The 56,367-nt window shown below is 62.2% G+C and carries 56 protein-coding genes and 1 pseudogene (2 of these 57 only partly in view); 27 read left to right on the plus strand and 30 right to left on the minus strand.

The genetic code is table 11. From position 1 onward, the window contains the following. Positions 1 to 302: the 5' portion of an ATP-binding response regulator gene (locus R2N16_RS14935; RefSeq protein ID WP_316666518.1), read on the minus strand. 1,531 nt of this gene lie to the left of the window's left edge; only the first 302 of its 1,833 coding nucleotides appear in the window; its start codon is at positions 300 to 302; the stop codon falls past the left edge of the window. Positions 303 to 522: 220 nt separating this feature from the next. On the opposite strand from R2N16_RS14935, the gene R2N16_RS14940 reads away from it, so the two are divergent. The 4 genes from R2N16_RS14940 to R2N16_RS14955 all read left to right on the plus strand — a co-directional run bounded on the left by R2N16_RS14940 (position 523) and on the right by R2N16_RS14955 (position 5,412). Further along, a complete protein-coding gene (locus R2N16_RS14940; protein ID WP_316666519.1) occupies positions 523 to 1,521 on the plus strand; it encodes a bifunctional riboflavin kinase/FAD synthetase in 999 nt (332 codons plus the stop codon). A 102-nt stretch (positions 1,522 to 1,623) separates the two neighbouring features. Continuing rightward, a complete protein-coding gene (gene ileS, locus R2N16_RS14945; RefSeq protein WP_316666520.1) occupies positions 1,624 to 4,503 on the plus strand; it encodes an isoleucine--tRNA ligase in 2,880 nt (959 codons plus the stop codon). Beyond that, positions 4,503 to 5,027, plus strand: a complete 525-nt coding sequence (lspA, locus tag R2N16_RS14950) for a signal peptidase II (protein WP_316666521.1) — start codon at positions 4,503 to 4,505, stop codon at positions 5,025 to 5,027. Before ileS ends, lspA begins: the two co-directional genes overlap by 1 nt. Positions 5,028 to 5,034: 7 nt before the next feature. After that, a complete protein-coding gene (locus R2N16_RS14955; protein WP_316666522.1) occupies positions 5,035 to 5,412 on the plus strand; it encodes a DUF4180 domain-containing protein in 378 nt (125 codons plus the stop codon). 4 nt (positions 5,413 to 5,416) lie between these two features. On the opposite strand, the gene R2N16_RS14960 is transcribed toward R2N16_RS14955, so the two are convergent. Beyond that, positions 5,417 to 5,995: a YdcF family protein gene (locus tag R2N16_RS14960; protein WP_316666523.1), complete on the minus strand. Its 579-nt coding sequence runs from the start codon at positions 5,993 to 5,995 to the stop codon at positions 5,417 to 5,419. A 150-nt stretch (positions 5,996 to 6,145) separates the two neighbouring features. Between R2N16_RS14960 and coaBC the strand changes: the two genes are divergently transcribed. Genes coaBC through dut form a run of 3 tightly spaced genes read left to right on the plus strand, consistent with a single transcriptional unit; the run spans position 6,146 to position 8,837 of the window. Further along, positions 6,146 to 7,351, plus strand: a complete 1,206-nt coding sequence (gene coaBC, locus R2N16_RS14965; protein WP_316666524.1) for a bifunctional phosphopantothenoylcysteine decarboxylase/phosphopantothenate--cysteine ligase CoaBC — start codon at positions 6,146 to 6,148, stop codon at positions 7,349 to 7,351. Beyond that, entirely contained in the window at positions 7,348 to 8,394 is a 1,047-nt protein-coding gene (locus R2N16_RS14970) for an LLM class flavin-dependent oxidoreductase (RefSeq protein ID WP_316666525.1), read from the plus strand. Before coaBC ends, R2N16_RS14970 begins: the two co-directional genes overlap by 4 nt. After that, positions 8,391 to 8,837: a dUTP diphosphatase gene (gene dut / locus R2N16_RS14975; RefSeq protein ID WP_316666526.1), complete on the plus strand. Its 447-nt coding sequence runs from the start codon at positions 8,391 to 8,393 to the stop codon at positions 8,835 to 8,837. Before R2N16_RS14970 ends, dut begins: the two co-directional genes overlap by 4 nt. Positions 8,838 to 8,954: 117 nt before the next feature. Here the strand turns inward: dut and clpA are convergent, their stop codons facing one another. Together clpA and clpS are read right to left on the minus strand one after the other, a co-directional pair. After that, on the minus strand, positions 8,955 to 11,243 hold the full coding sequence (clpA, locus tag R2N16_RS14980) for an ATP-dependent Clp protease ATP-binding subunit ClpA (RefSeq protein ID WP_316666527.1): 2,289 nt from the start codon (positions 11,241 to 11,243) through the stop codon (positions 8,955 to 8,957). Continuing rightward, positions 11,240 to 11,566, minus strand: a complete 327-nt coding sequence (gene clpS / locus R2N16_RS14985; protein ID WP_004631954.1) for an ATP-dependent Clp protease adapter ClpS — start codon at positions 11,564 to 11,566, stop codon at positions 11,240 to 11,242. The genes clpA and clpS overlap by 4 nt, the downstream gene beginning before the upstream one ends. A 576-nt stretch (positions 11,567 to 12,142) precedes the next feature. Here clpS and R2N16_RS14990 point away from each other — a divergent pair. The 3 genes from R2N16_RS14990 to R2N16_RS15000 all read left to right on the plus strand — a co-directional run bounded on the left by R2N16_RS14990 (position 12,143) and on the right by R2N16_RS15000 (position 13,684). Then, complete coding sequence (locus tag R2N16_RS14990; RefSeq protein WP_004631953.1) at positions 12,143 to 12,346, plus strand: cold-shock protein; 204 nt, start codon at positions 12,143 to 12,145, stop codon at positions 12,344 to 12,346. 183 nt (positions 12,347 to 12,529) lie between these two features. Next, positions 12,530 to 12,985, plus strand: a complete 456-nt coding sequence (locus R2N16_RS14995; RefSeq protein WP_316666528.1) for a YjjA family protein — start codon at positions 12,530 to 12,532, stop codon at positions 12,983 to 12,985. A 78-nt stretch (positions 12,986 to 13,063) separates the two neighbouring features. Continuing rightward, entirely contained in the window at positions 13,064 to 13,684 is a 621-nt protein-coding gene (locus R2N16_RS15000; RefSeq protein ID WP_316666529.1) for a DUF4126 domain-containing protein, read from the plus strand. 4 nt (positions 13,685 to 13,688) lie between these two features. On the opposite strand, the gene R2N16_RS15005 is transcribed toward R2N16_RS15000, so the two are convergent. From R2N16_RS15005 to cydP, 5 genes are read right to left on the minus strand one after another with little or no spacing between them, the layout of a single operon-like run. Then, the gene (locus tag R2N16_RS15005) at positions 13,689 to 13,961 is read right to left on the minus strand and encodes a cyd operon YbgE family protein (protein WP_316666530.1); all 273 of its coding nucleotides are present in this window, start codon (positions 13,959 to 13,961) and stop codon (positions 13,689 to 13,691) included. 11 nt (positions 13,962 to 13,972) lie between these two features. Further along, positions 13,973 to 14,092, minus strand: a complete 120-nt coding sequence (gene cydX, locus R2N16_RS15010) for a cytochrome bd-I oxidase subunit CydX (RefSeq protein WP_316666531.1) — start codon at positions 14,090 to 14,092, stop codon at positions 13,973 to 13,975. A gap of 21 nt (positions 14,093 to 14,113) precedes the next feature. Then, entirely contained in the window at positions 14,114 to 15,256 is a 1,143-nt protein-coding gene (cydB, locus tag R2N16_RS15015; RefSeq protein ID WP_316666532.1) for a cytochrome d ubiquinol oxidase subunit II, read from the minus strand. A 10-nt stretch (positions 15,257 to 15,266) separates the two neighbouring features. Continuing rightward, the gene (locus tag R2N16_RS15020) at positions 15,267 to 16,823 is read right to left on the minus strand and encodes a cytochrome ubiquinol oxidase subunit I (RefSeq protein ID WP_316666533.1); all 1,557 of its coding nucleotides are present in this window, start codon (positions 16,821 to 16,823) and stop codon (positions 15,267 to 15,269) included. After that, a complete protein-coding gene (gene cydP, locus R2N16_RS15025) occupies positions 16,820 to 16,999 on the minus strand; it encodes a cytochrome oxidase putative small subunit CydP (protein ID WP_316666534.1) in 180 nt (59 codons plus the stop codon). The genes R2N16_RS15020 and cydP overlap by 4 nt, the downstream gene beginning before the upstream one ends. Positions 17,000 to 17,291: 292 nt before the next feature. Between cydP and R2N16_RS15030 the strand changes: the two genes are divergently transcribed. Then, positions 17,292 to 17,417, plus strand: coding sequence for a type II toxin-antitoxin system HicB family antitoxin (locus tag R2N16_RS15030; RefSeq protein ID WP_428984134.1), 126 nt, complete (start codon positions 17,292 to 17,294; stop codon positions 17,415 to 17,417). 132 nt (positions 17,418 to 17,549) lie between these two features. On the opposite strand, the gene R2N16_RS15035 is transcribed toward R2N16_RS15030, so the two are convergent. Next, a complete protein-coding gene (locus R2N16_RS15035; RefSeq protein WP_316666535.1) occupies positions 17,550 to 17,867 on the minus strand; it encodes a hypothetical protein in 318 nt (105 codons plus the stop codon). A gap of 455 nt (positions 17,868 to 18,322) precedes the next feature. Here R2N16_RS15035 and R2N16_RS15040 point away from each other — a divergent pair, with 455 nt between their 5' ends. Together R2N16_RS15040 and R2N16_RS15045 are read left to right on the plus strand one after the other, a co-directional pair. Next, complete coding sequence (locus R2N16_RS15040; protein WP_316666536.1) at positions 18,323 to 18,775, plus strand: pyridoxamine 5'-phosphate oxidase family protein; 453 nt, start codon at positions 18,323 to 18,325, stop codon at positions 18,773 to 18,775. A gap of 12 nt (positions 18,776 to 18,787) precedes the next feature. Further along, positions 18,788 to 19,231 (plus strand): hypothetical protein, encoded by a 444-nt coding sequence (locus R2N16_RS15045; protein ID WP_316666537.1) that lies wholly within the window; start codon positions 18,788 to 18,790, stop codon positions 19,229 to 19,231. Between the two features lie 471 nt (positions 19,232 to 19,702). Here R2N16_RS15045 and R2N16_RS15050 read toward each other — a convergent pair whose 3' ends face one another. From R2N16_RS15050 to R2N16_RS15060, 3 genes are read right to left on the minus strand one after another with little or no spacing between them, the layout of a single operon-like run. Next, positions 19,703 to 23,794 (minus strand): NACHT domain-containing protein, encoded by a 4,092-nt coding sequence (locus tag R2N16_RS15050; RefSeq protein ID WP_316666538.1) that lies wholly within the window; start codon positions 23,792 to 23,794, stop codon positions 19,703 to 19,705. Positions 23,795 to 23,823: 29 nt separating this feature from the next. Next, positions 23,824 to 24,183: a DUF6375 family protein gene (locus R2N16_RS15055; protein WP_316666539.1), complete on the minus strand. Its 360-nt coding sequence runs from the start codon at positions 24,181 to 24,183 to the stop codon at positions 23,824 to 23,826. 32 nt (positions 24,184 to 24,215) lie between these two features. Further along, a complete protein-coding gene (locus R2N16_RS15060; protein ID WP_316666540.1) occupies positions 24,216 to 25,064 on the minus strand; it encodes a radical SAM protein in 849 nt (282 codons plus the stop codon). 490 nt (positions 25,065 to 25,554) lie between these two features. Here R2N16_RS15060 and R2N16_RS15065 point away from each other — a divergent pair, with 490 nt between their 5' ends. After that, a complete protein-coding gene (locus R2N16_RS15065; RefSeq protein ID WP_316666541.1) occupies positions 25,555 to 28,368 on the plus strand; it encodes a tetratricopeptide repeat protein in 2,814 nt (937 codons plus the stop codon). 280 nt (positions 28,369 to 28,648) lie between these two features. On the opposite strand, the gene R2N16_RS15070 is transcribed toward R2N16_RS15065, so the two are convergent. Beyond that, a complete protein-coding gene (locus R2N16_RS15070) occupies positions 28,649 to 28,894 on the minus strand; it encodes a helix-turn-helix domain-containing protein (RefSeq protein ID WP_316666542.1) in 246 nt (81 codons plus the stop codon). Positions 28,895 to 29,053: 159 nt separating this feature from the next. Here R2N16_RS15070 and R2N16_RS15075 point away from each other — a divergent pair, with 159 nt between their 5' ends. After that, on the plus strand, positions 29,054 to 29,365 hold the full coding sequence (locus R2N16_RS15075) for a hypothetical protein (protein ID WP_316666543.1): 312 nt from the start codon (positions 29,054 to 29,056) through the stop codon (positions 29,363 to 29,365). Positions 29,366 to 29,385: 20 nt separating this feature from the next. Continuing rightward, positions 29,386 to 29,724 (plus strand): hypothetical protein, encoded by a 339-nt coding sequence (locus tag R2N16_RS15080; RefSeq protein ID WP_316666544.1) that lies wholly within the window; start codon positions 29,386 to 29,388, stop codon positions 29,722 to 29,724. A gap of 115 nt (positions 29,725 to 29,839) precedes the next feature. Here the strand turns inward: R2N16_RS15080 and R2N16_RS15085 are convergent, their stop codons facing one another. From R2N16_RS15085 to R2N16_RS15125, 9 genes are all read right to left on the minus strand, one after another. Further along, the gene (locus R2N16_RS15085) at positions 29,840 to 30,043 is read right to left on the minus strand and encodes a hypothetical protein (protein ID WP_316666545.1); all 204 of its coding nucleotides are present in this window, start codon (positions 30,041 to 30,043) and stop codon (positions 29,840 to 29,842) included. 75 nt (positions 30,044 to 30,118) lie between these two features. After that, positions 30,119 to 31,735: a restriction endonuclease gene (locus tag R2N16_RS15090; RefSeq protein WP_316666546.1), complete on the minus strand. Its 1,617-nt coding sequence runs from the start codon at positions 31,733 to 31,735 to the stop codon at positions 30,119 to 30,121. A 137-nt stretch (positions 31,736 to 31,872) separates the two neighbouring features. Then, positions 31,873 to 32,184 (minus strand): hypothetical protein, encoded by a 312-nt coding sequence (locus R2N16_RS15095; protein ID WP_316666547.1) that lies wholly within the window; start codon positions 32,182 to 32,184, stop codon positions 31,873 to 31,875. Between the two features lie 371 nt (positions 32,185 to 32,555). Continuing rightward, positions 32,556 to 34,355 (minus strand): DUF927 domain-containing protein, encoded by a 1,800-nt coding sequence (locus tag R2N16_RS15100; protein ID WP_316666548.1) that lies wholly within the window; start codon positions 34,353 to 34,355, stop codon positions 32,556 to 32,558. Next, complete coding sequence (locus R2N16_RS15105; RefSeq protein WP_316666549.1) at positions 34,342 to 34,692, minus strand: hypothetical protein; 351 nt, start codon at positions 34,690 to 34,692, stop codon at positions 34,342 to 34,344. Before R2N16_RS15105 ends, R2N16_RS15100 begins: the two co-directional genes overlap by 14 nt. A gap of 509 nt (positions 34,693 to 35,201) precedes the next feature. After that, positions 35,202 to 35,861 carry a hypothetical protein gene (locus tag R2N16_RS15110; RefSeq protein WP_316666550.1) on the minus strand — a complete coding sequence of 220 codons (660 nt, stop codon included), beginning with the start codon at positions 35,859 to 35,861 and terminating at the stop codon, positions 35,202 to 35,204. Between the two features lie 37 nt (positions 35,862 to 35,898). Next, positions 35,899 to 37,152, minus strand: coding sequence for a tyrosine-type recombinase/integrase (locus R2N16_RS15115; protein WP_316666551.1), 1,254 nt, complete (start codon positions 37,150 to 37,152; stop codon positions 35,899 to 35,901). A 178-nt stretch (positions 37,153 to 37,330) separates the two neighbouring features. Further along, positions 37,331 to 38,581 (minus strand): NADP-dependent isocitrate dehydrogenase, encoded by a 1,251-nt coding sequence (gene icd / locus R2N16_RS15120; protein WP_024974950.1) that lies wholly within the window; start codon positions 38,579 to 38,581, stop codon positions 37,331 to 37,333. 260 nt (positions 38,582 to 38,841) lie between these two features. Beyond that, positions 38,842 to 39,324: a sugar dehydrogenase complex small subunit gene (locus R2N16_RS15125; RefSeq protein ID WP_316666552.1), complete on the minus strand. Its 483-nt coding sequence runs from the start codon at positions 39,322 to 39,324 to the stop codon at positions 38,842 to 38,844. 278 nt (positions 39,325 to 39,602) lie between these two features. Here R2N16_RS15125 and R2N16_RS15130 point away from each other — a divergent pair, with 278 nt between their 5' ends. The 5 genes from R2N16_RS15130 to R2N16_RS15150 all read left to right on the plus strand — a co-directional run bounded on the left by R2N16_RS15130 (position 39,603) and on the right by R2N16_RS15150 (position 44,391). Continuing rightward, complete coding sequence (locus R2N16_RS15130; protein WP_004631913.1) at positions 39,603 to 39,815, plus strand: hypothetical protein; 213 nt, start codon at positions 39,603 to 39,605, stop codon at positions 39,813 to 39,815. Between the two features lie 186 nt (positions 39,816 to 40,001). Further along, the gene (locus R2N16_RS15135) at positions 40,002 to 41,516 is read left to right on the plus strand and encodes a metallophosphoesterase (protein WP_316666553.1); all 1,515 of its coding nucleotides are present in this window, start codon (positions 40,002 to 40,004) and stop codon (positions 41,514 to 41,516) included. 71 nt (positions 41,517 to 41,587) lie between these two features. Further along, a complete protein-coding gene (locus R2N16_RS15140) occupies positions 41,588 to 42,844 on the plus strand; it encodes a cytochrome-c peroxidase (RefSeq protein WP_428984135.1) in 1,257 nt (418 codons plus the stop codon). A 90-nt stretch (positions 42,845 to 42,934) separates the two neighbouring features. Next, complete coding sequence (locus R2N16_RS15145; RefSeq protein ID WP_316666556.1) at positions 42,935 to 43,387, plus strand: DUF192 domain-containing protein; 453 nt, start codon at positions 42,935 to 42,937, stop codon at positions 43,385 to 43,387. Between the two features lie 38 nt (positions 43,388 to 43,425). Further along, entirely contained in the window at positions 43,426 to 44,391 is a 966-nt protein-coding gene (locus R2N16_RS15150; RefSeq protein WP_316666557.1) for an MBL fold metallo-hydrolase, read from the plus strand. Here the strand turns inward: R2N16_RS15150 and R2N16_RS15155 are convergent. The 3 genes and pseudogenes from R2N16_RS15155 to R2N16_RS15165 form a co-directional block, all read right to left on the minus strand. Next, positions 44,388 to 44,852: pseudogene (locus tag R2N16_RS15155) on the minus strand (MliC family protein). The gene R2N16_RS15150 and the pseudogene R2N16_RS15155 sit on opposite strands and share 4 nt — an antisense overlap. Before the next feature lie 27 nt (positions 44,853 to 44,879). Next, positions 44,880 to 45,845 carry a LysR family transcriptional regulator gene (locus tag R2N16_RS15160; protein WP_012762713.1) on the minus strand — a complete coding sequence of 322 codons (966 nt, stop codon included), beginning with the start codon at positions 45,843 to 45,845 and terminating at the stop codon, positions 44,880 to 44,882. A 64-nt stretch (positions 45,846 to 45,909) separates the two neighbouring features. Then, positions 45,910 to 46,818 carry a LysR family transcriptional regulator gene (locus tag R2N16_RS15165; protein WP_316666594.1) on the minus strand — a complete coding sequence of 303 codons (909 nt, stop codon included), beginning with the start codon at positions 46,816 to 46,818 and terminating at the stop codon, positions 45,910 to 45,912. A 73-nt stretch (positions 46,819 to 46,891) separates the two neighbouring features. On the opposite strand from R2N16_RS15165, the gene R2N16_RS15170 reads away from it, so the two are divergent. Further along, entirely contained in the window at positions 46,892 to 48,448 is a 1,557-nt protein-coding gene (locus tag R2N16_RS15170; protein WP_316666559.1) for an MFS transporter, read from the plus strand. Between the two features lie 9 nt (positions 48,449 to 48,457). Here R2N16_RS15170 and R2N16_RS15175 read toward each other — a convergent pair whose 3' ends face one another. Continuing rightward, positions 48,458 to 48,868, minus strand: coding sequence for a DoxX family protein (locus tag R2N16_RS15175; RefSeq protein ID WP_316666560.1), 411 nt, complete (start codon positions 48,866 to 48,868; stop codon positions 48,458 to 48,460). A 34-nt stretch (positions 48,869 to 48,902) separates the two neighbouring features. Further along, positions 48,903 to 49,787 carry a LysR family transcriptional regulator gene (locus tag R2N16_RS15180; protein ID WP_316666561.1) on the minus strand — a complete coding sequence of 295 codons (885 nt, stop codon included), beginning with the start codon at positions 49,785 to 49,787 and terminating at the stop codon, positions 48,903 to 48,905. A gap of 116 nt (positions 49,788 to 49,903) precedes the next feature. On the opposite strand from R2N16_RS15180, the gene R2N16_RS15185 reads away from it, so the two are divergent. The 4 genes from R2N16_RS15185 (at position 49,904) to dapA (ending at position 54,325) form a co-directional block, all read left to right on the plus strand. Further along, a complete protein-coding gene (locus tag R2N16_RS15185) occupies positions 49,904 to 51,532 on the plus strand; it encodes a gamma-glutamyltransferase family protein (RefSeq protein WP_316666562.1) in 1,629 nt (542 codons plus the stop codon). Positions 51,533 to 51,634: 102 nt separating this feature from the next. Next, entirely contained in the window at positions 51,635 to 52,951 is a 1,317-nt protein-coding gene (locus R2N16_RS15190; protein WP_316666564.1) for an MFS transporter, read from the plus strand. A 127-nt stretch (positions 52,952 to 53,078) separates the two neighbouring features. Beyond that, on the plus strand, positions 53,079 to 53,426 hold the full coding sequence (locus tag R2N16_RS15195) for a hypothetical protein (RefSeq protein ID WP_316666565.1): 348 nt from the start codon (positions 53,079 to 53,081) through the stop codon (positions 53,424 to 53,426). Between the two features lie 8 nt (positions 53,427 to 53,434). After that, positions 53,435 to 54,325 (plus strand): 4-hydroxy-tetrahydrodipicolinate synthase, encoded by an 891-nt coding sequence (dapA, locus tag R2N16_RS15200; protein WP_316666566.1) that lies wholly within the window; start codon positions 53,435 to 53,437, stop codon positions 54,323 to 54,325. A 10-nt stretch (positions 54,326 to 54,335) separates the two neighbouring features. On the opposite strand, the gene R2N16_RS15205 is transcribed toward dapA, so the two are convergent. Next, a complete protein-coding gene (locus R2N16_RS15205) occupies positions 54,336 to 54,926 on the minus strand; it encodes a hypothetical protein (RefSeq protein WP_316666567.1) in 591 nt (196 codons plus the stop codon). A gap of 318 nt (positions 54,927 to 55,244) precedes the next feature. Between R2N16_RS15205 and ypfJ the strand changes: the two genes are divergently transcribed. Continuing rightward, entirely contained in the window at positions 55,245 to 56,132 is an 888-nt protein-coding gene (ypfJ, locus tag R2N16_RS15210; protein WP_316666568.1) for a KPN_02809 family neutral zinc metallopeptidase, read from the plus strand. 7 nt (positions 56,133 to 56,139) lie between these two features. On the opposite strand, the gene R2N16_RS15215 is transcribed toward ypfJ, so the two are convergent. Beyond that, positions 56,140 to 56,367: the end of an SDR family oxidoreductase gene (locus tag R2N16_RS15215; RefSeq protein WP_316666569.1), read on the minus strand. It continues 519 nt past the right edge of the window; 228 of the gene's 747 nt are visible here — the last part of the coding sequence; its start codon lies off the right edge, out of view; the stop codon is at positions 56,140 to 56,142.

Here is a 56,367-nt window from a genome sequence, read left to right on the forward strand (position 1 = left end):
CACCACTTGCGAGTGTGCGCGGCCAGCGTCATGCGGGTCAGGTCGTAGCGATAACCAAAATAGAAACGCAGGCCTGACGCCGTCAGGCACAGCATGATCAGGCACCAGCCCAGCAGCACCGGGCGGTTGGAAGCATCCCAGAACGCGGCCACCGTCAGGGCAGGCAGGACGACGGAGGCGGCGATCCCCATGGGCGCCCCGCGATGCACGGCAGCGAGCAGCTTGGCTCGGGCATCCAGTTCAAGCGGCGCGCGGCTGGCAAGCCCGAACTTGGCGAAGAAAAGGCGCAGCGAGGCGTTCAAGGGGATATAGGGAAGAAACTGGATACCGGATTGTGCCGCAAGCCTGCACCGTGCGGACGCATCGTTCGGACGATTGTGCAACACCCGGCCTCATCCTCCCCGGACCCGCCGGAGATGGGGCAATCCCTTATATAATGTGCGTTTTGCTGGATTTTGGCGGCTGTCACGCCAATCCGGTACAAAAACGCACTTCTCATTTCCTCGACCACCGACGCCTCTCGTGAAAGTCTTTCGCGGCCTGCCCAACGCCGAAAGTCGCGCGCCCTGCGCGTTGACCATCGGCAACTTCGACGGCGTGCACCGCGGGCACCAGTCTCTGCTGGCCCGCGCACGCGCGGCGGCCGACGCACGCGGATTGCCGCTCACGGTGATGACGTTCGAGCCGCATCCGCGCGAATTCTTCATGCCGGACCGCGCGCCCACCCGCATCGCACTGCTGCGCGACAAGCTGGAAAGCCTGCGTCGCCAGGGTGTCGACCGCGTGGTCGTGGAGCATTTCAACGCGCATTTCGCCGGACAGACGCCGGACGAGTTCGTACGCAACGTGCTCGTCGACGGCCTGCACACGCGCTGGCTGCTGGTGGGCGATGACTTCCGCTTCGGCGCCAGGCGTGCGGGTGATTTCCCTTATCTGCAGGCCGCCGGCGCGCAGTTCGGCTTCGAAGTCGAGCAGATGGGCTCGGTGTCGGAGTCCGGGGTCCGTATCTCCAGCTCGGCCGTGCGCGAGGCCCTGGCCGCCGGTGACCTGGAGCACGCGCGCCGCCTGCTTGGTCACGGTTATGCCATCAGCGGACACGTGGTGCATGGGCAAAAGCTCGGCCGCTCGCTTGGCTTCCCGACACTGAATTTACGCATCTCGCACCGCAAGCCGGCGGTCGCTGGCATCTTTGTCGTGCAGGTGCACGGCCTGGCCGAGAAGCCGCTGCCGGCCGTCGCCAGCATTGGCGTTCGCCCGACGGTGGACGATTCCGGCCGCGTGCTGCTGGAAGTGCATATCTTTGATTACCAAGCCAGCGTCTACGGCAAGCTGGTCCGCGTGGAATTCATGAAGAAGCTGCGCGACGAGGCTCGCTACGATTCGCTCGATGCCCTCAAGGACGCGATCGCTCAGGACTGCGTTCACGCGCGTCAGTTCTTCGGCCTGCCCATTCCGCCAGCCGGCGAATCGCCAACGCTGCGGCGCGACTTCGCCACCTCCGCCACCGACCGAATTCAGTAGGCGGCTGACACACTCGCCGCCCGAACGCCGCACAGCGCAAGCGCCCCTGCCCTGGCGCGCCTGCACCGATCCGATTTGCCCGAATCTGCCCCACATCACACCATGTCCGATTCCAAGAAGCCCACGCCGGAGAAGAGCAAGTACCCGGTCAACCTGCTGGACACGCCCTTTCCCATGCGCGGCGATCTGCCCAAGCGCGAGCCGCTGTGGGTGAAGCAATGGCAGGACAAGCAGCTGTACAAGAAGATCCGCGCCGCGCGTAAGGGCGCGAAGAAATTCATCCTCCACGATGGCCCCCCGTACGCCAACGGCGATCTGCACATCGGCCACGCGGTCAACAAGATCCTCAAGGACATGGTGATCAAGGCGCGCGGCCTGACCGGGCTGGACGCCGTCTATGTGCCGGGCTGGGATTGCCACGGCATGCCGATCGAGATCCAGATCGAAAAGCAGTTCGGCAAGGGCCTGCCCGTCAAGGAAGTGCAGGAGAAGGCGCGCGCCTACGCCACCGGCCAGATCGCCCGCCAGAAGGCCGATTTCGAGCGCCTGGGCGTGCTGGGCGACTGGGCCGATCCGTACCTGACCATGAACTTCCGCAACGAAGCGGATGAAGTGCGCGCGCTGGGCAAGATCCTGGAGAAGGGCTACGTCTTCCGCGGCCTGAAGCCGGTCAACTGGTGCTTCGACTGCGGCTCGGCACTGGCCGAAGCGGAAGTCGAATACGCGGATCGCACCGATCTGTCGATCGACGTCGGCTTCCCGTTTGCCGATATCGACGCACTGGCGAGCGCCTTCCACATCGGCGCCGATGTGCTCAAGGCCAAGCCGGGCTGGATCGTGATCTGGACCACCACGCCGTGGACGATCCCCTCCAACCAGGCGCTGAACCTGCACCCGGAAATCGAATACGCGCTGGTCGACACGCCGCGCGGGCGGCTGATCGTCGCCAAGGAGCGCGTCGAGGCCTGCCTGCAAAGCTGGAAGCTCGAAGGCACCGTGCTGGCCACCTGCGAGGGCGCGGCGCTCTCGGGCGTGCGCTTCCACCACCCGCTCGCCAAGATGGATGCCGGCTACGAGCGCACCTCGCCGGTCTACCTGGGCGACTACGTGACCATCGACACCGGCACCGGCATCGTCCACTCCGCACCGGCTTATGGCGTGGAAGACTTCCAGTCGTGCAAGGCACACAACATGCCCGACTCGGAAATCATCAACCCGGTGATGGGCAACGGCGTGTACGCATCGACGCTGCCGCTGTTCGGCGGCCAGATGATCTGGGACGCCAATCCGAAGATCGTCGAAGTGCTGCGCGAGTCGGGCAACCTGTTCGACGCGCACAAGTACGCGCACAGCTACATGCACTGCTGGCGCCACAAGACGCCGATCATCTATCGCGCCACGTCGCAGTGGTTCGCGGGGATGGACGTGCAGCCCAACGACGGCAACAGCACGCTGCGCGAAACGGCGCTGGCCGGCATCGATGCCACTGCGTTCTACCCGTCGTGGGGCAAGCAGCGCCTGCACAACATGATCGCCAACCGCCCGGACTGGACGCTGTCGCGCCAGCGCCAATGGGGCGTGCCGATGGCCTTCTTCGTGCACAAGGAAACCGGCGCGCTGCACCCGCGCACGCCTGAGCTGCTGGAGCAGATTGCCCAGCGCATCGAAAAGGCGGGCATCGAAGCCTGGCAGACGCTCGACCCGCGCGAGCTGCTCGGCGACGAGGCTGACATGTACGAAAAGAACCGCGACACGCTCGACGTGTGGTTCGACTCGGGCACGACGCACTGGCACGTCATCCGCGGCTCGCACGCGGCGGATCTGTACGATGCTTCGGCGGAACTGCCGGACGGTCGCCTGGCAGACCTGTATCTGGAAGGTTCCGACCAGCACCGCGGCTGGTTCCACTCGTCGCTGCTGACCGCTTCGATGCTGTACGGCAAGCCGCCGTACAAGGGCCTGCTCACGCACGGCTTCACGGTCGACGGCGAAGGTCGCAAGATGTCCAAGTCGATCGGCAACACGATCGCGCCGCAGGAAATCGCCAACAAGATGGGCGCCGAGATCATCCGCCTGTGGGTGGCCTCGACCGACTACTCGGGCGAACTGGCCATCTCGGATGAAATCCTGAAGCGCGTGGTGGAAGGCTATCGCCGCATCCGTAACACGCTGCGCTTCCTGCTCGCCAACCTCACGGACTACGACCACGCCAAGCACGCGCTGCCGACCGAGCAATGGCTCGAAATCGACCGTTACGCCGTGGCGCTGACGGATGCGCTGCAGAAGGAAGTGCTGTCGCACTACGACGTGTACGAATTCCACCCCGTGGTCGCCAAGCTGCAGACGTTCTGCTCGGAAGACCTGGGCGGCTTCTACCTCGACGTGCTGAAGGATCGCCTGTACACCACGGCGCCGGATTCGCTCGCACGCCGGTCCGCGCAGAACGCGCTGTACCACATCACGCAGGCGATGCTGCACTGGATGGCGCCGTTCCTGTCGTTTACGGCCGAAGAAGCGTGGCAGGTGTTTGCGCACGGTACGGAGCACACCGACACCATCTTCACCAGCACCTACTACAACGCCCCGGTGCCGCATGGCGCAAGCGCGCTTCTGGAGAAGTGGGCCGCCATCCGCAACGTGCGTGGCGAAGTCACCAAGCAATTGGAAGCGCTGCGCATTGACGGCAAGATCGGCTCGTCGCTGCAGGCGGAAGTGACGGTGTCGGCGGGTGAATCGGTGCATGACGCTCTGGCCAGCCTCGGCGACGACCTGCGCTTCGTGCTGATCACGTCGGCGGCCAAGCTGGAGCGCGCGCCCGAAGGTGGCGACCTGCTCATCAGCGTGGTGCCGTCCTCGCATGCCAAATGCGAACGCTGCTGGCACTACCGCGCCGACGTCGGCCACGACGCGGCCCACCCCACCCTCTGCAAGCGCTGCACCGACAACCTGTTCGGCGCCGGTGAACAACGGAGCGCTGCGTGATGGCGGCCCGTAACGGCGGTAAGAGCAAATCGATCGGGTTGAAGAAGAGCGGTGGCGGTCATGGCGTAGGCCCGTGGCTGGGCCTAGCCGTCATCTGGATCCTGTTGGACCAGTTGACCAAGGTCGCCATCCTCAAGACCTTCACCTACGGCGAGTCGCGCCCGATCACCGGGTTCTTCAACCTCGTGCTGGCCTATAACAAGGGGGCGGCGTTTTCGTTCCTGGCGGCGGCGGGAGGCTGGCAGCGCTGGTTCTTCACGGGCCTGGGCGTGGCAGCGGCGCTGTTCATCGTGTGGCTGCTCAAGCGGCACAGCGGGCAGAAGATGTTCTGCTTTGCGCTGGCGCTCATCCTGGGCGGCGCGCTGGGCAACGTGATTGACCGTGTCATCTACGGCCACGTGGTGGACTTCCTCGATTTCTACCTGCACAACTACCACTGGCCGGCCTTCAACGTGGCGGACTGCGGCATCACCATCGGTGCCGTGCTGCTGATCGTCGACGAACTGCGGCGCGTTCGCCGCTGACCCTGCGGTGCCAGAACTCCAGCAGTGGAATGGCGAAGCGGTGCTGTGCCTCGACGAGGCCGGCCCGCCCATCGCCAGCGAACAGGATGCGCTGGACCACCTGATCGGCGAGGCGCTGGGGCATGGCGCATCAATGGTTGCGGTGCCCGTCAGCCGCCTCGATGCCGCGTTCTTTGCGCTACGCACAGGCCTGGCAGGCGGCATCACGCAAAAGATCACCAACTACCGCCTGAAACTCGCCGTGGTGGGTGACATCTCTGCGCATCTGCACGCCAGCAGCGCGCTACGCGACTGGGTCCGTGAGTCGAACCAGCGCGACACGATCCGCTTCGTCCCCTCGCTTGACGATCTGGCCGCCAATGCGCGGCCCATGCCTGCTGAATGAGGGTTCAGCCCCAGTAGCGCACGGCGTACCACGCCCGCTTGACGTACTCCGCAAGAATCGACCCGGCTTCGTAGATTGGAACCGACTTGGCCAGCGTGTCGCCCGGGAATACACCCTGTGCACCCCATGTGACTTCTGGCCACGCCTTGCGGAACACAGCCAATGCCCGGCCGGTGTGATACCAGCTGGTCACCAGTATTGCGCGCTGCCCCTGCCAGCCTGCGAGCGTCTCGCGCGTCATCCGCGCGTTTTCCATCGTGCTGCCGGACACACATTCGTGGCCGATGCGCTCTGCCGGCACACCAGCCATCACCAGGCGACGCTCGATCAGGAGGCAATCGCCCTGCCCGCTGACAAACACGCGAGGCGCCACGCCTGCGTGGTACAGCTCGGCGGCGCCGATCACGCGCTGGCCCGATTCACCGCCCAGCACGACAATCAGGTCTGCGTGAGCGAGCCTGGGCTCCTCGCGCAGCCACGCCTTCGCCGCACACACGAGCACAGCGCCCGCCACCACCGCGACGATTGCGCAACCGCCAATCAAGGCGAGGACATTGCGAACTGCTGAACGACCGAAAACCATATCGGGAATGCGCTTTTGAGGAAAAACCCTGGCGTCAGACGCGCCGCGGGGCAAGCCGGTATCATCGCCACTGTTCAGCAGGGAAGCCCGGGCACCGGGTTGTATCCTGCCTGCGCACATTGCGTCAATCGGATTCCCAAGCGGGTTGTTATGGAACTGCAAGGCAAACATTTCGTCCTCGGCCTGACTGGCGGCATCGCGTGCTACAAGTCGGCCGAGCTGGTGCGGCTCTTGACCAAGGCCGGCGCGACCGTGCAGGTGGTGATGACCGAGGCCGCCGCGCACTTCATCACGCCGGTGACAATGCAGGCGCTTTCCGGTCGCCCGGTCTTCACGTCACAGTGGGACGGCCGCATCGGCAACAACATGCCGCACATCGACCTGTCGCGCGAGGCCGATGCCATCGTCATCGCGCCGGCCTCCACCGATTTCCTCGCCAAGCTCGCGCACGGCATGGCCGACGATCTGCTCTCCACGCTGTGCATCGCGCGCGATTGCCCGCTGCTCGTGGCACCCGCGATGAACCGGCAGATGTGGGCCGCGCCCGCCACGCAACGCAATGCCGCACAACTGCGCGCCGATGACGTCACCCTGCTCGGCCCCGATGCCGGCGACCAGGCCTGCGGCGAAGTCGGTGACGGCCGCATGCTCGAGCCGGAAGACATCGTCGAGCAGCTCGTCGGTTTCTTCCAGCCCAAGCTGCTGCGCGGCCATCGTGTGCTGCTGACGGCCGGCCCGACCTTCGAGCCAATCGATCCCGTGCGCGGGATCACGAACCTGTCCAGCGGCAAGATGGGCTTTGCGCTGGCGCGAGCCGCATCGCAAGCCGGCGCGGCAGTCACGCTGGTCGCGGGGCCGTGCCATCAGGACACGCCCGCAGGCGTGCTGCGCATCGATGTGCAAACCGCCCAGCAGATGCACGACGCCGTCATGCACGAACTGGACGCCGCGAAGAACGACGTCTTCATCGCTGTGGCCGCAGTGGCCGATTGGCGCGTGGCGCAAGCCGCAGAGCAGAAGCTCAAGAAGCAGAACGACGCCGACGTACCCACACTCACGTTCACGCAGAACCCGGACATCCTCGCCGCTGTGGCACGCCGCGCGGATGCACCGTTCTGCGTCGGCTTTGCGGCCGAAACCGAACGCCTGGAAGAGTTCGGCGAGGCCAAGCGCCAGAAGAAGGGCATTCCGTTGCTGGTCGGCAATCTCGGCCATCAGACCTTCGGCCGCGACGACAACGAAGTCGCGCTCTTCGATGCAAAGGGCATCACGCGCCTGCCGCGCGCCGACAAACTGACGCTCGCGCGCCAGATCGTCGCCGCCATCGCCGACCGCATGCATGGAGCACGATCATGAGTGTTGCGCCGATCCGCCTGTCGGTCCTGGACCAGAGCCCCGTCATCTATGGGCACAGCGCGCGCGACGCGATCGCCGCGACGGTTGACTTGGCGCAACTCACGGATTCGCTCGGCTACACGCGCTACTGGTGCGCCGAGCACCACGGCCTGCGCGGCGTCAGCAACCCCGCACCGGAAGTGATGATCGCCCGCGTGGCGAGCGCCACGAAGCACCTGCGCGTGGGCTCCGGCGGCGTGATGCTGCCCTATTACAGCCCGTTCAAGCTGGCCGAGCAGTTCCGCCTGTTGGAGGCGCTGTTCCCGAACCGCATCGACCTGGGCGTCGGTCGGGCGCCCGGCGGCGACATGCGCACCGCGCAGGCCGTGGCCATGGGCGACTACAACCGTGGCGACATCTTCCCGCAGCAGGTGCAGGAACTGATCTGGCACCTGACGGGCACGCTGCCGGCGGACCACCCGGCAGCCGGCGTTCTGCTGCAACCTGAGATCGACACCAAGCCCGAGTTGTGGATGCTGGGCTCCAGCGATTTTGGCGGTGCGCTGGCAGCGCGCCTGGGCATCCGCTTCGCGTTCGCACACTTCATCAACCCGCACGTCGGCCATATCGTCGCGCAGCAATACCGCACGGATTTCGAACCCGGCTACGATGCGCGCCCGTATAGCGCCGCCGCCGTCTTCGTGATCGCGGCGGATACCGAGGCCGAAGCGCGCCGCTACGAAGCCGCGGTCGACTTGCGCCGCGTGCAGATGGCGCTTGGGGTGAACGGCCCGATCCCGACCGTCGAGCAAGGCGAAGCCCACGTCTACACCGAGCGCGACCAGGGCATCGTCATGCGCGAGCGGGCGCGCAGCATCATCGGCACACCGGAATCGGTGGCCGAGCAGATGCACGCGCTCAAGGACCGCTTCGTCGCCGACGAACTGATCGTGCTGACCGTCGCACCGAGCTACAAGGCGCGCCTTCGCTCGTACGAACTGCTGGCCGAGGCGTTTGCGCTACCATCTCCGGCTTCCGCAACCTCTTCGGCCTGCCCCGCATGAAACTCGACGTCAAGATCCTCGACGCCCGCCTGCACGAACAGCTTCCGCAGTACGCCACCACCGGCAGCGCCGGCCTCGACCTGCGCGCGTGCATCGACGCCCCGCTCACCATTGAGCCGGGCGCCACGCACCTGATCCCCACCGGCATGGCGATCCACCTGGCCGACCCTGGCTATGCCGCGCTGATCCTGCCGCGCTCGGGCATGGGCCACAAGCACGGCATCGTGCTCGGCAACCTGGTGGGCCTCATCGACTCGGACTATCAAGGCCAGTTGATGGTGAGCACGTGGAACCGTGGCAGCACGGCGTTCGTGCTCAATCCGATGGAGCGCCTTGCGCAGCTCGTGATCGTGCCGGTGGTACAAGCCGAACTGAACATCGTCGACGACTTTGCCGAAAGCGAGCGCGGCGCCGGTGGTTTTGGCAGCACTGGGCGCCACTGAGCAGCCGTCAGAGATAAAAAAACAGCCCGGGATTTCCGGGCTGTTTTTCTTTGGCGATCGCCAAGTCCTGCATCAGCGTGAGGACTTGTTCACCATCCGTAGGGCGCAGCAGGATCGTCAGGCTTCCGCTTCCTCCGGCGCCGGTGCCGGCGGCGCTTCGTTCTCGGAGAACTCCAGCTTCACCGCGTCGGCATCGTCCAGGTCCACGGTCACCTTGCCGCCGTTGACCAGCGTGCCGAACAACAGTTCGTCGGCCAACGCCTTGCGGATCAGGTCTTGAATCAAGCGCTGCATCGGGCGTGCACCCATCAGCGGGTCGAAGCCCTTCTTCGCCAGGAAGCGACGCAGCTTCTCGGTGAAGATGGCATCCACCTTCTTCTCGTGCAGTTGCTCTTCCAGCTGCATGAGGAACTTGTCGACCACGCGCATGATGATTTCCTCATCCAGCGAGCGGAAGCTGATGGTCGCATCCAGACGGTTGCGGAACTCCGGCGTGAACATGCGCTTGATGTCGGCCATCTCGTCGCCCTGTTCGCGCGTCGTGGTGAAACCGATGGTCGCCTTGTTCATCGTCTCGGCGCCCGCATTGGTCGTCATGATGATGATCACGTTGCGGAAATCCGCCTTGCGGCCGTTGTTGTCCGTCAGTGCGCCGTGGTCCATCACCTGCAGCAGGATGTTGAAGATGTCGGGGTGCGCCTTCTCGATCTCGTCCAGCAGCAGCACGCAGTGGGGCTTCTTGGTCACGGCTTCCGTCAGCAGACCGCCCTGATCGAAGCCCACGTAGCCCGGAGGCGCGCCGATCAGCCGGCTCACCGCGTGGCGCTCCATGTACTCCGACATATCGAAGCGGATCAACTCGATGCCCAGGATAAACGCGAGCTGCTTGGCGACTTCCGTCTTGCCCACGCCCGTCGGGCCGCTGAACAGGAACGAGCCGATCGGCTTGTCCGTCTTGCCCAGGCCTGCACGCGACATCTTGATTGCCGAAGCGAGCGCATCGATGGCCGGGTCCTGCCCGAACACGACCGACTTCAGGTCGCGCTCCAGCGTCTGCAGCTTGCTGCGATCATCCTGCGACACGCTTTGCGGCGGAACGCGGGCAATGCGCGAGACGATGTCCTCAATCTCACCCTTGCCGATCGTCTTCTTCTGCTTCGACTTCGGCAGGATGCGTTGCGCCGCGCCGGCTTCGTCGATCACGTCGATCGCCTTGTCCGGCAAATGGCGGTCGGTGATGAAGCGTGCCGACAGTTCAGCCGCCGCGGTCAACGCCGACGACGCGTACTTCACACCGTGGTGCTCTTCAAAGCGCGACTTCAGGCCTCGCAGAATCTGCACGGTCTGGTCGACCGTCGGCTCCACCACGTCGATCTTCTGGAATCGGCGGGACAGCGCTGCGTCTTTCTCGAAAATGCCGCGATATTCCGTAAACGTGGTCGCACCGATGCACTTGAGCGCACCCGACGACAGCGCGGGCTTGAGCAGGTTGCTCGCGTCCAGCGTGCCGCCCGAAGCTGCGCCTGCGCCGATCAGCGTGTGGATTTCGTCGATGAACAGGATCGCGTTCGGGTTGTCCTTGAGCGACTTCAGCACGCCCTTCAGACGTTGTTCGAAATCACCGCGGTACTTGGTGCCGGCCAGCAGCGCACCCATGTCGAGCGAATAGACGACGGACTTCGCGAGGATATCCGGCACTTCGCCCTTGGTAATGCGCCATGCCAAACCCTCGGCGATGGCCGTCTTGCCGACACCGGCCTCGCCCACCAGCAGCGGGTTGTTCTTGCGCCGACGGCACAGCACCTGCACCACGCGCTCGACTTCCTGCTCGCGGCCGATCAGCGGATCGATCTTGCCGGCTTTGGCCAGCGCGTTCAGGTTCTGGGTGAATTGCTCGAGCGGGCTTTCCTTGCCGTCGCCGCCTTCGCCTTCGGGGTTGCCCTCGCCTTGCTTGGCGGGCTCAGCCTGGTCCTTGCGGATACCGTGGCTGATGAAGTTGACGACGTCCAGCCGGGTCACGCCCTGTTGCTGGAGGTAGTACACCGCGTGCGAATCCTTCTCGCCGAAGATGGCGACCAGCACGTTCGCGCCCGTCACTTCCTTCTTGCCGTTGGACGTGGACTGCACGTGCATGATGGCGCGCTGGATCACGCGCTGGAAGCCGAGTGTCGGCTGCGTGTCGACCTCGTCCGTACCGGGTACCACCGGAGTGTTGTCGGCGATGAAGTTCTTCAGATGCGTGCGGAGGTCTTCGATATTGGCGGCACAGGCGCGCAGCACCTCCGCAGCCGTCGGGTTGTCCAGCAGCGCAAGCAGCAGATGCTCCACCGTAATGAATTCGTGGCGAGCCTGGCGGGCTTCAACAAACGCCATGTGCAGGCTGACTTCCAGTTCTTGCGCGATCATGCTTCCTCCATCACGCACTGCAGCGGGTGGCCCGCTTGCCGTGCATGGGTTGACACCAATTCCACTTTCGTCGCGGCGATATCCCGGGTATAGAGACCGCACACGCCCTTACCTTCCCGATGCACCGTCAGCATGATTTGTGTCGCTGTCTCCCGGTCTTTGCTGAAGTATTGCTGAAGAATCATCACGACGAATTCCATCGGGGTGTAGTCGTCGTTGAGCAGCAGCACCTTGTACATCGCGGGCGGTTTGAGCGCTTGCTCTTTCCGCTCCAGGACGGTGCCTGCATCGTGTTGTGGAGTGGTCGCTTGCCGGATTGCCATGGTCTTATTCTAACCACTCCTTTCGAGTTCGCAATTTGGGGAAATAACACCGACTTCAAGGTCTACAAACGGTTTGGCCCACGCCGCGTGCGTCCGTCAGCCCTCCGGGGCGAAGGGTTTTACCGCCTGCACGCTGGCCGGAACCGGCGCAAGCTCCGCGCCCGAGATGCCAATCGTTTTCCGTACTTGGAGGCGATTGGCCGGTTTTCGAGCAATTCCTCTTCCGAAACTGACCGATTTTCGCCACAAACCCACCCTTTGTAGCCTTGACAGTCTCTTACATTCCTCGAACAATCGAATGCAGCATGTGCGCCCTACTGCCCCGCAAACCGTTGGCAGCGAGCCGCATGAATGGTGAGCCCGGGAGGCCTCACACCAGTCGACAACAGATCGACAACCGCTTCAGGCTGTGGTGTTTGCCACAAGAAGACCGATCGCTTGCGGCGCGGTTCCACCCGCGCCATTCGTCGTGCCCCGCAGGCCGGCGACCGGGCGATGACTGCGCGGTACCGCTCTGCACTGCCCCGACAGGCACACCCTCCCGGCTCGGACTTGTGTTTTAACGGAGGGGTTTTCATGGCACTCGGTACGGTCAAATGGTTTAACGACGCCAAGGGTTTCGGTTTCATCTCGCCTGACGAAGGCGGTGAAGAGCTGTTCGCGCATTTCTCGGCCATCCAAATGGCTGGCTTCAAGACGCTCAAGGAAAATCAGCGCGTCTCGTTCGAAGTGACGCAAGGCCCGAAGGGCAAGCAGGCCACCAACATCCAGGCTGCCTGATTGGCGTTGTGCGGCGCCCCGCCTGATGGCGACGGTGCCCAATTGCAAAAAACCCGGCGACATGCCGGGTTTTTTGTTGCCGAGACGCAAGACAATGACGAGATACTCACCGCGCAACAGGTCATTTCGCCGGGTTGTGCACTACGGTGTGGTGACCCCCCGTCATTTCGAGGAGCCCCCCGCATGAAACACCATCTGACCCGAACCGCCGCCACGGCAACGCTCCTGATTGCCGCGCTGCTTCCTGGTGCCGCCCATGCCCAGCTCGGAGAACTCATCAAAGGTGCCACTCAGGGCAACAACCAGGGCGGCACAGGTAGCCTTGGCAGCATCGGCAGCCTGGGCGGCGTCCCGTCACTCGGGTCATTGACGTCAGGCAGCGCCGGCAATGTGGCTGGCGTGCTGGAGTTCTGCATGAAGAACAACTACCTGGGCGGTGCCACCGACGCGGCCTCGATCAAGGACAAGCTGCTCAGCAAGCTGGGCGGCACACCCGCATCCAACCCTGGTTACACCGATGGCACAAAGGGCATCCTGACCGCCTCGGATGGCAACAAATTCGATCTGGGCAGCATCAAGTCGCAGATCACCAAGCAGGCTTGCGACAAGATCCTGTCGCAGGGCAAATCGCTGCTTTAAGCCGCGGCGCAGGCGAGCGCGCACTACACTGCAATATCGACTGGCCGTTCGCCCGTCCTCTCCGCGCCAAGGAGCCGCATGCTGGAAACTGCCGCGCTGGCCGCCGGTCTGTCCTGGACCAGCGGATTCCGCCTCTACCTGGCCGTATTTGCCGCCGGCGTGCTCGGCCGCACGGGTTGGCTGCATTTGCCGCCGGGCCTGCAGATGCTGGAGTCGTGGTGGGTGATCGGCTTGGCCGGCGTGCTGGCCGTGGCCGAATTCCTCGCCGACAAGATTCCCGGTTTCGACTCCGTGTGGGATGGCATCCAGACCTTCATCCGCGTGCCGGCGGGCGCGATTCTAGCCGCGGCTGCATTCGGGCAACTCGATCCGCAATGGATAGTGGCAGCGGGATTGATTGGCGGGACGCTGGCCGGCACGGCACATGCCACCAAGGCGGGCACGCGGGCGCTGATCAACACGTCGCCGGAACCGTTCTCGAACTGGGTGGCGTCGTTCAGTGAAGACGTGGCCGCCAGCGGTGGTTTGTTGATGGCGTTTTTCCTGCCGATCGCGTTTCTGGTGGTGCTGGCGCTGCTGCTGTTGGTGTCGGTGTGGCTGCTGCCCAAGCTGTGGCGCGGCGTGCGGCGCCTGCGCGATGCGCTGCGCGGGCGTTCGTCTGAGCCTCCACCGGCCGGCACGACGCGGCTGCCGCGCTAAGGCGCTATCCAAAGGCGCGCAGCAGCCCAAACAGCGTCAGGGCCAGCGCGCACGCCCATCCGGAAAACAGCACGCGCCACACCTTGTGGCGTGGAACAAACCCCACACCCCGCACCAGCCCCGCACTCATCGCCCAGAACAGCAGCATGGCGAGACCATGGTCGGCATGCCCGTCGCGATTGGCGAGGATGTACGGATACACCGTGCCCACCGCCATGACGAGCAATCCGGCTGCCAGGCTGGCCACGTGGACGTGCGGCTTGTCGGTGGCGTTCACGTTCGCTCGGCTTACTCGCGGTCCGGGTTCGCATTCGCGGCCCGGTCGTCGCTCACCTCACCCCACATTGCGTTGAGGACGGCCAACAGCACTGCGAAGCCGACTCCCAAGACCCAACTGAAGTACCACATGGACGTGTTCTCCTGCTGTGGTTAGTAAGCCGAGTGCTCGTTGGCGCGGATGTGCTCGACCGTCACCTTGCCGCGCATCACGCGGTAGCACCAGCTTGTGTAGGCAATGATGATGGGCGTGAAGATGATCGCCACCCAGAACATCAGACCGAGCGTGAAGTGGCTGGAAACGCTGTCCCACACCGTCAGGCTGGCGGCGGGCGTGCTGGACGACGGCAGCACGAACGGGAACATCGATGCCCCGGCCGTGGTAATGATTCCGACCAGCCCGAGCGAGGACAGCATGAACGCGACAAGCGTTCGCCCCGCCCGCGCCAGCGCCACCGCAAGCAGCGGCCCGGCCACGCCCAGCAGCGGCAGCACCCACAGCAGCGGCTGCGCACGATAGTTGCGCCACCAGGCGTCTGCGGTGCGCGCGACTGTCTTGGCCATCGGGTTGGAAACACCGGCGTGGTCGATGGCCGAGGTGATGGCATACCCTTCGATACCGCCCCAGCGCAGCCACACACCCGCCGCAACGAAGGCCAATACCGCCACCACGGCCGCGCCCGTGGCGGCGTTCGCGGCGCGCTGCTGGATCGCGCCCTCCGTGCGGTGGACGAGGTAGATGCCGCCTTGCATGGTGATCATCGCGCTCGATACCACGCCGGTCAGCAACGCAAACGGGTTCAGCAGCTGCCAGAAGCTGCCGCTGTAGGTGACGACCATGAAGTGGTCGAAGTGGAACGGCACGCCCTGCAGCAGGTTGCCGAACGCCACGCCAAAGATGAGCGGCGGCACCGCCCCCCCGATGAAGAGCCCCACGTCCCACGCTTTGCGCCACGTGGCATTGTGAATCTTGCTGCGGTAGTCAAAGCCGACCGGCCTGAAGAACAGCGCCCACAGCACGGCGAGCATGGCCCAGTAGAACCCGCTGAATGCCGTGGCATACACCAGTGGCCACGCCGCAAAGATGGCACCGCCCCCGGTGATGAACCACACCTGGTTGCCGTCCCAGTGCGGGCCGATCGTGTTGATGGCCACGCGCCGCTCGTCGTCTGTCTTGCCGACGAACGGCAGCAGCGTGCCGACGCCCATGTCGTGCCCGTCCATGATGGCGAAACCGATCAACAGCGCGCCGATGAGCAGCCACCAGATGACCTTGAGGGTTGGATAGTCGAACATGGCGTGCTCCTCAGGCGTGGGCGGCCTCGAAATCGTAGCGGCCGGTGCCCAGACTGCCCGGCCCCTGGCGTGCGAACTTGATCATCAGGTACATCTCGACGATCAGGAGCAGCGTGTAGAAGCCGATAAAGCCGGCCAGCGAACCATAGAGACTCGCCTCGCTGAGGGTCGAGACGCTCAGATGCGTGGGCAGCACACCGTAGATCGTCCATGGCTGGCGGCCGTACTCGGCAACCACCCAGCCCAGTTCCGCCGCAATCCACGGAGCGGGCAGCATCCACAGCGCCCAACGCAGCAGCCAGGCTGGGGCCTTGCGCTGCGGGCGCAGCGTGCTCCAGAACGCAAGGCCAAACAGCGCCAACATCAGGAAGCCCAACCCGACCATCACGCGGAAGCCCCAGAACATCGGCCACACGCGCGGCACGGTGTCGTCGACAGCCTTGTCGATGATCTCGGGCGTGGCTTGCCGCACGTCGGTCACGTACTTCTTGAGCAGCAGGCCGAAGCCCAGGTCTTGCTGATGGATCTGCAGGGTCTGGAGCGCCGCCGCATCGCCGGGGTGCTGGCGCACCGTCTCCAGCGCGGCCACGGCCTCGATGCCGCTCATGATTCGGCCGCGATTGCGCGTCTTGATCTCATGGATGCCCGGAATCTGCTTGGACACCGAGCGCGTGCCGATCAGCCCCATGACCCACGGAATCTCCACCGCCCAGTCGTTCTTCTGCTCCCGCTGGTTGATCGACGCAATCATGGTGAAGCTGGCCGGCGCCGGCTCGGTTTCCCACATGGCCTCGATGGCGGCCATCTTGGTTTGCTGCGCTTCACCCACGGTGTAGCCGGATTCATCACCCAGCACGATCACCGAGCACACGCTGGCCAGGCCAAACGCCGCCGCCACGCGAAAACTGCGCCGCGCGAATTCCACATCGCGGCCACGCAGCAGGTACCAACTCGAGATCGACAGCACGAACATCGCGCCCGTCACGTAACCGGCCGACACGGTGTGCACGAACTTGGCCTGCGCCACGGGGTTGAACACCACCGCCCAGAAGTCCGACATCTCCATGCGCATGGTCTGCCAGTTGAATTCGGCGCCCACCGGGTTCTGCATCCAGCCGTTGGCGATCAGGATCCACAGCGCGGAAAGATTGGTGCCCACCGCCATGAGCGTCGTCACCAGCAGATGCTGCGTCCTGGAAAGGCGGTCCCACCCGAAGAAGAACAGACCGATGAAGGTGGATTCCAGGAAGAACGCCATCAACCCTTCAATGGCCAGCGGCGCGCCGAAGATGTCGCCCACGTAGTGCGAGTAGTACGCCCAGTTGGTGCCGAACTGGAATTCGAGCGTGATGCCCGTCGTCACACCCAGCGCAAAGTTGATGCCGAACAGCTTGCCCCAGAAGCGCGTCATGTCTTTCCAGATGACCTTGTTGGTCATCACGTAGACGCTTTCCATGATGACCAGCAGCCAGACCATGCCCAGCGTGAGCGGCACGAACAGGAAGTGATACAGCGCCGTGGCTGCAAACTGCAGCCGGGACAGATCGACGAGATGCTCGGAAATCACGGTTGCCCTCCCTGCGCTGCTGACGGTGTCACGACCAGGCGATCGGCGGCCCGCTCGGCATCGACCGGCACCCGGTGGTCTCGCACGAACACCCACCATAGCGCGCTCAACACCGCCAGCTTGATGGCGACGACGACGAGCAGATGGCGGACGAGTCGGCGATCGTTGGGGCTCACGGGCGAGTGATGCAAGGGCGGCCAAGAAGTCACATAAGGACCAGTCTAGTCAGCGCTGAAGTGACTGACAAACGGTAATTTCCACGCAGAATCCGTGACATATCGCCGTCCCGTTGGGTCAGAACCGGAACGCAGCGGGCAGAAAGCCGGAGAGCCGATGTATGAGGACAGCGACCACGACATTCCCCCACACACACATGACACTAACGGCTACGCAAGATGTTCAGCCAGGACGACGACGGCTTCTGGCTGTTTGTCGACATCGCTCTGACCAAGATTTGGATCGAAGGCGGTGCGTCTGAACATCGGTCTGCCGGATCGGCTCATGCAGCAGATTGATGCCATCGCAAAAGCGCGCCGCATGACGCGTTCGGCGTTACTGGTGCTTGCTGCACCGCATGAGATGGGGCGCGCATAACACCGGCCATCAACAGAATCCCCGCCGCTGTCGAAGCTGCCGGGGTTTTCACTGCGGGCACAACAGCGCTTGACCTTCCCACAAGCGACACTGACCCGCCAGCGGCGGGTGGCGTTCACAAGCCGGCATGCTTTAGTGCTGCGGCTTTTTCATGGCCTCGGATTCTTTCGCGGCGTTCCGTTCTTCGCTGGCCTCGATCGGCTCCATTGCCTCGTCAATAGAGGAGGCTGCGCGCTCTATTTCGCCTTTCTCTTCCGTCACGAGTTCGTCGGACTCCTCTTGCTCACCCAGAGGAGGCTCCAGCATATCTCTCAGCATCGCATCCAATTCGGGCGTGTCCCATGGCTGGCCGCGGTGCGTCTTGAGCTTTATGTAGTGACGAATCTCAGCATCTTGTTCGGGAGTCAACGGTAGCCCGCGAAAAGTGCTCTTTGGGCCGGTCTCGGGCATGATGTCCTCACATACTGAATGCGTTTTCAGTGTAGGCCGGGCTCTGCGGGAGCGCTCGGCGACGTTGCCGGGCCCACAGCCCTTCCCCATAGTCTAGTCGTCCCGCAGGGCACACCGAGCAGCATTCGCGCCGGACTTAGGACGATTGAGTTTTATGGTTGTAACCCTGCTCCGACGAAGCACGGTCATTACACTCAGCGCCACCGCTTTCAGTGCCAGCATCCAAAACACAACGCGAACTCTCTATGGGCGAGCCAGGCGCCGCCTGAAGGCCTGCTGGTGCCGATGTTGCAGCATCGGTGCCGGGACTTGCCTGGGCTCGCCCTCAGGCTCGCACCTGTTGTTGGATAGGAAGAATCGCGACGAAGTCAGTCGTGGTCCGCCATTGATCCACATCAAGCAGCGGATCACACAGTGGTCGATGCTGGGGCTGTCCTGAATTTGAGGAGCAGCCCATGAATGAGCAGATCAAAAAACAGATTCTGGGATTGTTGGATCAGCACCGGATCATGACGATCGCCACGCTAAGACCGGACGGCTGGCCACAGGCTACGACCGTAGGCTATGTGAACGAGGGGCTTACGCTCTACTTCCTCTGCGGCCTGGAAAGTCAAAAGGCAACCAATCTGGCACGAGATGATCGGGTGTCGCTTACGATCGATCACGACACTTCTGATTTGATGGCAATTGCTGGCTTGTCCATGGCGGCGCACGCGCATCCGGTGACCGACCGCGCCGAGGCGGAAAAGGTCTTGCGCATGCTTCCGCTCAAGTATCCAGAACAAGTTGCCCTGCCAATGCCGATGCCGTCCCCCGAGGAAGTCCGGATATTCCGCGTCACACCGACGGTGATTTCCGTACTCGACTATTCGAAGGGCTTCGGGCATACCGATCTTGTCGCTTGCTGAGCACGGAACACCATGACGCGGAGCGCTTGTCGGCGGGTCAGGTTGGCAGCGTGCGCCAAAGCTGGCTGCGTCTATGCATTGATTGTTTTTGCGATCGGCTTTGCCTTGGGAGCGATCCGTGTCCTGCTGCTTGCCCCGCGATTGGGAGACGCGATCGCCGTATTGCTGGAAGCGCCGCTCATGCTTGCCGTGAGCTGGAAGATATCAAGATGGACCGCAAGCAAACACGGCTTGCTGAGCGATCCTGGCGGAGCGTTGCTGATGGGGGCGATCGCCTTTGCCGTCTTGATGCTTGCTGAACTGGCAACCTCCATGCTTTTCTTCAATAGGACTGTGGCGGAGTACTTTGCTGGCTTCTGGTCCATGGCTCGGGCGATCGGGCTCGCGTCTCAACTTTGCTTTGCCAGCTTCCCCTTCCTGCAGGCCAGCAATCGGCAAATTCAGTCCAGCAGGTAGTCAAGCACCTCCTTCTCGGCAGACAAAAAAACCCCGGCCAGCCGAAGCTGCCGGGGTTTTTCATATCCATCGCGGCCGGCGCCGCGAGCGACATGCTCGATCATTCTGTGCAAATCGACCACAAATCCTTTTGTTGCAACGCACGTTTGCCTTCTGACCTCAAAAAACACTCCGATTTACACTCACTGCCGCGCGGCTGGCCCACTTATCCCCATGCTCACCTTGGCCACCTCGCCAATTCCAGCCGCTTGCCGGTACGCTTACGCCATCGTTTGACGATGTCGCGTAGCACGTGTCACGAGCCCTCGTGATAGGTGGGCTACTCCCCTCGATCTCGCCACCAAGGCCTCTAACAGCCTACTTTAGAGATTCGGAATCCTCGGAACGTTGTGACGTATTACAACCTGAAAGCCGACTCAGCACGCACGGCTACGGAGCACATCTGGACTCTTCATTTTCGCGCGCGCCTAATCAAACGGCGGATGCGCCGCGCTTTACGCGGACCCTCCGCTTTGCACGCTTAGTAGCACTTGCATCGGTATAGCCCCAGACTCCCCACCTCTTGTGAATGTGCTCTCGAGTAGCGAACGCGTCATGCAGGTCACGTCCGCTACTCATGTGCCCACGATAGTGCTGGCCACGTTCACCCCACATCATCCAAATGAGAACTTGGCCAGTCTCCTGGAGATACTTGCGCAACAGGTCGGCTCGCAGATACGTCACGTGCCCGCTGAGAGTCCTGCTCTTGGCCTCTAGTTTTCGATATATCGAAGCCACCCCATTTGGATCATGCATGTCCCACAAGCCAGGTGAGTACCTCAAGCCGACTGCTTGACATAGATTCGGACTCGGCAGCAGCGCGCCGCTCGCTGTGTTTAGGTCGCTGTGATAGCTCTCCCACCCGTACTCGTGAACAGGCAACTCAGCGCTCACAACCAAGTTACGATCTTTTGGATGCGACATCTCGACTCGACCAAAACCCTTCCCCATGCCAGGCGCAGCAACTAGTGCTTCCGGCGGACCTCCAAACGGCATCTCACCGGCATAGGTGTAGTAGTGCTGCCGTGCTCCCGGTATGGCGTTGTTTCCTGGATACTCCATCGCCTCGAACATTTGCGAAGCTTGCTCGACGTCATCACACTTCACCAAGATTGCACGGACAAATGTAAAGATATTGCGATAGTTGTTCGTCGCCGTTTCGTCGATGAAGCCGTCAATCATCACCCAATCGCCCTTTACGCCGGCGACCTCAGACGGATGCAATAGCGAGCCATAATCCGGTGTCGGTCCCTCCCGAATCCAGGCAACCATCTCATCAGGACCTGCGTCGAAGAGATTAGGCCGAGCAGGCTCCCATGTTAGGACCGGCCCTGGAAAGGACGGGTCAAGGTCAGCATCCGACGGCCGCTCCTCGCTTCTCCAACTATCCAGAAGCCCGTTGTCCAAGCGCCACCCCCACATCTCAAAGTACGCAATCCAGCCGTACTTCTTCCCGTAGCGATCAATCTTTCGTCTTTCGCCCCTTGACCGGCTACCGCCTCCTCCCCTCGACGAATCAGCTTCCTTGTAGGCGGACGGCTCATAGCCAAGCTGGAGCATCCGCTCCACGATGGCTCGACGGGTTGCTTGGTAGTCAGCGTTCTCAAAGTCGTAGTTGTGCCGATCAGGCACAAGCGTACCGATGGTGTAGTTTCCGAAGTCCATCCCGATTGCTTCTTCGTCCGCATCTGCAATCTGCTTTTCTGTGAAGGAGCTTGGACCGGCAAAGGGATTCGGGAGCTGAGCGAACGGAGCGCGTAGGCATTGCGCTTCGGCTTCGGATATACATGTCGGGACAATAATCCGAGCTAGCGCAATAATTCCGAGGCAATATTGACGCAAAAGAACGTGGCGCGTCGGTGATGGCGCAGAGGGAACGAACATGCCATCCAGAAGAGCTCTGGCAACAACCGGCAGCGCTTCCGCCATCGGAGAGGATTCGCCGTCGGACCATGCAGAAAGCGCTGCCCCATAACCGGCAGCACACATCCGCTCTGGCACATATGGGTCCGGGATAGTCAGAGACTCGACCATCAAGCCAAAAAACTCAGCAGGCTGTTGCAGTGCAAGTGCGCGCAGCGCGCGGGTTGCAACATCCCGAAGGTATCGATTCGTCGTGGTCAAAGTCCACATCACCCACCGAGCACGAACGATCTCCCGCGGGTCAGTTTTCCCTTCCTCCCAACGAACCCGCAACGACTCGATATCCTGTTCGACCCTGTCCTCGCTCTCAAGAAGCCATTCTGACCAAGACAAGTCCCGTTGAGCGGGGGACATCCGACGAAGCAGATCATCGAGAAAATGCGCGTCGAGCGGATGGGCCAGTGCAGCCCGCGTCGATCGGAGTCGCGGGAATAAAGCTCGCGCAAATTTGGGCCTTACGCTCGCCTGCGCCGCCAATTCATTGACCGTCTCACGATTGATATGCGCAGGGTCGGCAAAGGCGCTTAGGTAGAGCGCAAACAAAACCAATGGCTCCGCTGCGACCTGCCAGAGCTGCTGGCGTTGCACTCTCGAAGGAAACAAATCCACCAGTGCGCTCAGAGTATCGAACGCAAGTGGATGCCGCGCTTCCTTCTTTTTTGGGTCGAACCTGACTGCGTTGGCGGATTCTTTCAACCACGACTCGATGCGCTCGGCCTGCAGAAGATGCTCTGCAATCAATTGGCCCGCCATCAAATCGTAGACCACCGCAATGCGCTGGCGCGAACTTTGATATTCAACGCGCATGAGAATGCCTTCGGATTCAAGGCTTCGCACCAAGCTTACATCCCAGCCGCCCCGATCCTTCAAACCAGAGCGCAACTCTCGGAAATCAATGTCGCGACTGTTCTCCTTCCAAAGCAACTCACCGACCAGCACAAGCGCCTCGCGCACGTCTTCCCGGTAAATTCTTTTCGAGCTTGGGGATGCTGCGGCTATGCGCATGGCTACGGCATCGAAGTACCGGCTAAACAGTGTCGTCAGCGAGTTGGGCAGCGCTTCGACGCCCACTATGTGCTGCCGAGTCGGGTTAGCGACTTCGCAGAACATGCGAAGGGTTAGTGGGTGGTCCAACTGCTCCAAGGGCAAGTCGGCGTCCGTTGCATCAATCTTATAAAAAGCAAAATAATCGTCTCGGGCCGTCGGCCTGTTTGCGAACCCTTCAAGTTCGACTCGTTCGAAGTCATCCGGGATGCAATCGCCGGCGAATTCCGTTCGAAGGGTAACGACCAACAGCACGTATGGAAAGCGCTGCAGCATAAGTTGTGCTGAAGCCAGCAGACCCTTCCAATCTCTTGGGTCCTCGCTTTCGTTCAGACCATCAAAGACAATCGGGATTCGGCGTCCCGCACGCTGGCCTGCGGCATCGACTGCTTCAAGCAGTTGCTCGAACGTCGGCACAGCGTGTCCGGAAATATTGAAGCGCTGGGCCAGGTTATCAAGCGTCTGGGCAGCGTGTAGCGCATTGCCGAGCACGAGCACGCCACCAGGAAAGTCGTGCTCTGGAAGGGTCAGCTTGATGGCCAATTCCGATTTCCCGTAACCGGCAGCGGCCAGAACAGCAATGGATTCTGCCGCAACCGACTCTTTCAGCTCTGAAAGTCGGTACCGGGCGGCATAAAGATCAGCTAGAACGTTAGCGCCAATGAGCGCAGCTGGTGATCGAGCACTACGTAATCTCGCGAGCGTCTTGCGATGGATGTCTGGCGATAGAACACTGGAGACAAGAAGCTGCCGGATTGCCGGCAGATCGCCCACAGCCAGCGATCGATGCAAACCCTCGAGGGCGTCCGCAGTCGACCTGCTACTCTCGACCAACATCGATGCCTGCGCATGCAGCCCGGTCGGCAGGCCAGTGATCTGGCTCTCGATCGCACTCGCGCCGGACTTAAGATCGTCCGCCAGTGTCGAAAGGATGTCCCAGGCCTCCTGGCCACCAAGATATCGCCGCAACGTAGTTTCAACCGAGGCGACCTGATGGACCTCCGGCTGGAACTTCCGTTTCACCGGCGCTACCGCAAGTGCATGCTGTTGGGCTAAGCCCTCAGGTGTCAGAACAAGTTCGCCGAAGTATGCTTCTCTTAGAATTGCGGCAGGGCCGACCAGAAGTTCGGCGATGTCGTCGGACGTTGCAAGCGCCAGTTTGAAGTTTGGATATTGAGGTTGCAGACCATAAAACCAGTCCTGATCGCCTCTCGTCAATTTATGGCGCGTCCAGAGGACCCAGTCAGTCAGGCCCGGCAGCGTCTTCGCGCTCTTATCCAAACCTTCGATGATTTTCGCTCGCCGGGTGCTTCCGATCGCAGTGCCGCTTTGAACGGTGTACCACTTGCATTGCCACCCGAACCATCGCCCGGGACTGCCAAGTGGGCATGCGGTGTGTAGTTTCAGATGAAACTCCACACCCGCTTGGTTCGCTTGTTCCTTGAAGTCACCGTACTGCCCATAGTGTCGACGGATCAGCGCACGAGCAAGCTTCTCGAAATTGGTCTCTGCAGACCCCGGAAGCTGGGAAAACACGTCCCAATTCACTGCAACCATCTGAATCCTCTTGCCTTGTCGTGGCCGACTTATTCTTCTGGACTTTGGTGATGCGCGGAGAAGACCTCGACGCGCGCTCCCGCCTCAACGAACAGCTTGATAAACGCCGACACGTCTGCTTCGTCGGTCCTGACTGTAATCGTCGCCTCCTTCCGCTCAAGGTTGTGGTCGAAGGCGAACTGTTCGATTTCGACTGGGCCGAGCGTGTAGACCTTCAAATCCCAAAGCATCTTCCGCATGTCATCGGAAAATCTCTGCTCGTCAGGATCCGCATGAGAGACACTGTAGGTCTCGTCCTTAATAGCTTGCTCGGTAAGCTTTCCAATGAGGTCCTCAACTTGCTCCGCATCTCGCGCGTGCTTGAATCGCCCAATAAGCACGAGGTTCATAGAATGTTCCGAACCGTAGCTCGTCCAGATTTTCAATTGATATCTCCTGTCGCCGCACGAAGGCGGCCGATTGCAACCATAACCCCTTTGTCACAGACCGCGATTCCTTCCCTGGCGTATGAGCTAGATCTTACGTACCCGGACGCATCGATATGAGCGTACGACCGTAATCCTTTCTCTTTTGGCAACGGGTCACACGTCGGCATTCCCTGGGCGGCCCCTGCCTCACTGATTGCCAAACGCACTTTTGGTTTGGCGATGTCGAGCCATGACTCGAGTTTCCGCTGCACCGAGACATCAATCGCGCTGACGGATCGCGTCGCCTGCTGCGGCAGCAGCAGTAACTCTGACGCATCGACCTCCTCGGCCAATGCCGCCACGGCATCCAACTCACCGACCGTATCCGCATTGACTACGAGGTTGATGCCAATCGGCGCAAGCTGACGAGCCTCATGCAGCCGCGCCAACAGATTTTGAAATGGTCGTCCGCGCAGCCTTTCATAGGTGCACCCGACCCCATCGACGCTGACCCGAATGAAGTGAACGCTGCCGACGAGCTTGTCCAGAAGTCGAGGCACGAGTCGGTGGCCATGAGTCGTGAAGGTGATCGCCAGCCCGGTATCGCGAGTTGCAGTCCTGCAAATCTCGGCAAAGGCCGGATGCAGCGTGGGCTCTCCGCCTCCAAAACCAACACCGAGACAACCTGCTGCATCAAGCTCCATCAACCAGCGCTGAACAAACTGAGCATCAAGAGCTGCACGGAATTTGGGAGCATAGCAATAGGAACATTGCAGGTCGCAAAGGTTAGTGAGCGCAATGGAGACTTGCCGTGGCGCCTCAGACCAACGTTCACGAGGTATCCGGACTTCGTCGAACAACACGTTGAAACCGTTCGTCCGGTCAAATATATGCAGGCCGTCCGGCCCTCGCCTAGACTTCACGTTTTTCCTTCGAGCTTCTTTATCAACGCCGGTCGGACTCTAACGAGTCCGCTTAGTATGCGGCTCGCATGGCACAGCCCCCCTTCGGGAGATCAGCCGCTGCAGGCGACTTCCAAAAGATGCCACCCGTACTCCGCACACAAATTGTAGTGTCATCCGCCTTATTGAGACGTGAAAGACTGGCCGAAGGAGCAACAGATGCTAAGGGCCGGGGCCGCGTCTTACTGGAAAAACGCTTTCGGTAGGCATACTGGAGCGGAACGGATGTTTCAGACCGCCGATCCAGGATCGCGCATCGGCCGCAGCGGCCGTTCAGCATCAACCCAATGAACATCCGTTCTTGAGACTCCTCGCGAATCCCACGTCGCGACACGGGTGCGGGTTAGTATCGAAGCTCAACACGCGACCAAATCGACGGAGAGAGAACGAGATGTCCGAACTTATTAAGAAGCGAGTCGTCAGGGACTTGATCGACGAACTGGCCAACCTTGATCCAGTTAGCCTAGAACTGGTCGGACATAAGGTGATCGAGACGCTCGAGAACAAGACGCTTGTACACCATGGCATCAACAAGGACTACAAGCCCGTCGGCTACACCGTCGACACGTTCTCCCAGGACTTCACGATCGTCGGTGAGTACAGTACCGAGTCAGACTATTTCGAGGACAGTTCTGGCAGGAAGAAAGAGAACCGATTCGACAAGATCGAAAAAGACATCAATCACGCGATCGAGAAGAGCGGATCAACCCCTCCCTCCACAATCTATCTTGTCTCGTCCGAAGAGGAGCCAGCATCTTTTCGCGGCAACTTCAACAACTCGAAAGTTAGCGAGGAAAACAGGAAGCGTGTGAAGTTTCTCGACGCGCGAGAGCTAGCGAAAGCTATCTTTCGGTCATCTCTGGACAATTCGCAGGCGGCTGACTTCTATCGGCACTATCTCCCTGACTTCTCGCAAAATCTGGATCGCTACGAGTACTACGGGCGGGTTCCCTCAGCTTGCGCCCACCATCAGACCGAGCAGTCTTTCATTGATACCATACGACAGCACTTTGCGGCGGGTGCTCAAGTGTGCGTCGTGCACGGCCTCAGCGGATCTGGCAAGACACAAGCCGCGATCGACTACGTCCGTGCCGATTTGCCGCAGTTCGGAAACTATCTGTGGATTTCGGGCAGCGACTGGCCGGATGACACACCGCTCACAGCGATCAAGCGTTCTCGCGGCGGCGTGGCCATGAACGTCGCCGGTTTGTTCAATGCTACCAAGACTCTGCTGATCATCGATGACCTAGGTCGAGCGGTAACGCCTAATTCTTTTGCGGATCTCCGGACAGGATTCGAGCTTGGAGGGCGCGTTCTCGTGACCTCGCAAATCGGCGTTCCCGGCAGCCCGATTCATTTGCAACTGCCACTGATGTCTATGGCTATCGGCCTTCAAGTCCTAGGGGAAGCCGAAGACACCGCCAGCGAAACTTGTAAGCAATTCGTTGACGCCTGTCGCTTTTGCCCGTTGATCCTTGCGGTCACACGGGAAGTGGCCAGGATTGATGACGTGCCTGCTGACGATCTCTATCGAGAAATCCTCCACGATCCGAAGACCGTTCACGAGAACGGCGGTGGTAACGTGATGGAACGCGTTCTGCGTCGGTTAAGCACCGAAAACCGTCAGGCCCTGCAGAAGATCGCCAACAGCGGGTGCACGACGTACGACTCGCAATTTCTCCGGGGCTTCATCGGGATAAATGCGCGCGCCTCGCTGCAGTCTCTCGCCATCCTGAATCGGACGGCGGCGACTGCGACTTTGTCTGTTCACGATCTAATCTGTCGAGTCTCGCGCTCGGGGACCCATGCGGATCATGAACTGGCGCAGGCTATTACGAGATACCTCGATCAGAAGCGTGGTGAGATGACGCCAAGCGTGCTCAGACAAATCCATCTATCGGAAGATCAGCTCCAGGCGGCCTACGATGCCGGCTGGGACGCAAAGCAAGCGGGTTGGCTAACCTACTCCCTATTGCAGATCGACAGGCCTTCAAGAGCGGAATTGATCGCCAGCTTAAAGGGCATCGAACTCAATGCCGACATGCCGATCGAGCAGTTACTCTGCATTGTCGATGCCAGAGAGGCGGCCTCGTATGACCTCGATAAAGAGGCACGTGCCGCTCACTATCAATCCTGCGCCGACGACTACGGCAAGATAGCGGCAGAGGCCAAGGACCCGGACGTCCGAGCAGAAATGCTTCACCATCAAGGAAAGGCGCTACGTCGCTGCAGTGAAATCGATGCCGCGTTGGCGTGCTTCGATCAGCTCCTCAAAGAACGGCCCGAATGGCAAGCTACGTACGGACAAATTGCACACCTGGGAACACAGACCGACGCCAGTGCCGACGCTAAGAAGCAAGGCGAGGCTGCAATTCGCCGGCTCGTTGCTGACGTCCAGAAAGACGTCTATGCCGTTCCTCTACGTGTATCACTCGCGGCCCTGAGCCGACTTCGATCTTACACAAACGTCAGTAGCGAGATAAATGCAGACGCTGCGGCCGTTAAGCAATTCGGCGACGTGGTCGCATTGTCCGCAATGGAGGGCTTCGACCAGTTCTATGAAGCCTTTCTCGCGCTCACCGCGCTGTTCGGATATCGCCACGGCGAGACTTGTCTTGCCGTGGCCGAGATTTTTCCCGACATGCTCGCCATATTTCCCAACACGGTACATCCACGCCAATGGGTGAACGCCTGCGAGGCACTTGCGAACATCTCCATCGTTGCCGCCCGAAGCGGTAATCGAGTGCTCGCCGGCAAACTGGAGAGCACTATGAGGGCATTCACAGATGAATTGGCAAGCACATCAGGAGGCGATCCCTTCGTTGCCCGGGTTCTCGCGAAGACCTTCTTAGCCATCAATGATCCTACAGCAGCATTAGAAGCTACCAAAAAGATCCCCGACGACACGAAGGACCACTGGCTGCTCTATCAGCAGGCCAAGGCGGAACTAGCCCTCGATCAAACCATAGCGGCATCGACTACTGCCAAGCGTGCGCTCGATGCGGCCGGGAAGGATCCCAGGGGGAAAACGAGACTGGCGATCTACTACGACCTGATGAGCCAGGGCTACGAAGCGGGTGGCTCGATACCAGACGCGCTGCAGAGCTTAGAAACTGCTCGACGTTTGGCTACCGACGACCAGTACGAACGCCAATTGACAGCGCGCATAGAAGCGTTGAAAGCCCGCCAAGCCCTATCCGATTGAACACTACCTTCGCGTCACGACGTTTCTTTGGCAGCAACTTCCGCCGATATCTGCAACGCGGCATGAAGAGAGCTTCGTGCTGCCCGACGCGATGCCCGCACCGGGGTTTAAGTGACCGTTCTTGCTAGATGAGGCGGTCTCCTAACGGTCTGAGCCACGCGTCCGGCGAATTTCCTTCGTGCCCGCTCATGGCGCCCCCCCAAAGTCTTACCACCGCGCACAATACAAGATAAACCGAGGGTGCAGACATCGGGGAAGCAAAGTGTCGGATCAGCCTATCTCACACGCCAGCTTTGATGAGAAGCTCCCCCGTCGAGATGCCAAGCACACTGGCTATTCGGAGCAAATTCAGAACCGTCAGATTGTGTTCGCCTCGCTCAATGCCGCCAATGTAAGAGCGGTCCATATCCGTAGCGAGTGCCAACTGTTCCTGCGAATACCCAATCGCTTTCCGAGCAGCGCGCACCGTCTTGCCAATCGAGGCAAGCGCGGGATCACCAGCGTGTTTCGGAGAGGGTTTCGCCATCCCCAAATGGTCTGCATTTGACGGAGGCGATACCACTGGATACGATACCCAAAAACCAACTCAAATTATGTCTGACAGTTGGGCGGGGGCCTGATCGAACTCTCGTGTTCGACGATGGCAATGCACCGGCTCAAGTCGAGTCCGACCCAAATGCACACCATGAGAAACAAGATCTTGCTGCCCATGCTGGCGACGACGGCACCGCTAGGCTGTGCTGCTACCGGCACCGATGATGTTGTGCCGATCGGCCCCGACATGTACATGATCGGCGGGCTTGGGAATTTCACCGACCTCTCTTCCAGTGCAGTCAAAGCACGCATGTTCCAGCAGGCAGCGAAATATTGCGCCGATCAAGGACGCGTGATGTCACCCACGGGGAGCGCCGGCAAGGATTCCGGCTACGGCTTATACGCCTCGGCAGAAGTGCAGTTCCGTTGCTTGGCTCCCGCCGCTGCCAGCGCCGCCAAGTAACTCTCGGGGAGCCACAAACCATGCAGAATAACCAAGGAAAGAGCATTCTGGCCCGCTGTTTTTCTGGCGAACTGGAACTATGGAAAGCGTTTTGGCTGGTCTATTTTCCTGTTGCGACAATACTCACACTGACAAGAAAGGCTTTGACCGAACATGCGAGTCGGACCGGAGAGACTACCGCCCTATACTTCGGAATACTCTTGAGCCTCGTTTTCGGCGTTTGGATCGTCATCTCCATCTGGAGATGCGCCCCAAACGTCAAATGGAGGGCGATGTTCTTCATTGGTCGTGCGTGGGCGATCGTCAACGCCATGGCCGTCATCACGTCTGCACTGAGCCTGCTTGGCAACAAAGCGTGACTAAGCTGTTCGCGTGCACAATGGCCAAAACTTGCTGCGCTGACGTCGGTATGGCGCCAAATAACCGGTTCGCCCGCGTGGACACAGTGATTCCGAATTGCTGTAGAGCGGCGTGTCAGCGGGCCACCTCATCTTTCCAGGCGAAGCCATGAAGACACTCTTGTACCGCATAGGTCGCGCCGCAAGTCAGCTCTCGAATCGCTATCCAAAAATTACGCTCGGCATCATCGCTGTACTCTTCGCCTGCATTGCTCACAGCTTCGGTGGCAATGAAGGCCGGCCAGGAGACGGCGAGGCATGTGTGGTCGTCCTCGGACACTGCGCATGAGCTGAGCCAATCGGAACTCAAGCACAACGACCGAATTTTGAGTTCTATGCCAGACAAAGCCGACCATCAGTCATCCGGCCCAATGTCTTTCGAGTCTTCTGGCATGACAATCTTGGCGTCTACGTTGGCGTGCTCTTTCAACAGGTACAGCAAATTGCTACCTGCGAGAAGCTCAATAGGCTTGCCACTCGCAAACTCGAATGCGGCCTTTCCATAGCCGCTAGTAGCCACCAGGATGCCTTTTGACGCCCCTTCGTTTTGCATGGTGCCGAATAAATCGCGAACGGAGCTGACACCCACCGTGTTTTTGTACCGTTTAGCCTGAATCACGACCTTGCCACCAAAAATCGGGCGGGGATCAAAAGCCACGCAATCTACGCCGCCATCACGCGACGCCTGCGTTTGACGGGTTTCAAGGCCCATCGTCTGGAACAGGTTGGTAATAAGCGATTCAAATTCGCCCGGTGTAAGGTCCATCAGGTTCGGCCGCTGGTCGAGAGTCGAAAGCACATCGTCTTCTTTGATGAATCGCGGGTCGGTCATGTTCAATTCAAGCACAGGGCGTACCGGTGCCAACTCCGCCGCACTCTTGGAAACTGAGGCGTTCAGCGATTTCAAGCACGTCAACGGATCAACATGTGTTAGGTCGATGTCCAGAAATACTTCTCTCGTGGTACGGACTGTGATGATGCACGGCCGAATCGGCTTGCCTGTACCTCTATCGATGGATTCCACATATCCGTTGAATACGACGGTCTCAACGTGTCCTGCAATGTCCGAAGCAAAGATTTCGTGAAGCGACCGTAGTGTGGTTTGGGCTACCGCATCGGCATACATTGTGCGGCGCTGACTTTCGGGCCGTGCCGACTCCGTAAACGAGTCCGATGCCTTAACGTACTTAACGGACTTTGTCGCCGGGACAACTTCGTCGTACTCGGGCAGGTCGTACGCGACAACTAGCTGCCTCGATTCAGGTTGGAACTCGATTTGGGATGTCTGCGCAAACCCTTCGGGATATGCCCCATGCTCAAGTACCGTGACGAAGTAGGTGGCGATGGCATCGGGGTCGGCAGCTCGGAATGCCGCCTCAAACTGCGCGACCTGCTGATTGTGCTCATTTGCATCGCGTTCGGCTTGCTCTACCTCACGTGCATGGGCGTCATGGCGCTTCTTTATCTCAGCCTGACGAATAGCCTCTTTTGCTTGGTAGCTACGCTCATCGGCATCAAAACGCTGTCTGGCAGCGAGTTCCTGTTGTGCATGCGCTTTCTTGACCCATGGGAACAGGGCCGCCAAACCTTTTGGTTTCTCTGGAGCGTAGCGCTCCCAAACTGGAGCGTGCTCAGAATGAGGCAGGCCGAACAGGTCTACCGGCGTATGCGTCGGCCTCACCCGCAGTTTGGCAAAATCGAGAGCCGCATTGCGACTTAGACCTTCGGTCAATATCTGGCCAAGTGCCTCCACTTGCTCCTCAATTTCCTGATTCTGACCGGCAGCGTCTTCTAGCTGAGACTCGACATAAAGGCGCCTGTTCTCCTTTTCATCGGCAATCAGTGCGCGTTGACGGGCTCGCTCCGCACGTTCCGCTTCTCTGATTGCGCGTGCCTGGTCCCGCAGTCCTCGTTCATGCGCACGTTGTGATGCGCGTGCCGAACGCTCCATTTCGCGCGAAATGCGATTCATGGCACTTACAAATCCCCCGCGAGCCATACTCCTCTCCATTTTTTGGTTTTGGTGGTCTGCTCGGATCATACCGAGGACGCCGGAAGTTTTTATCAATGCGTACGACACGACGCATAGTTCGCCTAACAACGAACCGGTTATCCGCGCCGGGAGCGTGATACGGTGTAAGTAGCACAGCTTATGGGCAACTTGGGCGTCTCTCGCAACTGCAACGCAAGCGGCTCGATTGCAGCTACACGGGCAATAGCCTCGATAGCATTCAAACGCTCTTGGAAATACGCGAGGTCGTCAACCAGGGAAGCAACAGGCTGGCGAGCCACCAAGCCCAGCAGGTCCACTCGACACTCCACCGCCCACCCCTCAATGTCGGCCACCTTGCCGATGGTGTCCCACAGATTCGCCAGCAAGCTATCCACGCGCTCCGGCGCCATCGGCACCACGTAGGGCATGTACGGCGCACCGTCCTCCGACAGAGGATAGCGAACGCGTTGGGGTTCAATGCTTTGTCCGCGTCCCACTTGTCCCGCATGTCCCAAACCCTCGGAACCCTTATTTGTATTGGGCTTGCGAGTTTTTCCGGGTGGGACATGCGACACTTCCCCGCTATGTCCAGCCCACCCCAATGCATCGTTGTTAGGTTCAATGCCGGCTTGCTGGGAGAAGATTGAGGCACGCGGGACCTTCATGAGATACGCTGGGTGTCCCGTCTCGGACTTCTCACACTCCTTTGTGTGTTCTGGGATTGCAGCTCCCTGGACACGCGGGACATTTGGGACACTCGAAAATCGCCCCGGCTTGTCCAGTAGCGAAAAATCAAGCTTCATGCTTCCTCCCACATACGCGACGTGAACACATAGCATCGAACTCGACCCATACCTGGCAGACGTTCGCGCCGCTGCGGTTTGTCGCCATCAAGCGCAAGCCATCCATGTGCTACCAACGCCTTTACCGCAGTCTTCGGATCAAATCCAGCGCATACATCACGTCTGAAGGACTCCGGTAAGACGATGTACTCGCGACCTCCCTCTGCATCTGTACGGTAGAACCCGGCTCGATTAATGATGCGTTGATCTTCGGTGGCGCTCATTGCCTCGAATCGGCTTGCCCCGTGGGACTCGAAGAAAGCGCGTACCTGCGCCAACACAGCTCGTTCTTCGCGGTTTCCCGCCCCGCCGAAGGTGTCTAGCCACGCCATGAAGCACGTCTTCGCGGCTCGCTCCGATTCGCCCTCCTCCCATCCCGTCAGGCCATAATGCGTTGCTAGTTCGCCAGCCACGGCCACCAGTGCAAAGCGTCGTGCCACGCGCAGAACCTGCCCTGCAGCGTCACTCGGCGCCACCTCCTTGACGAATTGCGCCATACCGCTATGCAGAATGTCTGTAAGGTTGGTACGGTCCGCTACGATCCGCCGTAGCCACTCAATGCCCGCAGCACCGTAGTACCGCGTCGCCGCGTCCTTAATCGCTAACGCCATCTCTGCCGGCGTCGCATGACCGTGCAACTGCTCGAACGCGCCCATACAAGCCCCAGCGTCGGCTTCGATGTCGGCGAGGCGGATTTCTTGGCCGGCATTCGCACGCTTTCCAGCTTTTGACATCAGCGCAGATAAAGACTCTTCGCCAGCAGACAGGAACAATAATCGCCAGCGCGCTGCTTGTCGCGCCGCTCCGGATCGTGTTGCCCGCGCCTTGCCTTGCCCGTTCGCAAGCATGTAAGCGGCATCTCCGGCCTCTCTCGGGTCGATCTGAGAAAGCTCGTCCAGAATCAGTAGGCCATCGTTATGCAGTGCCGCCAGTCCTTCCAAACCATTGGTCGTTGCCCGCCACATGCGGACATAGGCCGATGGTTCCCCCCATATGGAAGCAGCCACCTTAAGCGCCGTAGTCTTGCCGGATGACGAACCGCCGCGCAGATGGAAGCCACCCGAGTCTTCGCTTGCCACATCGGCCAGTGGGCCCGCAAAGGCGACAGATATGGCAAACACCATGCGGGTATTACCTGACGCCAGCGCTCCAACAGATTGCCGCCAGTCCTCCACCGTGCCGGCCTGAGCCAACGCGGGCTCCATTGCGCTGGCATTCTGGAATACGACAATCTCGTCATTATTCCCAATGGATTCATTGGCCGTCACGTAGGCGCCACCATGCCAGCCCATGCGTTCAACGCAGCGCGCGCGCCCGTTGACACGCCAGACTTGGACATATGACGCCAGCATGTCGCGTGCTGCCTTGTTAGGGGATATGGTCAATCCCATACGGGCCAGTTCTCGTCGAAAGTCAGCGCCATCACCTTGCAGCAGTTCGAGCGGCATAGCCCATCGGTGCATCACGCGGTCGTCATCTCCCCATTCCAGCAGGCGGCCCCATTCACCGCTTTTGGTGTCGCGAGTCATGGCGATTATGTCCAGCCGCGAGCAGAGAAACATTGGCGGCTTCTCGTTACCCTCCTTATCAGTGCCAACGTAGAAGACACCGCGCTTGGATACGTCGAAACGACCGTCACCATAGCGCTGCGTCAACTCGCCGTCGGCCCCAGCAACTTGAGCATGCATTTTCTGAGCCTCAACGAAGGCAGCTTGCTCCTCCTCTGTAGCGAGAACCAGACTGTCACTGAAACCCATGCGCGCCCCCATGTTTCAGGATGACGATGGCGGGATGCCGCCCGCAGGTCAGTAACAGGAGACGTAGCGGACTCGCCTGCATGATCCCTGCAACCAAGCCGCGCGCCAGACCGTAGCCAGTGTCGTCATCGATCAGAAGTTCACAATCGAGGCCGTGAAAAGCCGATAGGTCGTCGTCATGACGGGGGTTGTATCCAGCCGGAACAGGCAGCGCGGGAACCCAATTGCCAACGCGCCCGCCAGCCTGAACGACAATCCAGCCGTGACGTGGTGTCAGGCCGGATACGCGAGCGTGGTGGAGCGGCTGCAGCCAATCGGGACAGCGGGAAGCGTTCATATAGCACCCCCATCGATCCCGCCCAAGAAGCAATAGACGCCCCAAAGCTCGATGAGCGTCAGTACGTGAAGATCAGCGATCAAGCCAAGATTGGCATGACATGCAGCCAAGCTCCATAGGCGCGTCATCCAGTCGTCGCATGCAGGAGTCATACGCCCTCCTTCACGGATGCCCCAGTGAGCACTGCGCGAAGTTCGCCAACATTCCAGCGAGCAGATGCCCCGAACTTGCGGGGCTTTGGCAATTGACCCGCGGCGGAACGACGCCAGACAGTGGCGCGCGTACAGGACAGGAGAGCCGCTACGGTCTTGCAATCGACGTGGGCGGCGTTGGGGAGGCTGTCGAAATCAGACAGCGGGGTAACGGGCTTCGGCATTGCGTATCACTCCATTTGATCGGCGCGATACGAATGTCCCTGCTGTATCGCCGCCGCACTTAGGTGTTACAGGGCGATACGGATTCTTTGCCTTACCTTTACGTTGGTCGATAGATGTGGTGGATAACGGCGGTTAATGTCCGCTAGCGGCGGTTAATGTCCGCTGGCGGTACTTCAACCGTTTGACGAGTGCGTCGCGGGTGAGCACTTTTTCCTTGTTGTTGGCATCCGTGTATTTCAGTGCGCCATCGGATGCAACACCTGTAAACGGCCCCTCCTCACTCAATGCTCGCTCTCGCAGATACGGATAGATCCGATTCACATCCATACCTAACTTCTTGACAGCATCGTCAATTTCGGGGGCCAGGATGTTGGCGCGCTTGGTAATTGCCGAGTGCCGGGTAATTCCAGTGTCGGCCAGAGCTTCACTCGCTTGGCTTGCATTCTTCGGGGGCAGCCAATCTTCAACAGGTGCGCCCTCTGCTGATGCCCCCGACTCGAGGACAACATCTTTGTATTCAGACGCTATGTCTTCATCAATAGCGTCCGAATACACTCCAAGCGCTTTATATAGCTCTGCGAGCGTGCACGGAAACCGGATGTAGGGCTCGCCTGGAGTCCATCCGTCCGGCCTTTCGAGTAGCGCTGCCGCTTCCTCGCCGGTAAGAGAATCCAGAACCTCCTTGTATGCGCTGTCATCTGGCCAAATGCCCGCAGCATCTACCCTGATACCGTCAATCTTTTGATTCAGGGTCAATCTTCGGTAGTCGCCCTCGTGGATTTTTCTACTCATCGCGCACCTTCACATGTCACCTCCAATTTAGTGCCCCCTAGGCGGATTCAGCGCGACCCTTGATGCTCACCACGTTGCCAGCCGCCGAAATAGCCGCCTGCCGGTCGATTTCATCCGCGAGGTATTGCAGCGCCTTGCGCCGCTCCGATTCCAACTCATGGTGGTGATAGCTTGCCGCCGTCTGGCTACGCTCAGTGTGGGCCAGCAGCAGCTCCACCACGTCCCGACTGAATCCGTTCTCGCGTAGCAGCGTTGCTGCCGTACCGCGCGTGCCATGCGGGGAAAACTCGGGCACGCCGAAGTCCAAGCGCTTAAAGAGGTGGTTCAGCGTTGCATCGGCCAACGGCACGCTTGCGATCTTCACGGAGGGAAACACATATTCACCCGCTCCGCTGAGCGCCCGCATAATCTCCAGCACCTCTAGCGCCTGGCGCGACAGGTAGACCCGGTGCGGCCGGCGCGACTTCATCCGTTCGGCGGGAATGTCCCACTGGGCTTTGTCGAAATCGAACTCCGACCACCTAGCGCGTAGCACCTCGTTCTTCCGGCACATGCTGTACATCAGCAGTTGGGCGGCGGCAGTCGTGGACGGGTGCGCTCCCTGTTTGCCAAGCGCCCGCCAGAACGCACCCAGCTCGGATTCGGATAAGTGGCGATGGTGTTCAGCCTTGGGGACGGTGATGACGCCGCGCAGGGGCCGTGCTGGGTTCGACTCCACGAGCAGCTTCTGGATGGCGTAGTCGTAGCACTGCTGGATGAGGGCGCGCACGCCCTCCGCCGTATTCGGTGTCGGCCGCAGTTCCTCAATGATTCCTAGGACGTGCGCCGGCTTCACGTCCTCCAACGCCTTGCGCCCGATGGCTGGCCAAACAAACCGCTCTAGGCGCGATTTGATCTGACTGCGGTAGCCCTCCGTCTTGCCGGCCAGACGCTCATCGATCCACTTGAGGGAAAACGCTTTGAACTGGCCTTCGTCGGCGTTTATCGCTGCGCGCGCCACACGTTCAGCCTTCTCTTCACGCCTGTGCGTGGCCGGGTCTTCGCCATGCTCGACCATCGCCCGGTATTCAGCATGCCGGTCCCGGGCATCGGCCACGCTGATTTCGGGATAGCGCCCTATGGTGACTTCGCGGCGCTTGCCGCCCAACCGGTATTGGTAGGCCCAGGTCTTAGCGCCACCTGGCGCGACCAGCACGAACAGGCCACCGCCATCGACCAGCTTGTACCGCCCCTCCTTCGGCTTGGCATTGTTGATCCGGGTCGGAGTCAGCACATAGTTGAAGTGACGCATGGAATCACCCTCCAAGTGGAGTGTTTGGAGTGCTTACACGCCCCAATTCCACTCCTTTTTACACTCCTTGATGGAGTGTTTTCATGATACCGCGTGATACTGCCTGAAACAAAAAACCCCGGCAGACCATTGATCTACCGGGGTTTTGTGCGTCAGCCTGATACTGGCTGAAACGTGCTTACATGTTGTCGATCATCACTTGACCGAAGCCGGAGCACGACACTTGGGTCGCGCCTTCCAGCAGGCGCGCGAAGTCGTACGTGACCTTCTTCGACAGGATCGACTTCTCGATCGACGAGATGATCAGGTCAGCGGCTTCCGTCCAGCCCATGTGGCGCAGCATCATTTCGGCCGACAGGATTTCGGAACCCGGGTTCACGTAGTCCTTGCCGGCGTACTTCGGTGCCGTGCCGTGGGTGGCTTCGAACATGGCAACCGAGTCGCTCAGGTTCGCGCCCGGGGCGATACCGATACCGCCGACCTGCGCGGCCAGTGCGTCGGAGATGTAGTCGCCGTTCAGGTTCAGCGTGGCCACGACCGAGTACTCGGCCGGACGCAGCAGGATCTGCTGCAGGAAGGCGTCGGCAATGGCGTCTTTGACGACGATTTCCTTGCCCGTCTTCGGGTTCTTGAACTTGCACCACGGGCCGCCGTCGATCAGCTCGGCGCCGAATTCCTTCTGTGCCAGTGCGTAGGCCCAGTCACGGAAACCGCCTTCCGTGAACTTCATGATGTTGCCCTTGTGCACAATCGTGACCGACGGCTTGTCGTTGTCGATCGCGTACTGGATGGCCTTGCGCACCAGGCGCTCGGTGCCTTCCTTCGAGACCGGCTTGACGCCGATGCCCGACGTTTCGGGGAAGCGGATCTTCTTCACGCCGAACTCGTCCTGCAGGATCTTGATCAGCTTCTTGGCCTTGTCGCTCTGGGCTTCGAACTCGATACCGGCGTAGATGTCTTCCGAGTTCTCGCGGAAGATCACCATGTCGGTCTTCTCCGGCTCTTTGACCGGCGAGGGCACGCCCTTGAAGTAGCGCACGGGGCGCAGGCAGACGTACAGGTCCAGTTCCTGGCGCAGCGCCACGTTCAGCGAACGGATGCCGCCGCCCACCGGCGTCGTCAGCGGGCCCTTGATGGACACCACATAGTCCTTCAGCACTTGCAGGGTTTCTTCCGGCAGCCACACGTCGGGGCCGTACACCTTGGTCGACTTCTCGCCGGCGTAGATTTCCATCCAGGAAATCTTGCGCTCGCCCTTGTAAGCCTTCTCAACCGCTGCGTCCACCACCTTGATCATCACCGGGGTGATGTCGAAGCCGGTGCCGTCACCTTCGATGTAAGGAATGATCGGGTTGTTCGGAACGTTCAGGGAGAAGTCTTGGTTGACGGTGATCTTCTCGCCGGCCGGGACCTTGATGTGTTGATACATGGACGACTCCAGTGCAGACCGCAGGTTAGCGGGTGGACGGTGGGGGTTGACAGCACAGCGTGCCGCTCACGGGTTGGCCGGCGTGGCGCGCTGCAATGAATTGGCGATTCTAACGGCCTACGGTGACGCTCTCACGATGCACCGCACAAATCTCGCATCTCGCGTAAGCCGCAACTCTTATATAAGACACAAGAGTTAATTTCGCATTATGCCGGAAAATTTCACCATCCGCCATACTCCCCAACGCGGCAAGGCTGCTGTCAACTGCCGGGCAAGCCGGGGCCAGGAGCCCGGGCGAAGGGGGCCCGGGCCTCGACCCACGCGGAATCCACGTCCAATCGGGCGCTCCAGGCATCCACCAGTCGGGCCAACGCGGCGCGCAGATCGGACGCGTTGCCGGCATCGAGCAATCGGATCAGGCCCGCGCCATCCAGGCCCGGATGCCGGCGGACCAACCACGCGAGCGTCTGGATGTGTTCGATAAAGCGATCGTCAGTCCGGTGCAAATGGCTGAAACGGGACAACCCCGCGTGGCGATCCAGCGTCGCGCCGGAGATCGTCTGCGACACGAGCATGAAATCGTCGAAGCTGGAAACGTCGTGCGTAGGCGGCCGGAAGCCGGGCACGGCGCCCAACCCAATCAACGCGCCGCAGCCGAGGACGAAATCGCGGCGCCGGAAACGGGCAGGCTGGATGGGCGAGGCGGGCTTGGTGGGGCGGGGAGATGACGGCGGGAGAGACACAGCGAGCCTTGAGCAAAATCGGCTCGCATTCTCTCGGCGCGGGCGCCCCGGTCCAATCAGATCGATCCGAAACGCAGGCGCCGAACGTCCGGTGGCAGGCATCTTTCTTGCGCAGCGCAACATGCGCCACATTCGCGGATCAGGAAGCACGAAGGCTTTTGTCGCCCCCACAAAAATTTCAACGCGACGTGTCAACGCGCCTGTAACGGCCTGCGTTATTGCAGATGACTCATTTAGCGGGTCGTTGGTTAACTCACTGATCTATAAAAGGATTCACCATGAAGAAGCTGATCGCTGCCCTGATCGCCGGCCTGTTCGCCACCGGTGTGTTCGCTCAAGCCTCCGCTCCGGCTGCTGACGCAGCTGCTGCTCCGGCTGCTGCCGAAAAGGCTGCTCCGAAGGCCAAGAAGGCCAAGAAGCACCACCACAAGAAGGCTGCCAAGAAGGCTGCTGACGCTTCGGCTCCGGCTGCTGACGCCGCCAAGCAATAAGCTTGTGTTTCTGCCAGGCCCACGTGGCTCGGCCGATACAGAAAAAGCAGGTGCTTATGCATCTGCTTTTTTTTCGCCCTCGCCTGCCGTGCGGAAATCCCGAGCGCGCATGCGGGGCTGTCAAAATAGCGCCATCAAGCTTGAGTACCTTGCCCGTTCCTCACAACAAGAAACAGGGATGGCGCAATGGAATTCCGATCGATGTTCGCTCCGGTGCAACGAAAACGCACCGTGCTCACGATGTTCTCTCTTGCCGCGCTGGCCGCTGCCGCCGTGATTGCCGGCTGCGGTGGCTCATCGTCTGATTCGACGCTGGTGTCGACGGCCACGCCGTCGGATGCAGCCACGGCTGACGCCAACATCCAGGCCGCGTGGGTCGAGATCGGCGACAGCAACCAGGCTGTTGTGCGCGCTGTCACGAGCTATACGAACAGCGCCTCGCCCGTCGACAGCTCGGTCTGCCCGCTGCTGACGGTGGACGGCACCTCCACGCGGATGACGCTGCGTGTGGCCGCCGGCACTCCGGCGCAGCGCAACACGGCCAGCGCCGCCAGCGATTCGAAAGCCTCGTCCTTCCCTGTGAACGCCTGCGAAGCCACCGTCGCATCCACCGCCAAGGCCGCGTCGATCGGCTCACGCGCATTGCCGCTGCCCAAGGCAAACCCGCAGCGTGTGGTGATCCTGGCGGACACCGGCTGCCGCATGAAGAAGTCGAGCAACACGTTCCAGTCGTGTAACGACCCGCTGTCGTGGCCGTTTGCCAACGCTGCCGCCACGGCCGCCAAGATGAATCCCGACCTCGTGCTGCACGTGGGCGACTACCACTACCGCGAAAATGCCTGCCCGCCCGACGTGGCCGGCTGCCAGGGCAGCCCGTGGGGCTACGGCTGGGATACGTGGCAGGCCGACCTGTTCCAGCCCGCCGCACCGCTGATGGCTGCGGCCCCGTGGGTGCTGGTACGCGGCAACCACGAAGAATGTGCGCGCGCCGGCCAGGGTTGGTACCGCTTCCTGGACCCGCGCCCGTACGCCGCCGCCCGCTCGTGCGACGACCCGGCCAACGACACTGGCGCCAACGCGTCGGACCCATACGCCGTAGCCATCGGCAGCGATACGCAGGTCATCGTGTTCGATTCGGCCAAGGCCGGCACGACGGCATTGGCGACGACCGACCCGTGGTTCCAGACCTACCAGAAGCAGTTCAGCACGGTGGGCACGCTGGCCGCCAAGCCCGGTGTGATGTCGATCTTCACCAACCACCACCCGATCCTGGGCTTCGTGCCGATCGCGGGCAGCACGCCGCTGGGCGGCAATGCAGCGCTGCTGTCGGTCATGAACAGCCTGAACGCCACGGCCTATTACCCGCCGGGCGTGCAAGTCGCACTGCACGGCCACGTGCACGACTTCCAGGCCATCAACTTCACCAGCAACCACCCTGCGACCATCATTGCAGGCAACGCAGGCGATTCGCTCGACGTGGCCCTGCCCGATCCGTTCCCGGCAATCAGCCCCGCTTCGGGCGTGACGGTTGGCAGCATCTCGCACAACAACTCGTTCGGCTTCATGGTGATGGACCGCCAGGCCGCCCCCGCCAAGGGGTGGCTGTTCAAAGCCTATACCGTGGCCGGCAAGCTGCTGACCACCTGCACGCAGAACGGCACGAGCCTCGTGTGCGACAAGACGGGCTTCGTCGCACCTTGAAGGCCCTGAGCATCACGCTGCTGGTTGCCGCCGCACTCTTGCCGGGTGCGGCCTTGGCTGAATCGATCGGCATGACGCCAAGGCTGGACGCTGTGCCACCGCCTGCCGAGTCGACCGCGTTCAAGCCGGACCCGAACCTCGTCGCGCTCGGCAAGCGGGTGTTTCTGGACCCGCGCCTGTCGGAGCCGCAAGGCACGTCGTGCGCGGCATGCCACGACCCGGGCCGCGCCTTCGCGCCCACGCTGAAGGGCGAGGCGCTACGCATCGGCGTACCGGCAGGCAGCCGCCCCGGGCATATGGCGGCACGCAATGCGCCGTCACTGCTGTATCTGCGCTACATCCCGCATCGCTATTTCTTCCAGGACGACGACGCGAGCTTCCCGTCGCCGTTCGGCGGTTTCTTTGCCGATGGCCGGGCGGATTCCATCCCGGAACAGATCCGCGGCCCGCTGTTCAATCCCGATGAAATGGGCAACCGGTCAGCGCGCGACCTGCAGCGCAAGGTGGCCGGCACCGACCTGGGCCACGCGTTGACGAAGCAGTTCGGCGCCGATACGGTGCGTGAGCCCGAACGCCTTGTCAGCGCGTTGGGCAAGGCGCTGGAGGCGTATTTCCAGAGCGACGAGTTGGCACCGTTCACCTCGCGCTTCGATGATTTCCTGCGCAAGCGCACGCCGCTGTCCCCCGCCGAGATGCGCGGCCTCGCCCTGTTCCGCAACCCGGACAAGGGCAACTGCGCGTCGTGCCACCTGATGGTGGAATCGTCGTCACGGCCGGAGCGCTCGCTGTTCACGGATTTCGGCTACGACGCCATCGCCGTGCCGCGCAACCCGCTGCTGCCTGCCAACAAGGACGCACGCCACTTCGACGTTGGCCTGTGCCAGACCGCCCACACGCTCAAGTGGCCGGAGCCCGATCAGTGGTGCGGCTATTTCCGCACGGCGGGCCTGCGCAACGTGGCGGTACGCCAGACGTTCATGCACAACGGCGTGTTCCGCACGCTGCGCGATACCGTGGCCTTCTATGCCACGCGCTCGACCGACCCCGCGCAGTGGTACCCCGGCGGCAAGCGTTTCAACGACGTGCCCACCAAATACCAGGGCAACATCAACGTGAATGCCGTGCCGATGAACCGCCGCCCCGGCGCCACACCTGCCCTGACGGAAGACGAGATCGACGACATTGTTGCGTTCCTGCGCACGCTCACCGATGCGCGTTATGTGGCTCTGATACCCGATGCGGCGGCGGACAAAGCCCGCTCTGCGCATGCGCCCAAGCCGGACGCCAAGACGGTCGCCACTGAACGCCACGCCGCCAATACGCGGTAACAACTTCGTCGCCCGGCCGGCCGCCGTCTCATTGACGCCGGCTGGCCGAGTGCCGATCATGGAGCGTTTCTTTTCTGACCCGTTCGCGCCATGACCCCCCTGTCCCGCTTCTTTGCCGCTCTATCGCTGGCCGTTGCCGCCACCGGGGCGCTTGCCCAGACTCCCACTGCCCCCAATACCGGCCTGCCGGTGGTCAACCTGACCCTCGGCATGTACAAGGTCAAAGCCGAGGTGGCGGCCACCCCGCAAACGCGCGAAACCGGCCTGATGTTCCGCAAGACCATGCCCGACACCGCCGGCATGCTGTTCGTGTTCGATGAATCCGCCGGCCACTGCTTCTGGATGAAGAACACCGACCTGCCGCTGTCCATCGCCTTCATCACCGACGACGGCACCATCTCCGACATTGCAGAGATGAAGCCGCAAACCGAAGACAACCACTGCCCCACCCGTGCCGGCAGCTATGCGCTGGAAATGAACAAGGGCTGGTTCGCACGCAAGGGCATCAAGCCCGGCATGAAGGTGGACGGACTCCCCCGCTGAAACACACACGCAACCAACAACAGAGAGGAAACCGCCGCATGCACGCTTTCGACAACAACCGTCGCCGCTGGATGCGGCAAGCCGGTGCGCTGGCCCTGGGTGCGGGTGCCGCGTCGGCAGGTTTGCCGTTGGGCGCCTCGGCCGCCGATGCGCCCAAGAAGGGCACGCGGCTGATCCTGCTGGGCACCGCCGGCGGCCCGACGCCCAAGAAGAACCGCTCGGCGCCGGCGCAGGTGATCGTCATCAACGGCGTGTCGTACGTGGTCGATTGCGGCAACGGTGTCGCACGCCAGTACGTGACGGCGGGCCTCAAGCTCAAGGACATCCGCCACGTCTTCATCACGCATCAGCACTCCGATCACAACGCCGATTACGGCACGCTGATGCTGCTCGCATGGGCCACCGATCTGACCGGCCCCGTCGACGCCTGGGGACCACCCCCGCTGGCCGCGATGACGACCAAGTTCCTCGAACTGTACGACTACGACATCCGCACCCGGATTGCCGATGAAGGCCGCCCACCGCTGGCGCCGATGATCCACCCGCACGAACTGACCGAAGGCGGGCTGGTCATGCAGGATGCCAACGTGAAGGTGACGAGCGCGCTGGTCAAGCACCCGCCGGTGTCGCCGGCATTTGCGTTTCGCTTCGATTCGGCAGACCGTTCCATCGTCATCTCCGGCGATACGGCGCCGAGCGAAAACCTCGTGCGCCTGGCTTACGGCGCCGATGTGCTCGTACACGAGGTGATGCACCTGCCGTCGCTCGACAAGCTGCTGTCCACCGAGCCCAACGCCAAGACGCTGCGCGAGCATCTGCTGGCAAGCCATACCTCCACCGAAGAGGTCGGCCGCATCGCCACCGAAGCCAAGGTGAAGACGCTGGTGCTGTCGCACTTCGTGCCCGGCGGCTATCCGTATCTGGAAGATTCAGTCTGGCTGGATGCCGTGCGCCCACACTTCAAGGGCGAAATCATCGTCGGGCACGATCTGCAGGAAATCTAAGGACGGCCGCTGGTGGCTTCGCTGCAATCCTGGTAGAGCTGATTGCGGCTGCCGAGGGTCTCGTCGGCGAGGAAACCGGTGGGGCCCTTCGTCCACCACACATACGGGCCCGACGCATAGCGCGCACCCGAAGCGGCCATCACGTTGGCAAACACCAGCGTCTTGCCGTTGAGGGTCATGGCGGCCAGCGGCGTATCCCCCACGGTCATGTATTTCACCACGAGCGTCTTGCCGCCCTCGCACGTGTAGCGCACGTCGCGCGGGTCCTTGATGGGCAACGCGGAATACGCACGCGCCTAGTCGATCGCCTTGTTGAGACCGGCCTTGGCAAAGTCGAGCGCGGTGTTCAGGTCGTCGGTCGACATGCCGGGCACCGGCGATTGCTGCGCGGTGGCGATCCCGCTGAACACGCCAGCGCCCAACGCCAGCCCAAACATCACTGCAGTTGCAAAACGACGCATGGCTCCGTCTCCAGGAAATGGTCAGCGTTAGTCTGCCGCGTCGCTGTCAGGTTCTGTGGGCTTGAGCACGAATGCCGTCGGCTCGACACGCTGCGGGAGTTCATCGGACAGCGCACGCGCGGCCTCTGCAAAGCACTGCACGAGGCTATCCGCCAGCGATGACGGCGCGTGATGCTCGGCACGCATGGCACGTACATCAAACGTCTGCGCCGGCTCCAGTGCGAACAGCGCAATGCGCTCCATGCTGCCGGTGGCGGCTGTGAACTGATCGAGCATCGTCACGCCGAGCGACTCCTCCACCAGTGAACGCGCCAACGAATACGTCTGCACCTCCAGCGTCGACTGCGGCGCCAGCCCGCCGCGCGCCAGCGTCTGCCCGACCAGCGAGCCGAGCGAAATCTGGTCTTCGAGTCCGATGAACGGCTTCTCGGCGACGAGCTTGTGCAGCGCGCGCCCATCGGTCTTGCCGCCCACCCAGGCGCGCGGCGCGGCCAGAAGGATGCGACCCTGCGCGACCGGCGTGGTGCTGATGGCCGGATGCACAGGCGGCGCAAAGGCAAAGCCGACGTCGATGTCCTGCGAGAGCAAACCCTGCACGATCTCGGCCGTGTGATGCGTGAACACGCGCACCAGCGTATCGGGATGGCGCTGCGAGAAGCGCCGCACGGCGGGGGCAAGGATGCTGGGCGCCAGGCTGGGCGTCGCTGCCACACGCAAGCGCCCGGCGCCCTTGTGGCGCAGATTGGCCGACACGCGCCGCACACGCTCGACCTCCTGGTACAACCGCTCGACTTCGCTGAACAGCTCAAACGCCTCGGCGGTGGGCTGCAGGCGGCCCTTGGTGCGGTCGAACAGCCGGAAGCCGAGCTGCAGCTCGGTGTGCTGCAGCACACGCGTCACTACGGGTTGCGACACGTTCAGCATGCGCGCCGCCTCGCTGACGGTACCGACCAGCATCACGGCGCGGAAGACTTCAATCTGGCGCAGACGCATGGCCGCCGGTCCTCACAATCCGAATAGGGAAGCGCCGATTGTGACATCCGGCGCCGGTCTTCGGCTAGGCGGGGGCGGGTGTGGCGGAAGCGCCCTCCGCTTCCAGGGCGTCTAGAAACACGCGCACCTTGCGCGGCACCAGCTTGCGTGCGGGCATCAGCGCGTAGACGCGCAGCGCGGTCAACTCGAAATCGGGCAGCACGCGCACGAGCCGGCCGGCCGCGACTTCCGTGTCGCCCACGGAGCGCGCCATGCGGGCCACGCCCAGGCCACGCACGGCGGCGCGGGCACGCATTTCAGCATTCAAGGTCTGCAGGCGCGGCTGGATGGGGACTTCGATCGGCTCGGCCGCGGGCTCGCCGACGGGGCGAAAGGCCCAGCTCGCGTCATCCGGGCCGGAAAGGCACGGCCAGCCAGCGAGGTCGGCGGGCGTCTTCAGCGGCGGACGTTCCGCCAGCAAGGTCGGCGACGCATACAAACCGCGCGGGATCAACACGACGCGGCGCGCCACGAGCGACGAATCCGGCAGCACCTGGTCGACCATCACGAAGACGATGTCGTAACCGCTGGCGAGCAGGTCGGGCTGCTCCCACGAGATGTGCACCTGGATCTGCAGATGCGGATAGCGCTCCAGCGTGCGGCAGACGGGCTCGGTCAGGTGCTGCGCGCCCACCTCATACGGCGCGGCGATGCGCAGCGTGCCGGCGACGTTCTCACTGGCGGCGGTGGTGTCGGCGTGCACTTCGCGCAGACGGTCAAACAGTGGCGCGATGTCATCGTAGAAGTGCGAGCCCGCTTCGGTCAGGCGCAACTGGCGCGTGGTGCGCGTCATGAGCCGCACGCCGAGCGCCGCCTCCAGCCGCGATACGGCAGCGCTGGCGGTCGATTTGGGGATGCCCAGCGCCTCGGCGGCGGCGGTGAAGCTGCCGGCCTCCACCACGCGGCAGAAGGTTTCCCAGTCGTTCCACTCCATTGTTCGCATGACTGGACAGTGTTCCTAGAGTTGGCCGTTTATCCTGCTGGCGGGCAAGTTTATGCTCGGGCACATGTCGCTGCCAATCCTCAAACCCGCTTCTCTGCGGGCGTTTCCCCATTTTTCTTCGGCGCGCGTCCACGCTTTTGGGCTGGCGCTGGGCCTCGCCACCGGCCTCGACTTCGTCTCTTCGCAGATGTTCGCCGTGGCGGGCCAGCACATTCAGGGCGGTGTGCACGCAAGCCCTGAGGCGTATCTCTACGCGGTCACAGCGTATGCCGTGGCGGCCGTGGTCGCCAACCTCGCCATCGGCCGCATTGCCGCGCAGATGGGCTACCGGATGTATTCGCTCGTGGGCATCGTGCTGTTCGCCATCGGCTGCGTGGTGTGCGCCCAATCCAACACGATCGGCGAACTCGTCATCGGACGGACCATCCAGGGCCTGGGCGCAGGCGGGCTGTTCTCGGCGTCGCGCATTCTGGTGCAGCTCACGGCCGAACCCGACGAGCGCATTCCGCCGATGCTGATGTTCAGCGTTGGCCTGTTCGGTCTGACCACCATTGCACCGTGGATCTGCGCCGAGGTGCTCGAGTACAGCGAATGGCGCGTGATCTTCTGGATCGAACTGGCACTGGCCAGCGTGGCGTGGGTGGCGATGTTCTTCCTGCCGCCCGAACACCATCAGCCGCGCACACGCGCCGCGCGCCGCCCCGATGAAGCGCCGCCAGAAGAAAGCCAGTGGGATTGGGTTGGCGTGGGAGCCATGGCCATCGGCGCGCTGTCGTTCCTGATGGGCCTGTCGGAGCTGCGCTACAGCCGGCTGACAGCCTCGCCTTTGATTCCGCTCTTGCTGCTGGGCGGTGCGGCTTCGCTGCTGCTGGCCATCCACCGCCTGCGCACGCACCCGGACCCGTGGCTCGATCTCTCGCGCCTGAATGGCCGCCGCTACTTGTGGGGCATCGGCTTCTACGGCATCTATTACCTGATGAGCGGGTACTGGTCGTACCTGTTTCCGGCGGTATCGCAGGGCGGCCTGGGCTTTACGTTCCGCACGACCACGCTGCTCCTGATGATCAGCGGGGCGGTGTCGACCGTGGTGGCCGTGGTCATGACCGTCTGGCTGCCGTTTTTCTTCCGCAAGCGCCGCTTCATCGCCATCGGCTTTGCGGTGTATGCGGCAGCAGCGCTGCTGCTGGCGACAAGCCTGATGCCGGGCGCGCCAGACTATGCGTTCTTCCCCGTGTCGGTACTGGAAGGCATCACGCCGGGCGCGGTGATGATCCAGGTGGCGATGATGACCTACCTCGATCTCGACCGGGAAGACTTCGCGCATGGCTACCAGATGAAGAACATCGCGCGCCAGTTTGCGACCGCGGTGGGCACGGGGCTGGCGGCGGTGTCGCTGCAGACGCAGCAGGCGGAATCGCGCTCGCTGATCGTGGCGCATGTCACGCGCTTCACGGCAGACCTGCAGGCCGTGAACCCCCTTACGCCGGAGCGCCTCGCCAGCCTGTCAGCCGAGATTGACCGGCAAGCCACGCTGCTGGCCGGCACGCAGCTCTTCAGCTGGTTTGCCGTGGCATGCGGCGTGTTTGCCGTGCTGGTGCTGGTGCAGCGGTCGTTGCGCTGAGCGGATGCACTACGATTTCTGCACCGCGTACTTGCCCGGCCCTACAGCGGCCAGCAGGAACAGCCCGCCCATGATGCTCAGGTTCTTGTAGAACTGGATCTTGTTGGCGGCCTCCATGGCGCCTTCCATATCCCAGTACGAGTGGGCAATGAACGAAGTGCCGAGCACGAACAGCGCCATCAGAATGGCCAGCGGCCGCGTCCACAGGCCGATGAGCAAGGCGATGCCCACGCCAAACTCCATGACGACGGCAATCGCTGCGGCCAGCACGGGCACCGGCGCCCCGGTGCTGGCCATGTAGCCGACGGTGCCCTGGAAGCCCGTGAGCTTGCCCCATCCGGACATCACGAACAGCACCATCATCAGGATGCGGGCGAGCAGGATCAATTCGTCGCGCCAGCGTTGAATGAATGCGTCCATCGCGGCCTCCGAGGCCAGTCTTGGTGCCTCCAGTCTAGGCGCTGGAATTGCCAAGTGTGGTTTCGAGCGCATCGAGTACCGCCTGAATCACACCGTGCCGCACGTGTTCTTTCCGCTCGATCATGCCGACGGCGCGCACGGGCGTCTGCGGCGGCATGGGCAGCACGCGCAGGGCCGGGTCGCTCTCCCAGCTTGCGCGGCGCAGGCGCGGCACCAGCGTCACCCCGACCTGCTGACGCACCAGTTCGACAATCGCCTCGATCGAATTGACCTCGATGAACTCGTTGACCGCCATGTGCGTCTTGCGCAGCGCCCGGTCGATCAGCGCGCCGGTGCGCACCGCGCGGTCAAAGCGCAGGAACGGATGGGTGCGCAGGACTTCTTCTGCGCGGCCACGCGTGTGGCGGCCCGCCACCACCACCAGCGGCTCGGTATAGAGCGGATGCCACGCAAGGTTGGCAGGCAGGCGCTCCAGGTGTTCGACCACCAGCGCGCCATCCAGCTCGCCCGCTTCCACCTGGTCCGCCAGTTCGCCCGATTTGCCGGTGATGAGCTTGACGTCCAGCCCCTTGTGCATCTGCTTGAGCCCCGCCACCGCATGTGCCAGCGCCCCCATCACCGACACCACCGCACCGATCGCCACCGCGCCGGACAACTCCGTCTGCGGCTCGTCGCCGACGCGCATGGCGTCATACAGCGCCAGCAGGTGCTCGGCGTGGGGCAGTAGCGCGCGACCATGCGCATTCAGCGTGACGGTGCGCCCCGATCGGTCGAACAAGTCGCGGCGCAGTTCGGTTTCCAGCGCACGCATCTGCAGGCTCACCGCGGCCTGCGTGAGCGCCACGCGCTCGGCGGCGGCGGCAAACGAGCCATGGCGGGCCACGGCGACAAAGGTGCGGAGAAAGCGGACGGTACTCACGGCAAGGCGCGGCGGATTCTCAAGTTTTTCTTAAGCAATATCCAATGAATTTTAACTTTATTAAATCCAGCGCACCGCAAATAATCGTTCGTCAAACATTCCCGCTTGAGCCCCCCATGTCCCACCGCTTCGACTGGCAGAACCCCTATCCCACGGTGCGCATTCCACTGTTTGCGCGCAACGTTGTCTCCACGTCTCATCCGCTGGCCGCACAGGCCGGACTGCGCATGCTGCTTGCGGGCGGCAGTGCCGTGGATGCGGCCATCGCCGCCGCAGCCATGCTCACCGTGGTCGAACCCGTCTCGTGCGGCCTCGGCAGCGATGCATTCGCCATTTTGTGGGACGGCAAGGCGCTGCACGGCCTGAACGCCTCCGGCACCGCGCCGCAAGCCTGGAACCTCGACTACTTCCGCAGGAAATATGGCGAGGACGCCAACGGCAACCCCAAGCGCCCCACGCGCGGCTGGGACGCGGTGACCGTGCCCGGCGCGGTCTCCGCCTGGGCTGCGCTGCACGAGCGCTTCGGCAAGCTCCCGTTTACCGACGTTCTGGAACCCGCCGCCGAGATTGCCGAGCGCGGCCACACCATCGCGCCCATCGTTGCGCACAAATGGGCGGCGGCCATTCCCGAGCTGCACAACCAGCCCGGTTACGCGCAGGCCTTCATGCCGCACGGCCGCGCACCGCAAGTGGGCGAGAAGTTCAAGCTGCCCGAAGCAGCGGCCACGCTGCGCCGCATTGGCCAGACCCACGGCCGCGATTTCTACGAAGGCGAACTCGCCGAACGCATTGCCGCGTACTCGCGCGAATGCGGCGGCGGCATGACCGCGCAAGACCTGCGCGACTTTCAGCCCGAGTGGGTCAAGCCCATCACCAAGCGCTACCGCGGCTACGACCTGCATGAGATCCCGCCGAACGGCCAAGGCATCGCGGCGCTGATTGCGCTGGGCATTCTCGACCGCTTCGACCTCGGCGCCCTGCCCGTCGATTCGGCCGACTCGCAGCATCTGCAAATTGAAGCGATGAAGCTGGCGTTTGCCGATCTCTATCGATACGTGGCCGACCCGCGCTCGATGGAAGTCACGCCCGAGCAGATGCTCGACGACGCGTACCTGGATGCGCGCGCCAAGCTCATCGACATGGGCCGTGCGCAGATGCCGACCTTCGGCATGCCACGCGCCGGCGGTACGGTGTATCTGACCGCCGCCGATGAGAACGGCATGATGGTCTCGTTCATCCAGTCCAACTACATGGGCTTCGGCTCGGGCGTGGTGGTACCCGGCACGGGCATCAGCCTGCAGAACCGCGGCTTCGGCTTCTCGATGGATGCGCGCTCGGCCAATGTGGTGGAAGGCGGCAAGCGGCCGTTCCACACCATCATCCCGGCGTTCCTGACCAAGGACGGCCAGCCTCAGATGAGCTTTGGCGTGATGGGCGGCGACATGCAACCGCAAGGCCATCTGCAGACGCTCGTGCGCATGCTCGATTACAAGCAGCAGCCGCAGGCCGCGTGCGACGCGCCGCGCTGGAAGGTCAACCGTGATTTCACGCTCGACGTGGAAGGCACCATGAACCCCAACACCATCGCTGCGCTGGAAGCGCGCGGGCACAAGCTTGAATCGGTGGCTGATCCGTACATGGATTTCGGCTCCGGCCAGTTCATCTGGCGCCTGTCGGACGACGCCGACCACGGCTACGTGGCCGCCAGCGACAGCCGCCGCGACGGCCATGCGGTGGGCTTCTAAGGAAAGCCCGCCGCACCAGCGCGCTGACCCGTCGGACCGGGCTGGCAACGCGCTGCAGTCCCCATAAAAACGATCCCGGCCCGCACCAAAGGAACCCTCATCATGACCGCCCCGTCTGTGGCAGGCTCTGCTGCACCCGCTCGTCCAGCAACAACGAGTGCAGCGCATGCGCGCCGCATCGTCATTTCGTCGTCGATCGGCAATGCGCTTGAGTGGTACGACTTTCTCGTCTACGGCTTCTTCGCATCCATCATCGGCAAGCTGTTCTTTCCGGCGGATGACGAATGGGTCTCGCTGCTGTTTGCGGTGGGCAGCTTTGGCGTGTCGTTCATCACGCGGCCGGTGGGCGCGATCGTGCTCGGCATGTATGCCGACAAGAAAGGCCGCAAGGCAGCGCTCACGCTGTCGATTCTGCTGATGATCGTCGGCACGCTGGCGATTGCCGTGATGCCGAGCTACCAGCAAATCGGCATCGTGGCGCCCGTCACCATCCTGCTTGCGCGCCTGGTGCAGGGCTTCGCTGTAGGCGGTGAATTCGGCAGCGCGACAGCCTTCATGGTGGAACACAGCACGCGCGGGCGTGGGTACTACGCGAGTTGGCAGTTCGCCAGCCAGGGCATTGCCACCATTCTGGCGGCGGGGCTCGGGGCGCTGCTGACGGCATCGCTCACGTCGGCCGAACTGGAAGGTTGGGGCTGGCGGTTGCCGTTCATCTTCGGTCTGCTGGTCGGCCCGGTGGGTTTCTACATCCGCCGCCATCTGGATGAGACACCCGAGTTCGTCGCCGAGCAAAGAAAGACAATGGTCGACCCGCAGGCTTCGTTCAAAGCGCAGTGGTCTAACCTGCTGCTGGCGGTGGGCGTGGTAGCGCAGTCGACGGTGTCGGTGTACGTGCTGCAGCTCTACATGCCCACGTACGCCGTCAAGCAACTGCATCTGCCGGCGGCACAGTCGTTCGCGGTGGTCGTGCTCAATGGCGGGCTGCAGTTTTTGCTCTCGCCGGTGATGGGTGCGCTGTCGGATCGCATTGGCCGCATCCGCATCATGCTCACCACGTCGGTGCTGATGATCCTGCTGATCTACCCGATGTTTGCGCTGTTGCGCGCGTATCCGACCATCGGCGCGCTGCTTGCGCTGCAAGCCGTGTCGGGCATCTTCAAGGCCGCGTATTCGGGCCCGATGCCGGCGCTGATGTCGGAGATCTTTCCCACGCGCGTACGCTCGACCGGCCTGTCGCTCGGCTACAGCCTGGGCGTGACGTTATTCGGCGGGTTCGCGCCGTTCATCGTCACGTGGCTGATTCACACGACGGGCGATACGCTGGCACCGAGCTACTACGTGCTGACGGCGGCCGCCGTCAGCGGCATCTCGCTGACGATCATCGCACTGCGTCGTCGCAAGCAAGTGCACGCCGCCTGAGCGTTTACGCTTTCTTTACGCCGCGTCACGCCCCTTTTTCACGCTTTTTACGAGCGAATCGATACGGTGTCGTCATGTTCAACGACATGGCGACGCGAGCCGTCGCCACCTCATCATGGCGCGATCGATGCTCCTGTCTTCGCTGATTCCGCAGTTGCTGCCGCCCTCGCCGGTGGCGGTGCCTCGCGCGGCCGCCCAGCCGGCACGTCAATACGTGTGCCTGCGCGTGATGGTGCCCGGCGATGCGCCGCACGCGGTTCGCCGGCAGTTGCACGCGCTGCTCGGCGACACGCTCGGGCTATACATCGTCCGGCACGACGCCCGCCGCAAGACCGTCACCGTTGATCTGGAACTGCCCCATGCGGATGCCGATGCGGTGATCGGTGCGCTGCTGCGCGGCCTCCCCTGTGCCACGCTGGGCCGCATCACGCCGCTGTGCACGGCGCACAAGTGCGCGCATACGTTGCTGCATTGAGGCGCGCCATGTTCTCGGGTATCTGGATTCCGCTGGTCACGCCGTTCCACCATGATCACGTCGACACCGCTGCGCTGCGCCGATTGGTGCGCCATTACCAGGGCGCGGGTGTATCGGGCTTCGTAGCGCTGGGGACGACGGGTGAAGCCGCGCTGCTCTCGCAGATCGAGCGCTATACCGTGCTGGAGGCCATCGCCGACGCTTGTGGCGATCGCACGCCCTTCCTGATCGGCGTCGGCGCGCCGGACACGCGCGAAGTCTGCGCGCAGATCCGCCATTACGAGTGCTGGAACAGCGCAGGCTACCTCGTGCCGCCGCCGTACTACGTGTGCCCGTCGCAGGCGGGATTGCGCTGGCATTACGCGCAGGTGGCGGCCAGCACAGGCCGCCCGGTGGTGCTCTACAACGTGCCCAAGCGCACGGGCGTCTCGATCGCGCCGCATACCGCGCTGGCGCTGGCCGAGCAGCCCAACATCGTCGCCATCAAGGAATGTGTGGCCGAGCATTTCAGCGCGTTGAAGGGCGGGCCGCTGGATGTGCTGAGCGGGGATGACAGCGCGCTGCTCGATTGCCTCGCACAGGGCGGCACGGGAGGCATCCTGGCCGGCGCGCATCTGCGGCCGGAGCTGTTCGTAGCGCTCGTCGCGCACCATCGCGCGGGGCGCATCGTCGAGGCCCGGCGCTTGGCCGATGCACTGGCGCCGTTGGCTGCGCTGCTGTTTGCGGAGCCAAACCCTGCGCCGGTCAAGGCGTTGTTGTCAGCGGGGGGAAGCATTGGTGCGGACACGCGCGCGCCGATTCTGCCGGTATCGGAATCGCTGCACCGCCGTCTGGTGGCGGCGATGCACGCCCTGGAAAACGTCGAAGTGGATTGCCCGCCACGACTGGCCCAAATATAGAGAGTGCCGATCAGGCGCCCTTGTACCACGCCGCGTTGAACGGCGCGCCATGGCGCATGTAACGCGTACCGCGATGATGACGTCGTGCGTTGCCAGATGCCGGTACATCGTTGTCTTCCACCATCTCGCGTTCGGCCACCGTGCGAGCGCGGGGCTGCTGCACTTGCGAGTAGACGCGTTGCTCCATCCGGTCTCGCGCCGCCGCCACCCGGTCGGGCGATGCGGGTTGCGTGGCAGCATCCGCCGGCACAGGCGTAATGGTCGGCACCGGCGTGGCGGCGTTGGCAGGCCCAGCGGCCATGGCGACGCTCATCGCATTGCCTGCCTGGGCGGCTGTCGGCGTGTGGCCGGTGAGGCTCTTCACCCAGGGCGCGTGGTACATCCCAATGTAAATCGCCCCCGTCACGGCAATCAACGCGGCCGCGACACTGCTGAATGCGCCACCGATCACCGCGCGCCATGTGCGCCCCCACCACGGCGTGCGCTCCGCGGCGATCTGCTCCACATCCGACACCTCGGTCGGATCAACATGGGTGGCGGCCAGATGCGACGGCTCGGGGGCGTGTGGTGGTTGAGCAGTGATCGAAGCGGGCAAGCGCATGGTGAAAACTCGAAGTCATGGGATCGGCAGCGTATCCGTCTGCTGATCGTTATTCGGGAACCGCCGCATGTCACCCGGATGACAGCGGAACGGAGGATGGGCAGCTTTGGTTAGCAAGTTTCCTGCCGGGTTTTGTGCGGTGCCACAAATCGCCGCCAGCCCTTGCCTGTGCTCGCACCGGCCCTCCACGCAGACGATTCGGCCGCGCGGCGGCATGCCCGTAAGAACGCACAGCAGGTAGACTTTGCAAAGTTTACCGGGCGTGACGCCCGGCCTTACCTGCCCAATTGGCCTCACAGGCCCCTCAAGGAGAACACCGTGCGTTGGGATGACATGCGCGAAAGCAACAACGTCGAGGATGAGCGAGCGTCCTCGGGCGGCAGCGGCTTCGGTGGCGGCGGCATGCGGTTGGGCATCGGCGGCATCGCAATCGTGGCCATCGTGGGCTTACTGATGGGCAAGAACCCGCTGGAAATTCTCGGCATGGTGATGCAAGTGTCGCAGAACACCCCCACGCAATCCGCGCCGCACAGCCCGGCCCGCCCCACCGGGGAGACCGACAACGACCGCAGCAAGCAATTGGTCTCGCACGTGCTGGGCGACACCGAAGACACGTGGACGCAACTGTTCAAGCAAGCCGGCCGCGCGTACCAGCCGCCCAAGCTGGTGCTGTTCCGCCAGGGCATCCGCTCAGGCTGCGGCGACGCCTCGTCTGCCGTCGGCCCGTTCTATTGCCCGGCTGACACCAAGGTCTACCTTGACCTCGGCTTCTTCGACGAGCTGCGCCGCAAATTTGGTGCCCCGGGCGACTTTGCCGCCGCGTACGTCGTCGCGCACGAGGTGGGCCACCACGTGCAGAACCTGCTGGGCGTGTCGGAGAAGGTCAGCCGCGCGCAGGCGGGCAAATCGCAGGCTACGGCAAATGCCCTGTCGGTCAAGCTGGAGCTGCAGGCCGATTGCCTGGCCGGCGTGTGGGGCCACTATGCCCAGCAACGCGGCCTGCTCGAGCGCGGTGATCTGGAGCAAGCGCTCACCGCCGCGCACGCCATTGGCGACGACACACTGCAGCGCAACGCCGGCCGCAGCGTCACGCCTGATGCCTTCACGCATGGATCATCCGAGCAGCGCATGCACTGGTTCCGCCAGGGCTTCGATGGCGGCGACCTTCGCCAGTGCGATACCTTCCGCGCCGGGGCAAATGCCTGATCGCCGGTCAGCGTCCACCCGAACAATCCAGTAGCGCCCCCGTCACGTACGACGCCGCATCGGAGAGCAACCAGACGATGGTCTCGGCCACTTCCTGCGGCGTGCCGGGCCGGCCGATCGGCGTGGCGCTGCCCAGGCGCTGCGCGCGATCGGGCTGGCCGCCCGAGGCGTGAATATCGGTCTCGATCAAACCGGGGCGCACGGCGTTGACGCGCACGCCATCGCGCCCCAGTTC

Origin of the sequence: Ralstonia psammae, from assembly GCF_958405935.1 — a bacterium.
In the GTDB taxonomy this organism is placed as follows: Bacteria; Pseudomonadota; Gammaproteobacteria; order Burkholderiales; family Burkholderiaceae; genus Ralstonia; species Ralstonia psammae.

Coding starts and splice junctions, on each gene's coding strand:
- R2N16_RS15170 (WP_316666559.1), top strand. CDS start 46,892: ATGTCGCTGCCAATCCTCAAACCCGCTTCTCTGCGGGCGTTTCCCCAT.
- R2N16_RS15105 (WP_316666549.1), bottom strand. CDS start 34,692: ATGAACGCTTCCCGCTGTCCCGATTGGCTGCAGCCGCTCCACCACGCT.
- R2N16_RS15190 (WP_316666564.1), top strand. CDS start 51,635: ATGACCGCCCCGTCTGTGGCAGGCTCTGCTGCACCCGCTCGTCCAGCA.
- R2N16_RS15195 (WP_316666565.1), top strand. CDS start 53,079: ATGCTCCTGTCTTCGCTGATTCCGCAGTTGCTGCCGCCCTCGCCGGTG.
- ileS (WP_316666520.1), top strand. CDS start 1,624: ATGTCCGATTCCAAGAAGCCCACGCCGGAGAAGAGCAAGTACCCGGTC.
- lspA (WP_316666521.1), top strand. CDS start 4,503: ATGGCGGCCCGTAACGGCGGTAAGAGCAAATCGATCGGGTTGAAGAAG.
- R2N16_RS15100 (WP_316666548.1), bottom strand. CDS start 34,355: ATGGGTTTCAGTGACAGTCTGGTTCTCGCTACAGAGGAGGAGCAAGCT.
- R2N16_RS15055 (WP_316666539.1), bottom strand. CDS start 24,183: ATGAACCTCGTGCTTATTGGGCGATTCAAGCACGCGCGAGATGCGGAG.
- cydB (WP_316666532.1), bottom strand. CDS start 15,256: ATGTTCGACTATCCAACCCTCAAGGTCATCTGGTGGCTGCTCATCGGC.
- R2N16_RS14995 (WP_316666528.1), top strand. CDS start 12,530: ATGAAACACCATCTGACCCGAACCGCCGCCACGGCAACGCTCCTGATT.
- R2N16_RS15135 (WP_316666553.1), top strand. CDS start 40,002: ATGGAATTCCGATCGATGTTCGCTCCGGTGCAACGAAAACGCACCGTG.
- R2N16_RS15185 (WP_316666562.1), top strand. CDS start 49,904: ATGTCCCACCGCTTCGACTGGCAGAACCCCTATCCCACGGTGCGCATT.
- R2N16_RS15140 (WP_428984135.1), top strand. CDS start 41,588: ATGACGCCAAGGCTGGACGCTGTGCCACCGCCTGCCGAGTCGACCGCG.
- clpA (WP_316666527.1), bottom strand. CDS start 11,243: ATGATCGCGCAAGAACTGGAAGTCAGCCTGCACATGGCGTTTGTTGAA.
- R2N16_RS14990 (WP_004631953.1), top strand. CDS start 12,143: ATGGCACTCGGTACGGTCAAATGGTTTAACGACGCCAAGGGTTTCGGT.
- R2N16_RS14970 (WP_316666525.1), top strand. CDS start 7,348: ATGAGTGTTGCGCCGATCCGCCTGTCGGTCCTGGACCAGAGCCCCGTC.
- R2N16_RS15000 (WP_316666529.1), top strand. CDS start 13,064: ATGCTGGAAACTGCCGCGCTGGCCGCCGGTCTGTCCTGGACCAGCGGA.
- R2N16_RS15075 (WP_316666543.1), top strand. CDS start 29,054: ATGAGAAACAAGATCTTGCTGCCCATGCTGGCGACGACGGCACCGCTA.
- R2N16_RS15205 (WP_316666567.1), bottom strand. CDS start 54,926: ATGCGCTTGCCCGCTTCGATCACTGCTCAACCACCACACGCCCCCGAG.
- R2N16_RS15175 (WP_316666560.1), bottom strand. CDS start 48,868: ATGGACGCATTCATTCAACGCTGGCGCGACGAATTGATCCTGCTCGCC.
- R2N16_RS15090 (WP_316666546.1), bottom strand. CDS start 31,735: ATGAATCGCATTTCGCGCGAAATGGAGCGTTCGGCACGCGCATCACAA.
- R2N16_RS15165 (WP_316666594.1), bottom strand. CDS start 46,818: ATGGAGTGGAACGACTGGGAAACCTTCTGCCGCGTGGTGGAGGCCGGC.
- R2N16_RS14960 (WP_316666523.1), bottom strand. CDS start 5,995: ATGGTTTTCGGTCGTTCAGCAGTTCGCAATGTCCTCGCCTTGATTGGC.
- coaBC (WP_316666524.1), top strand. CDS start 6,146: ATGGAACTGCAAGGCAAACATTTCGTCCTCGGCCTGACTGGCGGCATC.
- clpS (WP_004631954.1), bottom strand. CDS start 11,566: ATGGCAATCCGGCAAGCGACCACTCCACAACACGATGCAGGCACCGTC.
- R2N16_RS15050 (WP_316666538.1), bottom strand. CDS start 23,794: ATGGTTGCAGTGAATTGGGACGTGTTTTCCCAGCTTCCGGGGTCTGCA.
- icd (WP_024974950.1), bottom strand. CDS start 38,581: ATGTATCAACACATCAAGGTCCCGGCCGGCGAGAAGATCACCGTCAAC.
- R2N16_RS15080 (WP_316666544.1), top strand. CDS start 29,386: ATGCAGAATAACCAAGGAAAGAGCATTCTGGCCCGCTGTTTTTCTGGC.
- R2N16_RS15130 (WP_004631913.1), top strand. CDS start 39,603: ATGAAGAAGCTGATCGCTGCCCTGATCGCCGGCCTGTTCGCCACCGGT.
- R2N16_RS15145 (WP_316666556.1), top strand. CDS start 42,935: ATGACCCCCCTGTCCCGCTTCTTTGCCGCTCTATCGCTGGCCGTTGCC.
- dut (WP_316666526.1), top strand. CDS start 8,391: ATGAAACTCGACGTCAAGATCCTCGACGCCCGCCTGCACGAACAGCTT.
- R2N16_RS15115 (WP_316666551.1), bottom strand. CDS start 37,152: ATGCGTCACTTCAACTATGTGCTGACTCCGACCCGGATCAACAATGCC.
- R2N16_RS15095 (WP_316666547.1), bottom strand. CDS start 32,184: ATGCCCTACGTGGTGCCGATGGCGCCGGAGCGCGTGGATAGCTTGCTG.
- R2N16_RS15045 (WP_316666537.1), top strand. CDS start 18,788: ATGACGCGGAGCGCTTGTCGGCGGGTCAGGTTGGCAGCGTGCGCCAAA.
- R2N16_RS15065 (WP_316666541.1), top strand. CDS start 25,555: ATGTCCGAACTTATTAAGAAGCGAGTCGTCAGGGACTTGATCGACGAA.
- R2N16_RS15070 (WP_316666542.1), bottom strand. CDS start 28,894: ATGGCGAAACCCTCTCCGAAACACGCTGGTGATCCCGCGCTTGCCTCG.
- R2N16_RS15150 (WP_316666557.1), top strand. CDS start 43,426: ATGCACGCTTTCGACAACAACCGTCGCCGCTGGATGCGGCAAGCCGGT.
- cydX (WP_316666531.1), bottom strand. CDS start 14,092: ATGTGGTACTTCAGTTGGGTCTTGGGAGTCGGCTTCGCAGTGCTGTTG.
- R2N16_RS15110 (WP_316666550.1), bottom strand. CDS start 35,861: ATGAGTAGAAAAATCCACGAGGGCGACTACCGAAGATTGACCCTGAAT.
- dapA (WP_316666566.1), top strand. CDS start 53,435: ATGTTCTCGGGTATCTGGATTCCGCTGGTCACGCCGTTCCACCATGAT.
- R2N16_RS15035 (WP_316666535.1), bottom strand. CDS start 17,867: ATGCCCGAGACCGGCCCAAAGAGCACTTTTCGCGGGCTACCGTTGACT.
- R2N16_RS15160 (WP_012762713.1), bottom strand. CDS start 45,845: ATGCGTCTGCGCCAGATTGAAGTCTTCCGCGCCGTGATGCTGGTCGGT.
- R2N16_RS15040 (WP_316666536.1), top strand. CDS start 18,323: ATGAATGAGCAGATCAAAAAACAGATTCTGGGATTGTTGGATCAGCAC.